At 46.3% G+C, this 57,671-nt stretch carries 52 protein-coding genes, 1 tRNA gene and 1 pseudogene (2 of these 54 running past the window's edge); 25 read left to right on the top strand and 29 right to left on the bottom strand.

What is annotated here, in order from left to right; all coding sequences use genetic code 11:
- The 4 genes in view from A8140_RS02580 to A8140_RS02565 are tightly spaced (at most 21 nt apart) and all read left to right on the top strand, a layout consistent with a single transcriptional unit that may run on beyond the window.
- Nucleotides 1-903: the 3' end of a penicillin-binding protein activator gene (locus A8140_RS02580; protein ID WP_005528725.1), read on the top strand. Its footprint begins 909 nt before the window's first position; the window shows 903 of its 1,812 coding nt (coding positions 910-1,812); the start codon falls outside the window, past its left edge; its stop codon occupies nt 901-903.
- Nucleotides 890-1,258, top strand: coding sequence for a YraN family protein (locus A8140_RS02575; RefSeq protein ID WP_005528726.1), 369 nt, complete (start codon nt 890-892; stop codon nt 1,256-1,258). Before A8140_RS02580 ends, A8140_RS02575 begins: the two co-directional genes overlap by 14 nt.
- Before the next feature lie 3 nt (nt 1,259-1,261).
- Nucleotides 1,262-1,852 (top strand): phosphoheptose isomerase, encoded by a 591-nt coding sequence (locus A8140_RS02570; RefSeq protein WP_005528728.1) that lies wholly within the window; start codon nt 1,262-1,264, stop codon nt 1,850-1,852.
- 21 nt (nt 1,853-1,873) lie between these two features.
- Nucleotides 1,874-2,533 carry a BON domain-containing protein gene (locus tag A8140_RS02565; RefSeq protein ID WP_005528729.1) on the top strand — a complete coding sequence of 220 codons (660 nt, stop codon included), beginning with the start codon at nt 1,874-1,876 and terminating at the stop codon, nt 2,531-2,533.
- Between the two features lie 101 nt (nt 2,534-2,634).
- Here the strand turns inward: A8140_RS02565 and sspB are convergent, their stop codons facing one another.
- The 8 genes from sspB to zapE form a co-directional block, all read right to left on the bottom strand.
- Nucleotides 2,635-3,114, bottom strand: coding sequence for a ClpXP protease specificity-enhancing factor (gene sspB, locus A8140_RS02560; protein ID WP_005528731.1), 480 nt, complete (start codon nt 3,112-3,114; stop codon nt 2,635-2,637).
- Nucleotides 3,115-3,133: 19 nt separating this feature from the next.
- Nucleotides 3,134-3,769, bottom strand: a complete 636-nt coding sequence (gene sspA / locus A8140_RS02555) for a stringent starvation protein SspA (protein WP_005428584.1) — start codon at nt 3,767-3,769, stop codon at nt 3,134-3,136.
- Nucleotides 3,770-3,865: 96 nt separating this feature from the next.
- A complete protein-coding gene (locus A8140_RS02550) occupies nt 3,866-4,603 on the bottom strand; it encodes a cytochrome c1 (protein ID WP_005528733.1) in 738 nt (245 codons plus the stop codon).
- Nucleotides 4,600-5,865 (bottom strand): cytochrome b, encoded by a 1,266-nt coding sequence (locus tag A8140_RS02545; RefSeq protein ID WP_005528735.1) that lies wholly within the window; start codon nt 5,863-5,865, stop codon nt 4,600-4,602. Before A8140_RS02545 ends, A8140_RS02550 begins: the two co-directional genes overlap by 4 nt.
- Entirely contained in the window at nt 5,865-6,455 is a 591-nt protein-coding gene (petA, locus tag A8140_RS02540; protein ID WP_005528738.1) for a ubiquinol-cytochrome c reductase iron-sulfur subunit, read from the bottom strand. Before petA ends, A8140_RS02545 begins: the two co-directional genes overlap by 1 nt.
- 547 nt (nt 6,456-7,002) lie before the next feature.
- Nucleotides 7,003-7,395 carry a 30S ribosomal protein S9 gene (gene rpsI / locus A8140_RS02535; RefSeq protein ID WP_005436094.1) on the bottom strand — a complete coding sequence of 131 codons (393 nt, stop codon included), beginning with the start codon at nt 7,393-7,395 and terminating at the stop codon, nt 7,003-7,005.
- A gap of 15 nt (nt 7,396-7,410) precedes the next feature.
- Nucleotides 7,411-7,839 (bottom strand): 50S ribosomal protein L13, encoded by a 429-nt coding sequence (rplM, locus tag A8140_RS02530; RefSeq protein WP_005372872.1) that lies wholly within the window; start codon nt 7,837-7,839, stop codon nt 7,411-7,413.
- Between the two features lie 253 nt (nt 7,840-8,092).
- The gene (gene zapE, locus A8140_RS02525; RefSeq protein ID WP_038862659.1) at nt 8,093-9,196 is read right to left on the bottom strand and encodes a cell division protein ZapE; all 1,104 of its coding nucleotides are present in this window, start codon (nt 9,194-9,196) and stop codon (nt 8,093-8,095) included.
- A 197-nt stretch (nt 9,197-9,393) separates the two neighbouring features.
- On the opposite strand from zapE, the gene zapG reads away from it, so the two are divergent.
- From zapG to degS, 3 genes are all read left to right on the top strand, one after another.
- Complete coding sequence (zapG, locus tag A8140_RS02520; RefSeq protein WP_005528741.1) at nt 9,394-9,837, top strand: Z-ring associated protein ZapG; 444 nt, start codon at nt 9,394-9,396, stop codon at nt 9,835-9,837.
- Between the two features lie 202 nt (nt 9,838-10,039).
- On the top strand, nt 10,040-11,407 hold the full coding sequence (locus tag A8140_RS02515) for a Do family serine endopeptidase (RefSeq protein ID WP_005528743.1): 1,368 nt from the start codon (nt 10,040-10,042) through the stop codon (nt 11,405-11,407).
- Between the two features lie 204 nt (nt 11,408-11,611).
- Complete coding sequence (gene degS / locus A8140_RS02510; RefSeq protein WP_005528745.1) at nt 11,612-12,679, top strand: outer membrane-stress sensor serine endopeptidase DegS; 1,068 nt, start codon at nt 11,612-11,614, stop codon at nt 12,677-12,679.
- Nucleotides 12,680-12,717: 38 nt separating this feature from the next.
- Here degS and parC read toward each other — a convergent pair whose 3' ends face one another.
- The 6 genes from parC to nudF form a co-directional block, all read right to left on the bottom strand.
- Entirely contained in the window at nt 12,718-15,006 is a 2,289-nt protein-coding gene (gene parC / locus A8140_RS02505) for a DNA topoisomerase IV subunit A (protein WP_005528747.1), read from the bottom strand.
- A 3-nt stretch (nt 15,007-15,009) separates the two neighbouring features.
- Complete coding sequence (parE, locus tag A8140_RS02500; protein WP_005528749.1) at nt 15,010-16,890, bottom strand: DNA topoisomerase IV subunit B; 1,881 nt, start codon at nt 16,888-16,890, stop codon at nt 15,010-15,012.
- A gap of 250 nt (nt 16,891-17,140) precedes the next feature.
- Entirely contained in the window at nt 17,141-17,725 is a 585-nt protein-coding gene (gene yqiA, locus A8140_RS02495; RefSeq protein ID WP_005528753.1) for an esterase YqiA, read from the bottom strand.
- A 55-nt stretch (nt 17,726-17,780) separates the two neighbouring features.
- Nucleotides 17,781-18,587 (bottom strand): 3',5'-cyclic-AMP phosphodiesterase, encoded by an 807-nt coding sequence (gene cpdA / locus A8140_RS02490; RefSeq protein WP_005528755.1) that lies wholly within the window; start codon nt 18,585-18,587, stop codon nt 17,781-17,783.
- 61 nt (nt 18,588-18,648) lie between these two features.
- Nucleotides 18,649-19,092 (bottom strand): DUF1249 family protein, encoded by a 444-nt coding sequence (locus A8140_RS02485; RefSeq protein WP_005395930.1) that lies wholly within the window; start codon nt 19,090-19,092, stop codon nt 18,649-18,651.
- Complete coding sequence (gene nudF, locus A8140_RS02480; RefSeq protein WP_005528757.1) at nt 19,092-19,742, bottom strand: ADP-ribose diphosphatase; 651 nt, start codon at nt 19,740-19,742, stop codon at nt 19,092-19,094. Before nudF ends, A8140_RS02485 begins: the two co-directional genes overlap by 1 nt.
- Nucleotides 19,743-19,971: 229 nt before the next feature.
- Here nudF and tolC point away from each other — a divergent pair, with 229 nt between their 5' ends.
- Complete coding sequence (tolC, locus tag A8140_RS02475; RefSeq protein WP_005528759.1) at nt 19,972-21,309, top strand: outer membrane channel protein TolC; 1,338 nt, start codon at nt 19,972-19,974, stop codon at nt 21,307-21,309.
- 301 nt (nt 21,310-21,610) lie between these two features.
- On the opposite strand, the gene hldE is transcribed toward tolC, so the two are convergent.
- From hldE to A8140_RS02460, 3 genes are all read right to left on the bottom strand, one after another.
- Complete coding sequence (hldE, locus tag A8140_RS02470) at nt 21,611-23,041, bottom strand: bifunctional D-glycero-beta-D-manno-heptose-7-phosphate kinase/D-glycero-beta-D-manno-heptose 1-phosphate adenylyltransferase HldE (RefSeq protein WP_005528761.1); 1,431 nt, start codon at nt 23,039-23,041, stop codon at nt 21,611-21,613.
- A gap of 77 nt (nt 23,042-23,118) precedes the next feature.
- On the bottom strand, nt 23,119-25,962 hold the full coding sequence (glnE, locus tag A8140_RS02465; RefSeq protein ID WP_005528763.1) for a bifunctional [glutamate--ammonia ligase]-adenylyl-L-tyrosine phosphorylase/[glutamate--ammonia-ligase] adenylyltransferase: 2,844 nt from the start codon (nt 25,960-25,962) through the stop codon (nt 23,119-23,121).
- Between the two features lie 120 nt (nt 25,963-26,082).
- Entirely contained in the window at nt 26,083-27,339 is a 1,257-nt protein-coding gene (locus A8140_RS02460) for a methyl-accepting chemotaxis protein (RefSeq protein ID WP_005528765.1), read from the bottom strand.
- Nucleotides 27,340-27,387: 48 nt separating this feature from the next.
- Here A8140_RS02460 and A8140_RS02455 point away from each other — a divergent pair, with 48 nt between their 5' ends.
- A complete protein-coding gene (locus A8140_RS02455) occupies nt 27,388-28,206 on the top strand; it encodes an ion transporter (protein WP_005431971.1) in 819 nt (272 codons plus the stop codon).
- Nucleotides 28,207-28,230: 24 nt separating this feature from the next.
- On the opposite strand, the gene A8140_RS02450 is transcribed toward A8140_RS02455, so the two are convergent.
- On the bottom strand, nt 28,231-29,763 hold the full coding sequence (locus A8140_RS02450) for a CYTH and CHAD domain-containing protein (protein WP_038862664.1): 1,533 nt from the start codon (nt 29,761-29,763) through the stop codon (nt 28,231-28,233).
- Between the two features lie 205 nt (nt 29,764-29,968).
- On the opposite strand from A8140_RS02450, the gene A8140_RS02445 reads away from it, so the two are divergent.
- The 3 genes from A8140_RS02445 to A8140_RS02435 all read left to right on the top strand — a co-directional run bounded on the left by A8140_RS02445 (nt 29,969) and on the right by A8140_RS02435 (nt 32,832).
- On the top strand, nt 29,969-30,649 hold the full coding sequence (locus A8140_RS02445) for a TIGR00153 family protein (protein WP_005528767.1): 681 nt from the start codon (nt 29,969-29,971) through the stop codon (nt 30,647-30,649).
- 130 nt (nt 30,650-30,779) lie between these two features.
- Nucleotides 30,780-32,039 (top strand): inorganic phosphate transporter, encoded by a 1,260-nt coding sequence (locus A8140_RS02440; protein ID WP_005528769.1) that lies wholly within the window; start codon nt 30,780-30,782, stop codon nt 32,037-32,039.
- Between the two features lie 181 nt (nt 32,040-32,220).
- Nucleotides 32,221-32,832 (top strand): TIGR04211 family SH3 domain-containing protein, encoded by a 612-nt coding sequence (locus A8140_RS02435; protein ID WP_005528771.1) that lies wholly within the window; start codon nt 32,221-32,223, stop codon nt 32,830-32,832.
- Nucleotides 32,833-33,062: 230 nt separating this feature from the next.
- Here A8140_RS02435 and A8140_RS02430 read toward each other — a convergent pair whose 3' ends face one another.
- Together A8140_RS02430 and A8140_RS02425 are read right to left on the bottom strand one after the other, a co-directional pair.
- Nucleotides 33,063-33,785, bottom strand: coding sequence for a general secretion pathway protein GspB (locus A8140_RS02430; RefSeq protein WP_005528773.1), 723 nt, complete (start codon nt 33,783-33,785; stop codon nt 33,063-33,065).
- On the bottom strand, nt 33,785-35,410 hold the full coding sequence (locus A8140_RS02425; protein ID WP_005528775.1) for an ExeA family protein: 1,626 nt from the start codon (nt 35,408-35,410) through the stop codon (nt 33,785-33,787). The genes A8140_RS02430 and A8140_RS02425 overlap by 1 nt, the downstream gene beginning before the upstream one ends.
- A 148-nt stretch (nt 35,411-35,558) precedes the next feature.
- Between A8140_RS02425 and A8140_RS02420 the strand changes: the two genes are divergently transcribed.
- On the top strand, nt 35,559-36,779 hold the full coding sequence (locus A8140_RS02420) for a multifunctional CCA addition/repair protein (protein ID WP_005528777.1): 1,221 nt from the start codon (nt 35,559-35,561) through the stop codon (nt 36,777-36,779).
- Nucleotides 36,780-36,851: 72 nt separating this feature from the next.
- Here A8140_RS02420 and A8140_RS02415 read toward each other — a convergent pair whose 3' ends face one another.
- Genes A8140_RS02415 through folB form a run of 3 tightly spaced genes read right to left on the bottom strand, consistent with a single transcriptional unit; the run spans nt 36,852 to nt 38,509 of the window.
- Nucleotides 36,852-37,655: an undecaprenyl-diphosphate phosphatase gene (locus A8140_RS02415; protein WP_005528779.1), complete on the bottom strand. Its 804-nt coding sequence runs from the start codon at nt 37,653-37,655 to the stop codon at nt 36,852-36,854.
- Nucleotides 37,656-37,670: 15 nt separating this feature from the next.
- Complete coding sequence (gene folK / locus A8140_RS02410) at nt 37,671-38,153, bottom strand: 2-amino-4-hydroxy-6-hydroxymethyldihydropteridine diphosphokinase (protein WP_005528781.1); 483 nt, start codon at nt 38,151-38,153, stop codon at nt 37,671-37,673.
- Nucleotides 38,150-38,509 carry a bifunctional dihydroneopterin aldolase/7,8-dihydroneopterin epimerase gene (gene folB, locus A8140_RS02405; protein ID WP_005436044.1) on the bottom strand — a complete coding sequence of 120 codons (360 nt, stop codon included), beginning with the start codon at nt 38,507-38,509 and terminating at the stop codon, nt 38,150-38,152. The genes folK and folB overlap by 4 nt, the downstream gene beginning before the upstream one ends.
- Nucleotides 38,510-38,774: 265 nt before the next feature.
- On the opposite strand from folB, the gene plsY reads away from it, so the two are divergent.
- Entirely contained in the window at nt 38,775-39,386 is a 612-nt protein-coding gene (plsY, locus tag A8140_RS02400; protein ID WP_005528783.1) for a glycerol-3-phosphate 1-O-acyltransferase PlsY, read from the top strand.
- A gap of 37 nt (nt 39,387-39,423) precedes the next feature.
- Here the strand turns inward: plsY and A8140_RS02395 are convergent, their stop codons facing one another.
- Complete coding sequence (locus A8140_RS02395) at nt 39,424-40,239, bottom strand: alpha/beta fold hydrolase (protein WP_005528785.1); 816 nt, start codon at nt 40,237-40,239, stop codon at nt 39,424-39,426.
- Nucleotides 40,240-40,426: 187 nt separating this feature from the next.
- A complete protein-coding gene (gene tsaD, locus A8140_RS02390) occupies nt 40,427-41,443 on the bottom strand; it encodes a tRNA (adenosine(37)-N6)-threonylcarbamoyltransferase complex transferase subunit TsaD (RefSeq protein WP_005528787.1) in 1,017 nt (338 codons plus the stop codon).
- Between the two features lie 230 nt (nt 41,444-41,673).
- Between tsaD and rpsU the strand changes: the two genes are divergently transcribed.
- From rpsU to A8140_RS02365, 5 genes are all read left to right on the top strand, one after another.
- Nucleotides 41,674-41,889 carry a 30S ribosomal protein S21 gene (gene rpsU / locus A8140_RS02385; RefSeq protein WP_001145625.1) on the top strand — a complete coding sequence of 72 codons (216 nt, stop codon included), beginning with the start codon at nt 41,674-41,676 and terminating at the stop codon, nt 41,887-41,889.
- Nucleotides 41,890-41,917: 28 nt separating this feature from the next.
- Nucleotides 41,918-42,361 carry a GatB/YqeY domain-containing protein gene (locus A8140_RS02380; protein ID WP_005528790.1) on the top strand — a complete coding sequence of 148 codons (444 nt, stop codon included), beginning with the start codon at nt 41,918-41,920 and terminating at the stop codon, nt 42,359-42,361.
- Between the two features lie 148 nt (nt 42,362-42,509).
- Nucleotides 42,510-44,270, top strand: coding sequence for a DNA primase (gene dnaG, locus A8140_RS02375; RefSeq protein WP_005528792.1), 1,761 nt, complete (start codon nt 42,510-42,512; stop codon nt 44,268-44,270).
- A gap of 99 nt (nt 44,271-44,369) precedes the next feature.
- On the top strand, nt 44,370-46,232 hold the full coding sequence (rpoD, locus tag A8140_RS02370) for an RNA polymerase sigma factor RpoD (RefSeq protein ID WP_005528793.1): 1,863 nt from the start codon (nt 44,370-44,372) through the stop codon (nt 46,230-46,232).
- A gap of 145 nt (nt 46,233-46,377) precedes the next feature.
- Nucleotides 46,378-46,453: transfer RNA gene (locus A8140_RS02365), tRNA-Ile, on the top strand.
- A gap of 99 nt (nt 46,454-46,552) precedes the next feature.
- Here the strand turns inward: A8140_RS02365 and A8140_RS02360 are convergent.
- Both A8140_RS02360 and A8140_RS02355 read right to left on the bottom strand, forming a co-directional pair.
- On the bottom strand, nt 46,553-46,825 hold the full coding sequence (locus A8140_RS02360; RefSeq protein ID WP_005528795.1) for a hypothetical protein: 273 nt from the start codon (nt 46,823-46,825) through the stop codon (nt 46,553-46,555).
- 228 nt (nt 46,826-47,053) lie between these two features.
- Complete coding sequence (locus A8140_RS02355; protein ID WP_005430456.1) at nt 47,054-47,773, bottom strand: SIMPL domain-containing protein; 720 nt, start codon at nt 47,771-47,773, stop codon at nt 47,054-47,056.
- Nucleotides 47,774-47,936: 163 nt separating this feature from the next.
- Here A8140_RS02355 and A8140_RS02350 point away from each other — a divergent pair, with 163 nt between their 5' ends.
- The 6 genes and pseudogenes from A8140_RS02350 to A8140_RS02325 all read left to right on the top strand — a co-directional run bounded on the left by A8140_RS02350 (nt 47,937) and on the right by A8140_RS02325 (nt 55,272).
- Nucleotides 47,937-48,203, top strand: a complete 267-nt coding sequence (locus A8140_RS02350) for a hypothetical protein (RefSeq protein WP_005528797.1) — start codon at nt 47,937-47,939, stop codon at nt 48,201-48,203.
- Between the two features lie 141 nt (nt 48,204-48,344).
- Nucleotides 48,345-50,108 carry a lysophospholipid acyltransferase family protein gene (locus A8140_RS02345; RefSeq protein WP_005528799.1) on the top strand — a complete coding sequence of 588 codons (1,764 nt, stop codon included), beginning with the start codon at nt 48,345-48,347 and terminating at the stop codon, nt 50,106-50,108.
- Between the two features lie 591 nt (nt 50,109-50,699).
- Nucleotides 50,700-52,652, top strand: coding sequence for a PTS mannitol transporter subunit IICBA (locus A8140_RS02340; RefSeq protein ID WP_005528801.1), 1,953 nt, complete (start codon nt 50,700-50,702; stop codon nt 52,650-52,652).
- A 113-nt stretch (nt 52,653-52,765) separates the two neighbouring features.
- Nucleotides 52,766-53,914, top strand: coding sequence for a mannitol-1-phosphate 5-dehydrogenase (locus A8140_RS02335; RefSeq protein WP_005528803.1), 1,149 nt, complete (start codon nt 52,766-52,768; stop codon nt 53,912-53,914).
- Between the two features lie 87 nt (nt 53,915-54,001).
- Nucleotides 54,002-54,532: an MltR family transcriptional regulator gene (locus A8140_RS02330; RefSeq protein WP_005528805.1), complete on the top strand. Its 531-nt coding sequence runs from the start codon at nt 54,002-54,004 to the stop codon at nt 54,530-54,532.
- A 159-nt stretch (nt 54,533-54,691) separates the two neighbouring features.
- Nucleotides 54,692-55,272, top strand: a pseudogene (locus tag A8140_RS02325) (HAD family hydrolase).
- A gap of 20 nt (nt 55,273-55,292) precedes the next feature.
- Here A8140_RS02325 and A8140_RS02320 read toward each other — a convergent pair.
- Together A8140_RS02320 and glmS are read right to left on the bottom strand one after the other, a co-directional pair.
- A complete protein-coding gene (locus A8140_RS02320; protein WP_005528807.1) occupies nt 55,293-56,408 on the bottom strand; it encodes a DUF481 domain-containing protein in 1,116 nt (371 codons plus the stop codon).
- 221 nt (nt 56,409-56,629) lie between these two features.
- Nucleotides 56,630-57,671 carry the 3' portion of a glutamine--fructose-6-phosphate transaminase (isomerizing) gene (gene glmS, locus A8140_RS02315; RefSeq protein WP_005528636.1) on the bottom strand. Its footprint extends 791 nt past the window's final position, so only the last 1,042 of its 1,833 coding nucleotides appear in the window; its start codon lies off the right edge, out of view; it ends in the stop codon at nt 56,630-56,632.

The following is a 57,671-nucleotide window of genomic DNA, read 5'->3' as shown; positions in this document are numbered from 1 at the left end:
TACAGTGCGGATCAAATCAAGCAACGCCTGATCAACGAGAACATCGATTTTGTTGTGGGTCCTCTGCAAAAAGAAAACGTAGAGAAACTACAAGCGACCTTTGATGGTTCTGAAACTGGCGTAAAAATCCCAGCTCTTGCATTGAACATTCCTGAAGACGTTCAACCGGGTACTGACATGTGTTACCTAGCACTGTCTCCAGAGCAAGAAGTGGCGCAAGCGGCGAAGTACTTGTTCAATCAAGGCTACCAATTCCCAATGATTTTGGCACCGAACGGTGCTTACGGTCAGCGCGTGGTTGAAGCGTTTAATGAAGAATGGCGCAAGTACAGCTCAAACAAAGTGGCTTCAAGCTATTTTGGTGACAAACGCCAGCTGCAGAAGAACATCAACAACGTATTTGGCCTACAAGAGAGCCAACAGCGTATCGCACAAATGCAGTCTCTGATGCGCATTTCATTAGAAAGCCCACCACGTAGCCGTCGTGATGTGGATGCGGTTTACATTGTTGCTCGTAGCTCTGAACTCACGCTAATCAAGCCATTTATTGAAGTGGCGATTAACCCTGATGCGAAGCCACCTAAACTATTCTCCAACTCACGCAGTAACAGCGGTGGTACGACGTATGAAGACCTTTCTGGTGTAGCATACAGCGACATTCCGATGTTGATTAACCCAGATCCAACCATCGCGGCAGAAATGAATGAGCTATGGCCAGATCAATCCAACATGGAAAAACGCCTTGAAGCGCTAGGTATGGATGCATACAAGCTGATCGGCGAGCTACCACAAATGAAGCTTCTACCGGGTTACTCGGTTAGCGGTCAAACTGGTATACTAAGCATTAACAATAATTGTGTTGTTGAACGTGAGCTAGACTGGGCTGAGCGTGGGGCTCTTTAGTAAGCGACAAATTGGTAATCAATACGAAACCCTGGCGAAGCAGTATTTGCAGCGCCAGGGTTTGCGCTTTTTAGATCAAAATTTTCTGACTAAATTCGGCGAAATTGATTTAATCTTCCAACAAGGTGAAACTATCGTCTTTGTTGAGGTCAAATATCGTAAGAATGATAGCTTTGGCTCAGCAGCAGAAATGGTCACCCGCGCAAAAATGCGTAAACTAGTCAAAACAGCCCAAATTTGGCTAAGCCAGCAAAAACGCTCGGCGTACAATATCGATTATCGGTTTGATGTGGTCGCCATTCACGACAGTGGTCGAGACATCAACTGGATACAAAATGCAATCTCTGAAGGATAAACGATGCTAGACAGCATTAAAGACAGTTTTACAGAAAGTATTCAAATTCAAATTGCGGCAGCAGAAGCGCTGCCAGATGCCATCACTCACGCCGCTCAAGCAATGGTGTCGAGCCTACTCAATGGCAATAAAATCCTATGCTGTGGCAACGGTGGCAGTGCCTCGAACTCGCAACAGTTTGTCTCTTGCCTTTTGAACCGATTCGAAACTGAACGCCCTAGCCTTCCAGCGATGGCTTTAACAGCAGACAACACAACATTGACTGCGGTAGCGAACGATTACCACTACCAAGAGATCTTCTCTAAGCAAGTACGCGCATTTGGCGAACCTGGCGACATCCTTCTGGCAATTTCGACCAGCGGTAACAGCAAGAACGTCACCAAAGCAATGGAAGCGGCGGTAACACGTGACATGACCATCATTGCTCTAACAGGTAAGGATGGCGGTGAGATGGCCGGCCTACTCGGCGAGAATGATGTTGAAATTCGAATCCCATCACATCGCACAGCGCGCATTCACGAAGTACACATGGTGACACTTCACTGCCTGTGTGATCTAATCGACCAAGTACTTTTCCCAGCTCACGAAGAATAACTGAATTGAGAGTTTAAAATTATGATACGTAGTCTTGTCATTTTATGTGCCGCGCTCAGCATGAGCGGCTGTGCAGGTTTGTTTATTGCAGGTGCAGCCACTACGGCTAATATCGTCACGGATACCCGTACCACCAAAGAAATTTGGCAAGACAACAACATTGAATTCGAAGTCGCAGCGATCGGGAATAAAGCACCTTTTAAAGGAAAAGCCCGCGTCGTGGCCAGCTCATACAATGGCACCGTAGTCCTAATGGGCCAAGCTCCTACTCAAGACTTGATTAACGAGTTTGAAAACAAAGCCCGTGAAGTGAAAGGTGTGAAGAACATTCACAACCAAATCAAACAAAAAGAACCTCTCAGCGTCACACAAATCAGCAACGACAGTTGGATCACAACCAAAGTGAAGTCTGCGCTGCTGACGGACAGTGAGCTCAACGGTGTGAAAGTGAAAGTCATCACCGAAGACAGCGACGTGTTCCTATTTGGTTACGTAACACCAGCACAAAGCGAGAGAGCAACAGAGATTGCACGTAATATTTCTGGCGTGAAGCAGGTCGTTAAGGGCTTCCAGTATGGCGATGAAAAGCCGTTAGAAGTAGAAGAGCCAGAAGCAGCGAACTCTGAGACGGCAGTGACAGAAGAAGTCACTGTGAAAGAAATAGATGGACAAGCAAACTAAGCCATTGGCATCAGGTGACGGCAATAACTTCAGTGGCTAGCCGTTTCATTGCTTGAATCGAAAAATAGGTAAGAAAAAAGCAGCGTATTCACGCTGCTTTTTTATTTGATAACTCGTAAGCTTGGTCTGCCTTTCGGGCGAGGTGCTTCTTCCTCTTCAGACTCCGAGTCCACGCTTTCTGATTCGTCACTCACGGTAGTGAAAGTCGGCGATTGTTCTTCTTCAACAATGCCTTCTTCTTCAATGTGAGTGTACGCTTCTTCCGGTTCAAACATGGTACCAGCGCCATTCTCACGTGCGTAAATCGCTTGTACAGCGTACACAGGCACGATCACTGAATGTGGGCGACCACTGAAGCGGGCATGGAAGGTAATCGCATCATTACCCAACTCAAGTTGACCAACAGCACGTGGAGCAATATTCAGAATGATTTGACCATCTTGAATAAACTCAACTGGTACACGCACACCTGGCATAGTTGCATCTACAACCAAGTGCGGAGTTAAGTCGTTGTCTACTAGCCAATCATAAAATGCACGAAGCATGTACGGGCGGCGAGCAGTCATTTTTGCAATATCCATAACGTGTTATCTGAGCCGCTTAGCGAACTAGGCGCATTTCACGTTCAGCTTCAGTTAGAGATGCAAGGAATGAATCACGTTCAAATACGCGGTTCATGTAAACTTTGATCTCTTTTGAACCAGGGCCTACAAGCTCGATACCTAGTTGAGGCAGACGCCACAATAGTGGAGCTAGGTAACAATCGATTAGGCTGAACTCTTCGCTCATGAAGTACTCGTACTCAGCAAAGATTGGTGCAAGAGTCAGAAGATCATTACGTAGTTTGGTACGTGCTTTTTCTGATTCTTCAGCGTTACCCTTAACAACTTTTTCAGCGAGTGAGTACCAGTTGCGTTCAATACGGTACATCATCAGACGGCTGTTACCACGAGCAACTGGGTAAACAGGCATTAGAGGTGGATGAGGGAAACGCTCGTCCAGATACTCCATGATGATTTTTGAATCGTAAAGAGCTAGCTCACGGTCAACAAGAGTTGGCACTGATTTGTATGGGTTTAATTCAACAAGCTCAGCAGGAAGGTTAGCTTCATCAACAAGCTCAACTTCAACACTTACGCCTTTTTCAGCTAGTACGATGCGAACCTGATGGCTATACAAATCTGATGCACTTGAGAAAAGAGTCATCACAGAACGTTTATTGGCAGCTACAGCCATGGAGCCCTCCAGTACACTTACAAATAAAAATAATGGAGGCTAAGCCTCCATTATCCAGCAATTAAAATTGGGAATTAGCACAGTATGATAGCACAATTAATGCACATCACGCCAATACTCTTTCTTGAGCATCACGACAACGATAGTTAATAGAACTAGGAAGCCCATTGCCCACCAACCAAGCGCATGACGTTCAAGTTGAACTGGGTCACCGGAGTAGACTAGGAAGTTCACTAGGTCACCAACGGCTTTGTCGTATTCGCCAGAGCTTAGCTCACCCGCACCGTTAGTTTCAGTACCAACAACCACTTGTACTTCTTCACCGTCCACAACTTTAGTGCCGTAAACTGGCGTCGGGATACCTTGAAGCTCTTCAAGAACGTGTGGCATACCAACACTTGGGAAAACAATGTTGTTCACGCCGAATGGACGAGATGGATCAACATAGAAAGAGCGCAGGTAAGTGTACAGCCAGTCTGCACCACGAACTCGAGCAACCAGTGTTAGATCCGGTGGCGGAGCACCAAACCAATCGCCCGCTTGCTTCGCAGGCATCGCATTCACCATTAGGTCACCGATTTTCGCTTCAGGGTCAAAAATCAGGTTTTCCTTCATTAGATCAGCAGGAATGTCTAAGTCCGTCGCTACTCGCTCGTAACGCTGGTATTGCGTTGAGTGACAACCAAAACAATAGTTCATGAATAGCTTCGCGCCGTTTTGCAGCGAAGCTTTATCCGATAGGTCCACGTTCGCTTTGTCTAGCGGTACATTGGCACCCGCTGCCATCGCTAGAGACGGCAACATAGCAAATAGAATTACAATCCACTTCTTCATTTGAATGTCACCCTTTCTGGTAATGGTTTGGTTGCTTCATTTTTGCTGTAGAAGAACAGCAGTACAAAGAACATGAAGTAACACAAGCTAAAGATCTGAGACAGAATTGTGTACAGCGGCGTTGCCGGCAGTGCACCCAAAATACCCAGAGCGATAAAGGCGATAGTGAATTGAAAAATATTCAACAGGTGAAATTTGCTACGGTAACGGTATGAACGTACTTTACAACGGTCCAACCAAGGTAGAGCAAACAGTACTACGATTGACGCCCCCATAAAGATTACACCCAATAGTTTGTCTGGAACCGCACGCAAGATTGCATAGAACGGAGTGAAGTACCATACAGGAGCAATGTGCTCAGGCGTCTTCAGTGGGTTTGCAGCTTCAAAGTTAGGCGGCTCAAGGAAGTATCCCCCCATCTCTGGGTTAAAGAACAGCACGTAACAGAATAAGAACAAGAAGCCAGCGACACCAACCAAGTCCTTAACCGTTCCGTAAGGGTGGAAAGGAATAGAGTCGATGATGTCGTATTTCTTCGTGTAGTAATCGTGGAACTTGAATTGCGTTTGGTAATCGTCGCCCATCGAGCCTTTTGGTAGCTTAGTCTCGATACCATCCGGGTTATTAGAACCAACTTCGTGCAGCGCCAACACGTGTAGTACGACAAGAAGAAGTAGCACGATAGGCAATGCAATAACGTGCAGTGCGAAGAAGCGGTTTAACGTTGCACCAGAGATGATGTAGTCACCACGGATCCAAAGCGTTAGGTCGTCGCCAATAACAGGAATCGCACCAAACAGAGAAATGATTACCTGAGCACCCCAGTAGGACATCTGGCCCCATGGCAGTAGGTAGCCCATGAATGCTTCTGCCATCAGAACCAAAAAGATCAACATACCGAAGATCCAAAGTAGCTCACGAGGCTTTTGGTATGAGCCGTAAATCAAACCACGGAACATATGTAGGTAAACAACGACGAAAAATGCCGAAGCACCAGTCGAGTGCATGTAGCGCAGCAACCAACCGAAATCAACGTCACGCATGATGTATTCGACAGAAGCAAATGCGCCTTCACCTGAAGGAACATAGTTCATCGTAAGCCAAATACCCGTCAGGATTTGGTTAACCAGTACCAACATTGCCAGAGAACCGAAAAGGTACCAAAAGTTGAAGTTCTTAGGCATTGGGTATTCAGACAAATGCTTTTTGTAAGCATTCATCGCGGGAATTCGTTTTTCAACCCAGTCTAATAGTGCTTGCATTATGCGTCTCCCTCATCAACACCGATCATGAGCTTCGTATCACTCAAGTACATGTGCTTAGGAACCACAAGGTTCAGAGGTGCAGGAACACCTTGGAACACTCGACCAGCCATATCAAACTTAGAGCCGTGACATGGACAGAAGAAGCCAGACTTAACGCCTTGTACTTGCTCTGAGAAGGTGTCAGGTAGATAGGTTGGTGAACAGCCTAAGTGAGTACAGAAGCCAACTGCCACGAAATACTCAGGTTTGATCGAACGATGCTCGTTCTGAGCATAAACTGGCTGTTGTTCCATTTCCGATTGTGGGTCACGAAGCTGTCCGTCGATATTCTTTAGGTTATCCACCACTTCTTGAGTGCGACGTACAACCCATACAGGCTTACCTTGCCACTCAACACGAACCATCTGACCGGCTTCGATTTTACTGATATCCACTTCCACCGGTGCACCCGCAGCTTTTGCTTTGGCACTCGGATTCCATGATTTGATAAAAGGCACGGCGACGGCAGCTGCCCCTAATCCACCAACAACTGCCGTTGTAGCGGTTAGAAAACGCCTGCGACCGTTATTTAAAGGCGCGTTGCTCATCCAAACATTCTCCCATTTGCTCCCTTTGGATCGTTATTATTCCGCTTATAAGAGCATGGCTAACAAATAATGAATTTAGTTCTATTTATTGGGAGAAATGATAAAGAAAACCCTACTTTTTGACAAGATAAAGCTACCTTTTTGTAACAATTGTGAGGCAAATCGCTCACGCCGTCACAAAAGCGGCAAAATTATAAAAAATAGATGTGATTTGTAACAAGAAAGCGAAACGAAGAATGGCTAGAAATAGGATAAAAAGCCTTGTATTCCGGCTGTTTTCAGTCAATTACGTAGAAAGATCTTTCAAGAATGTGAAGGTACTCTCCACTTTTGTTATCTCAGTTTTGTAGCACGAATAAAACCAGAAAACATGCAGATAAAGCGCTCAAATGTTGCGAGGATATTAAGTAAGAAAGTGAAAGCAAACGCGAGAAGAAAAACGGACTTTTTCAAGCTTTAGAAAAACAAAAAGCTCGGCATATAGCCGAGCTTTGGTACACAGTATCCAGAGTAACTCTGGACCAGCATAATTTCCGATAAGAGGAAATTAACGCTTAGAGAACTGTGGACGACGACGTGCTTTACGTAGACCAACTTTCTTACGTTCAACGCAACGAGCGTCACGAGTAACGTAACCAGCTGCACGTAGAGTAGGACGTAGAGACTCATCGTATTCCATAAGAGCGCGAGTGATACCGTGACGGATAGCACCTGCTTGACCAGAAATACCGCCACCTTTAACAGTAACGTATAGGTCTAGCTTCTCAGTTAGTTCAACTAGCTCAAGAGGTTGTTTAACAACCATGCGAGAAGTTGGACGACCGAAGTACTCATCAAGGCTACGCTTGTTGATTACGATGTTGCCGCTGCCTGGTTTGATGAAAACACGCGCAGCTGAGCTTTTGCGACGGCCAGTGCCGTAGTATTGATTCTCTGCCATTTTCGAAATCCCCAATTAGATGTCTAGTACTTGTGGTTGTTGAGCAACATGGTTGTGCTCAGCGCCCGCGTAAACTTTAAGCTTACGGTACATAGCACGGCCTAGAGGACCACGTGGAAGCATGCCTTTAACTGCAAGCTCAAGAGCCATCTCAGGTTTACGATCGATCAGCTTTTCAAAAGTGATAGATTTTAGACCACCTGGGAATTCAGAGTGACGGTAGTACACTTTGTTCTTAGCTTTGTTACCAGTTACAGCAACTTTCTCAGCGTTGATAACGATGATGTAATCACCAGTGTCAACGTGAGGAGTGTATTCAGCTTTGTGTTTGCCACGTAGGCGAGATGCAATTTCACTTGCTAGACGACCAAGAGTTTTACCCTCTGCGTCTACAACGTACCAGTCGCGTTTTACAGTTTCTGGTTTAGCAACGAAAGTTTTCATGCTAATAATAACCCGTTAATTAAAATTTAAACTTTAAGGAACACCCAATAGTGCTCCCACACTGTCTAAGAGCCCAGTCATCACCCCTTCGAGTCGTTGGTTCTCTCGACCTTCTATGTCGAAATAACTTCGATAATCAGGTCTGCAGTAACGGTGGGTCGCAGGATTATAGAGAAGAGCGAAGAAAAAATCACCTTTTTTTGCGTTAAATCACGAATTTTTTCTTCACTTTTTTAAGATGAGTTGCTGATTTTTACGCCAGATGCTCTCTAGCGAGGTATTCGTGGCTTTGCATCTCGGTCAATCGAGACAGACAACGTTTAAACTCAAATTCCAACTGCCCTTGCGTATAAAGGGATTCCATCGCCACTTCTGCAGAAATAATCAGTTTGACGTTACGCTCGTAGAACTCGTCCACCAACGCAATAAAGCGTCGCGCGGCATCATCTATCTTACGATCCATCTGCTTTACGTCTGCCAGCAATACCGTGTGGTAGATACGAGATAATTCAATATAGTCATTCTGACTACGGGGCGTTTGGCATAGTTGCTCAAAAGAAGCATGTAGCACGCCATCACTAGCTTCAATCACCGCCACTTCGCGATGGTTAATTTCAATGCTGCTTGCTGCAACTTTTCTTTCACCAATCAGTTGGTGGTAATAGTTATTAAGGTTGACGGAGGCTCGTTCATCCAGCGGGTAATGATAGATTTCCGCTTGTTGCAGAGTGCGTAAACGGTAATCCACCCCACTGTCGACATTGAGCACATCACAGCGCTGAACGATCATATTTATCGCGGGTAAGAAACGGGCTCGTTGCAAGCCATTACGGTACAGGTTTTCTGGCTCAATGTTGGAGGTTGCGACCAAAATCATTTGGCGCTTAAACATTTCTTGCAGCAAAGTCGCCAAGATCATCGCATCGGTAATATCCGAAACAAAGAACTCGTCGAAACAGACAATATCCGCCTCTTTTTTGAATAAATCAGCGATTTTCGAGAGCGGATTTTCCACTTCTCCAAGGCGTTTGAGCTCATCGTGCACACGATACATAAAACGGTGAAAATGCACTCGCATCTTTTTTTCCGTCGGCAAAGCATCAAAAAACGCATCCATTAAATAGGTTTTACCTCGCCCTACTCCGCCCCAAAAATATAACCCTTTTGGCGGCTCTGGCATTTCTGGCTTTTTACCGAGAAGTTTCTGCCAAGTGCTAAGCTGTGGAATAGGTGCAGACTGAAATTCTGCAATCGCATGGTAGAGTTTATCTAAAGCAACGACAGCGTTATATTGGGCTTCATCACGCTGGAATCCATGCTCTGCTATGTCTTGTTGGTATCGTTGTAATGGTGTCATGGCATTGAGTCGTATCAGAGGTACAGAGAAAATTTGTCACCTCGGGGACAGCTTTGAGAATAGAGAGAAGTGGATATCAGTCCCCGAAAACATACCGCTATTTTTCTTTATCGGCTGTTCAAGCCATAGTAACATGGACAAGCACCGCGTGTAACTAAGTAGTAAAAGACTTGTTAAAACAACTATAAGGAGCAGTTATGCCTTGGATTTATGCCATTGTGGGTTTACTGGTCGGTACAATCGTTGGCGTAGTCATTAGTCGACTAACCACCCCCGAATACAAAAAACAAAAGTCTGTGCAAAAAGAACTCGAAGCAGCCAAATTTGAACTAGAGCAACAACGTCAAGAGCTCGTCGATCACTTTGCACAAACTGCAGAAATGTTGGATACCTTGGGTAAAGATTACACTAAGCTATACCAGCATATGGCGAAAACGTCTTCAGAACTTCTACCCAACTTGCCTGAGCAAGATAATCCGTTTGATAAGAAGACAGCAATGTCGACTGAATCGATCGAAGAAGACCAGTCAGACGTCAGCGAACAACCGAAAGACTATGCCAACGGCGCAACCGGTCTTTTGAAGGATCAGGAAAAAGAAATCATCGACGCACCAGAAGCTGTCACTGCTAAAGCGTCTTAATCCCCCTTTTCCTGCCTAACTGGGTCAATACATACGCATTTCTTATCAATTTGTATTGACCCTTTTTGAACTTTTCTTAAGCAACTCATCTCTAACTTTCAGTGACCTGCCACCCCGTTTCGATTGTCCTAATTAATACATACATAATTAATGTTTAGGATGTTTCTTTTTGGCAGACCTGTTTTTCAAGAGGAGTTATTTGATGAAAAAGCCATTGCTTGCGTTAACCGTTCTTTCTTTAAGCTTGGGTTCAATCATCACCCCAGTTACCGCAACCGCGGCACTTCCGCTTAGTGTGGATGGGGAACAGTTACCTAGTCTTGCCCCTATGCTCGAAAAGGTCACCCCTGCAGTTGTGAGCATTGCGGTGGAAGGGAAACAAGTGCAAACCAGCCGTATCCCGGAGCAGTTTCAGTTCTTCTTTGGCCCTGAATTCCCAACAGAGCAGACCCGAGAGCGCCCATTTAGAGGTTTAGGTTCTGGTGTCATCATTGATGCGAAAAAAGGCCAAATCGTCACAAACTACCACGTGATTAAAGGCGCGGATGAAATTCGTGTCCGCTTGTACGATGGTCGCGAGTATGACGCTGAATTAGTCGGTGGCGATGAGATGTCAGATATCGCGCTGCTTAAACTCGAAAAAGCCAAAGACCTAACACAAATTAAAGTCGCTGATTCAGACTCTCTGCGTGTAGGTGACTTTACTGTGGCTATCGGTAACCCATTTGGTTTAGGCCAAACGGTCACATCCGGTATTGTATCGGCACTTGGTCGAAGCGGCTTGAACGTCGAGAACTTTGAAAACTTCATCCAGACCGATGCCGCAATTAACAGCGGTAACTCAGGCGGCGCTTTGGTTAACCTCAACGGTGAACTGATCGGCATCAACACGGCAATTCTTGGTCCAAATGGCGGTAACGTGGGTATTGGTTTTGCAATTCCGTCCAACATGATGAAGAACTTAACCGATCAGATCTTAGAGTTCGGTGAAGTGAAACGCGGCATGCTCGGTGTTCAAGGGGGCGAAGTAACCTCAGAGCTTGCTGAAGCACTGGGTTATGAGTCAAGCAAAGGCGCTTTCGTCAGCCAAGTGGTACCCGACAGCGCGGCAGATAAAGCAGGCCTGAAAGCAGGTGACGTGATTGTTTCTGTGAACGGTAAAGCGATTGATACCTTCTCTGAGCTTCGTGCAAAAGTCGCAACGCTTGGTGCTGGTAAAAAAATCACACTTGGAGTGATCCGCGATGGTAAGCAAAAATCTTTCGATGTAACGTTAGGTGAATCAACGAATGTGAAAGCGAAAGCGGAAACACTGCATGAAGGCCTAAAAGGTGCAGAGCTAAGTAACACCACGCCAAGTGACAAGATCCAAGGTGTGAAGGTCACTAGCGTTGCGGAGAACTCTCCTGCAGCTCAATACCAGCTAGCACAAGATGACATCATTATTGGTGTGAACCGTAAACGCGTGAAGAACCTTGCCGAACTGCGTGCGATTGTTGAAAAGCACAAAGGTGTGCTGGCAATCAATGTTCAACGTGGTGATCGCACGGTTTACTTGGTTATCCGTTAACTGGGCTAAGTGATAAGCCAATCACACAAACAGAAGCGAAGGAATGGCGTCCGTCATTTAATTCGTGATGACACTCGAATGCTTTACTTATGTCATGGTTTTTTAAAAGGGCAGGACGATCACGTCTTGCCCTTTTGTTATTTTTAAATGTAATGCTATCCTTCAGTTTTCTATGCCAATTGGGCGCTCAATTATGGAGAGGTTATGCTTAGCTTTTTGTTACGTTCTGTCTTTTTAGGCTTAGCAACTGCCGTCATTGTATTACTCGCCGTTCCATCTTTGCGCAGCAATGTCATCCCAACCGCGCTTGTTGATCCACAACCAAGCAACATCGCGTCACTCGAGGTGTCTTTTAACCAAGCGGTAAGAAAGGCAGCGCCCGCGGTAGTGAATATCTACAGCCGTAAGTATGTGGAAAATGACCGCAGCAAGCTTTCAACTCAAGGCTTGGGCTCTGGCGTTATTGTTAGCGAAAAAGGCTACATCATTACTAACTACCACGTAGTGGCTCAAGCTGACCAAATCGTGGTTGCGCTACAAGATGGCCGCGTCGCTGCAGCTCAATTGGTTGGTACTGATAAGCGTACGGACATTGCGATCCTACGTGTCGAAGGTTCTAACCTTCCTGTTATCCCACTCAATCCAGAATACAAACCTCGAGTTGGTGATGTCGTCCTAGCAATTGGCAACCCGTACAATTTAGGTCAAACCACCACCTTCGGAATTATCTCCGCAACTGGTCGTTCGTCTATCAGTGACGGTCGCCAAGCCTTTATCCAAACCGATGCAGCAATCAACGAAGGTAACTCGGGTGGTGCTTTGGTCAACACGCAAGGTGAATTGGTAGGCATAAATACGGCTTCATTCCAACAGGCGACAGACCTTGAGACCTACGGCATCTCCTTTGCAATTCCAGCCCCTCTAGCAAACAAGATCATGCAGAAAATCATCGCAGATGGTCGTGTAATCCGAGGCTACATTGGTATTGATGGGCAAGATATTAATGCGGTAACTGCTCGCTTGTTAGGTAACGAACACATTGGTGGCATCGTGGTGTTAGGCATTGACCCGAATGGTCCTGCGAGTGATGCCGGTTTTGAGAAACAAGACATCATCATCAGTATTAACGGTACGAAAGTTCAAGGACGCCAAAGCGTGATGGACATCGTCACTGACCTACGTCCGGGCACCTCCGTCGATGTTGGCATTATCCGCAAGGGTAAAGAAATGAACTTAAAAGTCACCATCGCCGAAGACAAACAAGAAGCATAAAAAAATCCCAGCCATTGGCTGGGATTTTTGTTTGTGCGCTATTCGCTGTCGCTTGGTTCTTCTAAAACTTCTGCGCTTCCGCCCATCTCAATTTCAATTCGTGTTACGCGTTGTAAACCACGTGGTAGTAAGCTACCTCGGCGTCCACGTTCACCACGGAAGTTCTCAAGGTCAGCAGGTTTCAAGCCTAGTTTACGCTTACCTGCATACAAGGTTAGAGACGCGCCTTGTGGCAGAGCCATCAAGTGAGAAAGCACCTCTTCACGCTCTTTCGCCTTCGCCGCTGGAATGTTGATGATCTTGTTACCCTTACCTTTCGCCAATTGCGGTAGGTCTTTAATTGGGAACAACAACATGCGACCTTGGTTGGTAATCGCGAGAATTTCATCCGAATCCAAATCAGCAATCGTCTTCGGTGTCATCACCTCAGAGTTTGCAGGTAGCGTCACCAATGCTTTACCGCTGCGGTTCTTCGATAACAAGTCTGAGCCTTTACATACAAAGCCGTAACCCGCGTCAGAACCCACCAGCCATAACTGCTCTTCTTCACCCATGATCACTTGGCGAATATTGCTGCCCGCAGTGATATTCAAGCGACCAGTAATCGGTTCACCTTGGCTTCGTGCTGACGGTAATGAATGCGACTCAAGTGAGTAGCTTCGGCCATCACTGCCAAAGAATACCGCTTGCTGGTTACTCTTACCGCGCGCATGCGCTAGGTATTTATCACCAGACTTGTAGCTCAAGCCTTCTGCATCCACATCGTGACCTTTCGCGTGACGAATCCAACCTTTCTCAGAAAGCACAACCGTGATTGGCTCGCTTGGTACTAGGTCGCGTTCAGTCAGCGCTTTTGCTTCTGCACGTTCAACCATTGGAGAACGACGATCATCGCCGTACTTCTCTGCGTCTGCTTTGATTTCTTTCTTCAGTAGTGTGTTTAGACGACGCTCAGAACCTAGTAGCTGTTCTAGCTTATCACGCTCTTTCTCTAGCTCGTCTTGCTCACCACGGATCTTCATCTCTTCTAGTTTGGCTAGGTGACGAAGTTTGGTATCTAGAATTGCATCCGCTTGGATATCGGTAATACCAAAGCGTTCCATCAGCACTGCTTTTGGATCGTCTTCAGTACGAATGATCTCAATCACTTCATCTAGGTTGAGGTAAGCAACCAACAAACCTTCCAAGATGTGTAGACGAGCCATTACTTTGTCTAGGCGGTGTTGTAGACGGCGACGTACAGTCGTGCGACGGAACTCGATCCACTCAGACAGAATTTGAACCAGACCTTTAACTTGAGGACGGTTATCCAAACCAATCATGTTCAAGTTAACGCGGTAGCTGCGCTCAAGATCGGTTGAAGCGAACAAGTGGTTCATCAACAGATCGCAATCTACGCGGTTTGACTTAGGAACCACAACGATACGCGTTGGGTTCTCGTGATCCGATTCATCGCGAAGGTCGTCAACCATTGGCAGCTTCTTAGCGCGCATTTGGTTTGCGATTTGCTCAAGCAGTTTCGCACCTGATACTTGGTGTGGCAGAGAAGTGATCACGATATCTGAGCCTTCTTTGTGCCATACCGCGCGCATCTTGATGCTGCCGCGACCGTTACGGTAAATCTTCTCGATATCCGTTTGCGGCGAAATGATTTCTGCTTCTGTCGGGTAGTCTGGGCCTTTAACGAACTGCATCACATCTGGCAGTTCCGCTTTCGGGTTGTCGATCAAATGGATGGTTGCATCCGCCACTTCACGAACGTTGTGAGGCGGAATATCCGTCGCCATACCAACTGCGATACCAGTTACGCCGTTTAGCAGGATATGAGGTAAACGTGCAGGCAACATTTGTGGCTCTTTCATCGTGCCATCAAAGTTAGGTTGCCATTCAACCGTACCCTGACCTAATTCGCCCAGCAGAACTTCGGCAAACTTAGACAGTTTTGCTTCGGTATAACGCATTGCCGCGAATGATTTTGGATCGTCTGGCGCACCCCAGTTACCTTGACCGTCAACCAATGGATAACGGTAAGAGAATGGCTGTGCCATCAATACCATCGCTTCGTAACACGCAGAGTCACCATGCGGGTGGTATTTACCCAGTACGTCACCAACGGTACGTGCTGATTTTTTGTATTTCGCTGATGCCGAAAGACCAAGCTCCGACATTGCGTAAATGATACGTCGTTGAACCGGCTTCAAACCATCGCCAATGTATGGCAATGCGCGGTCCATGATTACGTACATCGAGTAGTTCAGATAAGCGTCTTCGGTGAACTTGCGCATTGGCAACTGTTCAACGCCATCGTAAGTAATTTCTGTAGACATCCGTTAAACCTCTGCCATATCGCCGTTGTTTTGTAGCCAAGAACGACGATCATCTGCTCGTTTCTTACCAAGCAGCATGTCCATCATTTCCATGGTCGCCGCCGAGTCATCAATGGTTAACTGAACCAGACGACGCGTGTTTGGATCCATGGTTGTTTCGCGCAACTGAAGTGGGTTCATCTCACCCAGACCTTTGAATCGTTGCACGTTGATTTTGGCTTTCTTCTTCGACAAGCGCTCTAGTACGCCATCTTTTTCGTCATCGTCTAGGGCATAGAATACTTCTTTGCCACAGTCGATACGGTACAGAGGCGGCATGGCTACGTAGATATGACCAGCTTCAACCAGCGCACGGAAGTGACGCGTGAACAGTGCACATAACAGCGTTGCGATGTGTAGACCATCCGAGTCCGCATCGGCAAGGATACAGATCTTACCGTAACGCAGGCTGTCTAGGTTGTCACTGTCTGGGTCGATACCCAAAGCTACCGAGATATCGTGCACTTCTTGAGAAGCCAGAACTTGATCTGCAGAGACTTCCCACGTATTCAGGATTTTACCGCGCAGTGGCATTACCGCTTGGAACTCACGATCACGTGCTTGTTTAGCAGAACCACCCGCCGAGTCACCCTCTACGAAGAAGATTTCGGTGCGGTTAAGGTCTTGCACAGAACAGTCTGTCAGTTTACCTGGCAGTGCTGGGCCTGATGCGACCTTCTTACGCACAACCTTTTTGCTCGCACGCATACGGCGATGGGCATTCGCGATACACACTTCCGCTAACTGCTCAGCCAGCTGTGGTTTTTCGTTCAACCAAAGGCTGAATGCGTCTTTTACGACACCAGAGACAAAGGCAGCCGTCTGACGAGAAGACAGACGCTCTTTGGTCTGACCGGCAAATTGCGGATCTTGAATCTTAACAGACAGAACGTAAGAACAGCGGTCGAAAACGTCATCACCCGTTAGCTTCACGCCGCGAGGCAATAAGTTACGGAATTCACAGAACTCACGCATTGCATCGAGCAAACCTTGGCGCAGGCCATTAACGTGCGTACCACCCTGTGCGGTTGGGATAAGGTTCACGTAACTTTCCGTGATCATCTCGCCGCCTTCTGGCTGCCAGATCACCGCCCAGTTTGCTGCTTCAGTTTCTGCTGAGAACTCACCAGTAAATGGTTCTTCAGGGAGAACTGGATAACCTTTCACACCTTCCGCTAGATAGTCTTTAAGACCATCTTCGTAGTGCCATTTGTAGTCTTTGTTGTTTACTTTATCGGTAAACGTAATCTCTAGACCCGGGCAAAGTACTGCTTTCGCACGTAGGTTATTCACCAAACGTGTTACCGAGAAGTTTGCAGAATCAAAGTACTTTGCATCTGGCCAGAAGTGCACGCTGGTACCACGGTTGCGACGGCCACATGTGCCCGTAACCGTTAGGTCAGAAACATTATCACCGTGTTCAAAAGCAATCTCATACACTTGACCGTCACGACGGACCGTCACTTCAACGCGCTTGGACAACGCGTTTACTACTGAGATACCTACACCGTGTAGACCACCAGAGAATTGGTAGTTCTTGTTAGAGAATTTACCACCTGCGTGAAGCTTACATAGGATCAGTTCAACACCTGATACCTTCTCTTCTGGGTGGATATCAACAGGCATGCCTCGACCATCATCGATCACTTCTAGTGATTGGTCAGCATGTAGGATGACTTGTACTTTTGAGGCATGTCCGGCTAGCGCTTCATCGACACTGTTATCGATAACTTCTTGGCCCAAGTGGTTTGGGCGCGCTGTATCCGTATACATCCCTGGTCGGCGACGTACTGGCTCTAAGCCATTCAGTACTTCAATGGCACCAGCATTATATTGTTCAGTCATAATACGGAATTGTTCTCAAAGTTTACTTGTAACCCGAGCCCCGCGAATGTGCCGGCGTACTCGAGAAACGAAAAAGCTACCCCGTCTGCGTGCTTATCAAAGATAAGATCATGCATAACAAAGTAGTCAGGGCTTCATACCCTTAAGATCTTTTTTGGCAAAACATAGTCGGAAAGCCTGCCAACTATGTCAAGAAACGGTTGGATATAGCAATTAAAACTATGAGCCTATTCCAATCGTCTCGATAGTATTACAGTTTTAGGAATTCAATGATTTGAGCAGGATAACGCTCAAAGCCGATAAAACTGTGATCACCACCTTCTTCTACCGTTTGTTTCGCTTGCGCGAACTTTTCTACGGCCTGGCGATAGTCCAAAACCTCGTCTTCCGTTTGCTGTAACAACCAGAAAGACTCAGGCGACGCGATGCTTTGTACATCAAGTGCTTTCAGCTCGTCAATATGACAAGCTTCAAGTGTATAGGTTTCGTGCGTATACGGGTTGGTTTGCTCACCAAGGTAATCCACTAGCAATTCATAAGGCTTTACGGCTGGGTTTACGACGACGGCTCGAAAATCAAATTTCGCATTTAGCCACGTTGACATGTAACCGCCTAGCGAACTGCCAACAAGGCCAATATTATAGTCGTCTTGATGTTGCTCAACGATTTCAAGCAAACATTGAGCAGCTAGTTCAGGGAAACAAGGTAGTTGAGGTACGACAACCTTGATATCCGGTCGCTGCTGTTCACAGTACGCTTTCATTAGGTTCGCCTTCATGGAAAGCGGCGAGCTGTTAAAGCCATGGATATAAAGCAGCAAAGAAGGTTTGCTCATGATCGCCTCACGTTAAAAAAGTAAGCCCGAACATAAGGTTCGGGCGTGATAATGATTAGTATCCGTTTGAATTAAAGTCTGGCTGGAATTGGCCATCGGGTAGTCGGTTGACTTCTGTGGTAATGTCACCATTACTGTGCAACTCAAGTTCTCGCCAACCCGGTGATTCTGTATCAAGTGCAAAATCATCGGAGTCCGGTTTGAATTGCACACAAGTCGACGGTGTTGCCATCACGCGGATGCCATTATAAAGAACATTCATATCTTGGTGCACATGACCACATAAAACGCCTTTTACGTTCTCAAAACGGCCCACCACTTGCCAGAAAGCATCCGCATCTTTTAATGCATGTTGATCTAACCAAGCACTTCCTACCAACAATGGGTGGTGGTGTAATAACACCAAGGTATGTCTTTGCGGGTTTTCTGCCAGTTTTTCTTCTAACAGTGCTAACTGTTGGTCACTCAAACGTCCGTGGGGTACCCCCACCACTTGTGAATCCAATAAGACTAACTGCCAATGCTCACCAAGCATCACATGCTCAGCAGCTTGAATTTGAGGAGATGGCAGTACACTGCCCATATTTGGCTTGTAGTCGTGGTTACCTGGAAGCCAGAAACAATCTTTTTTCAGCGGCGCGATACCCTCTGCAAAACGCTGGTAAGACTCGGCACTATGGTCTTGTGAAATATCACCCGTTGCCAAAATGTATTCATACTGCACTTGGTGATTAAGAATCTCTTGTACCACGGCTGCGAAGCTGTCAGCGGTTCTTACGCTCAGCAAACTGCCCTCATCTGCTTCAAACAGGTGAGTATCCGTGATTTGTAATAGCTTTATGCTGTCACTAGATGATTGCAAAATGAAAACCTGATTCGTCCACTATATAGTTTTTAGTTATTTTCCTTTAGTGGCATGACAATCAATTGAAGGCAAGTGGCGTTCTACTAATGCCACTTCGTAAACAGAATGTCAGCCATTCACCAAGGAACGTATTAAGTTGATGCTTTTCATCTTTCTGCATCAACTGGTCGTTGGGATAATCATATTTAGCTTTGATGCGAGAAAACTCTCCGCTTGAGCATACTTCAGCAACTCTCGCATCGTGATAAAGCCTGACAGACATCGTCGGTAAAGGAAACACTGGTGTTTCATCACTCTGACATATCTCAACAACTGTGGTGTATTTTGTGATTTCATTCACGGTCAGTTGGTAAACCATGTTTGCCGCTTGATAGCAGCGAACATCACCAACTTCAGCAGAGGCAGGCAACAAGGCGTTCAACTTAGCGTAGTTGGTCTCATAAGTTCTCATTAGACCGGCTAAGTCGACATGGTATCGCTGTTTTTCAGCTACTTGTGCCATTACTTATTCTCCACTTTCGGGGAAACTTCCCATTGCGATGTCAATTCTTGGTGATTTAACTGCAACCATTGAAGAGCAATGATTGAGGCACCGTTTTCGAATTTTCCATCTTTCACCCACTGATACGCGGTTTCACGACTCATGACATGGACTCGAATATCTTCATTCTCATAGTCTAAACCATGAATGCCATGCGCTTTAGTTGCATCCACTTCGCCAATGAATACATCCAGCTTTTCAGAGCAACCGCCAGAAGAAGGGTAATAAGAGGTTATCGGAGCCACACGTCCGACTTGAATACCCGCTTCTTCTTCCGCTTCTCGACGAATCACCTCTTCAGCAGATTCGTCACGATCAATCATGCCAGCGACAATTTCGTACTGCCATGGGTATGAATGTTCCAAGGCTCCTACTCTGATCTGTTCAATGATCACAACCTGATCAGTCACAGGATCATACGGGAGCATGGCGGCAGCATGACCACGTTCGAACATTTCTCGTTCGACAATCCCACTCCAACCACCAGCAAATAACCTATGCTTAAAACGGTATTTCACCATTTTAAAGAAACCTTTAAACACGGTTTCTTTCGAGATTATTTCCACATCTTGGGAAGTAAAATCGTTCTGTTGCTTGTCACACTGTTGCATTCAGCACCTCTCTGAGTGAATCTTGTAGTTTACTCATTGTTATTCGCATGCTCAAAGGACTTGGCTCAACTTTTTGTACAATAGTTATAAATTATTTTAAGCCTTTGCCAACTACTTATTGCACAAGTGGATAATTACGTGTAAAAAAGTGCAAAGTTTCGAGTAAATATCGTCCAAATTGAGTTAAACTACTGAGAATTAACCAATCTATAGACCGCGGGAATAGAAAATGAAAAAACTGCTTCCACTATTTATCAGTGCAGCGCTAGGCAGTATGAGTACATCTGCATGGGCAGACTCTCTTGCTGAAATCTATGACTTAGCAAAACAAAACGACCCTCAATTGCTCAGTGTAGCAGCGCAGCGTGATCAAGCTTTTGAAGCAATCAACTCTAGCCGCAGTGCCCTACTACCACAAATCAACTTAACTGCGGGTTACGACATCGCTCGTGGTGAGACTGACTACGACAAAAACCTCCCAGTCTTCAGAGAAGACCGCGATAACGACCAAAATGTTCTTTCTGCTGGTGTTGGATTCTCGCAAGAGCTATACAACCGTGCATCTTGGATCACCCTAGATACCGCAGAGAAAACGGCTCGTCGTGCGGATGCAACATACGCCGCAACACAACAAGGTTTGATCCTTCGAGTTTCTCAAGCTTACTTTGAAGTACTACGTGCACAAGATAACTTAGTATTTGTTCGTGCAGAAAAAGCAGCGGTTGGCCGTCAGCTTGAACAAACTAAGCAACGTTTTGAAGTAGGTTTATCAGCCATCACTGACGTACACGATGCGCAAGCACAGTACGATGCAGTACTAGCCGATGAAGTATTGGCAGAAAACGATCTGATCAACAGCTACGAATCGCTACGTGAAATCACAGGCCAAGAGCACAAGAACCTAAACGTTCTGGATACAGCGCGTTTCTCTGCAAGCCGCTCTTCTGAATCAGCAGAAACATTGATTGAAGAAGCGAAGACAACCAACCTGAGTCTACTGTCTGCGCGTATCGCACAAGACATCGCTCGCGATAACATTTCGCTAGCGAGCTCTGGTCACCTACCGACGCTATCTCTAGACGGTGGTTACAACTACTCCGACACAGCAGAGAGTACAGCAGATAACACAACCGACGGCTTCAATGTTGGCGTGAACCTAGCAGTGCCGCTATACACAGGTGGTCGTACAACGTCTGAAGTGAAACAAGCAGAATACGGCTATGTGTCAGCAAGTGAAGAACTAGAGAAAGAATACCGTGGTGTTGTGAAAGAAGTGCGTGCACAGAACAACAACATCAACGCTTCTATCGGCGCACTAAAAGCGTACGAGCAATCTGTAGTGTCAGCACAATCTGCCCTTGAAGCAACAGAAGCAGGCTTCGATGTAGGTACTCGTACTATCGTTGATGTACTAGACGCAACTCGTCGTCTATACGATGCGAACAAGAACCTATCAGACGCACGTTACAACTACATCCTTGCAGGCCTACAGCTTCGTCAAGCGGTAGGTACATTGAGCGAGCAAGATATCCTAGATGTGGATGCAGGCCTTAAGCCAGCAAAATAAGCATCGATATCTAAGTAACACGCAAGACGCCAGTTGATTTTTCAACTGGCGTTTTTTGTTGGAGAAAGTAACCAAGCCAAGTGCCCTTTAGATCCCCTCCTCTTTCGAAGGGGAGGGTTCGGCAAGGGTTGCTTCTCGATCTAATTGACTGCACTGGCTTCAATCATCGAGCATTAACCCCCTCTAACTCCCCCTTGAAAAGGAGGAGGACTGGAATGCGTTTATGGTTGGGTTCACTCCTCCAAAAACAACAAAGGCCGCTCGAAAGCGACCTTTAATAATCAATTTGGCGAGAAACGAATTAGCCTTTACCGCCTTTGATGGCATTGATGATTTCACTGGTTGAGCAACCATCTTCGAAGTTCAGTACGCGCACTTCACCGCCTGCGGCAATCACTTCTTTACCACCTGCAATCTCTTCTGGTTTGTAGTCGCCGCCTTTCACTAGCAAGCTTGGCAACACTTCAGAGATCAAACGCTGCGGTGTATCTTCACTGAAAGGTACAACCCAATCTACTGCGCCAAGGCCTGCCAGTACCGCCATACGGCGATCAGTTGGGTTTACTGGACGACCAGGGCCTTTAAGGCGTTTCACTGATTCATCGGTATTGACCGCAACGATTAGGCGATCGCCCAGCTCAGCGGCATGGTTTAAGTAAGACACATGGCCCGCGTGTAGAATGTCGAAACAACCATTAGTCATTACAACCTTCTCGCCTTTCGCACGTGCTTTCTTTACTGCTTCAATCAGTGCTTGTTCTGAAATCACACCGTAGTCTGTGTCTTGGCTACCGTGAATCGCTTCTGCTAACTCAATCTCAGAAAGCGTTGATGTACCCAGTTTGCCAACCACAACACCTGCGGCTGCGTTTGCTAGTGCACACGCTTCCTCAAACGATTTACCCGCAGCAACAGAAGCAGCTAATACAGAAATAACCGTATCACCCGCACCAGTCACGTCGTACACTTCTTTCGCTTGGGTCGGCAAATGGAATGGCTCTTGGCCACGGCGAATCAAGGTCATACCGTTTTCGCTGCGTGTTACCAATAGCGCTTCAAATTCGAACTCTTCCACCAAAGCCAGTGCTTTCTCTACTAGCTCTTGGTCAGATTTCACTTTACCCACAACGTCTTCGAACTCTTTCATGTTTGGAGTAAGAAGTGTTGCTCCGCGGTAGCGTTCAAAGTCCGCACCCTTCGGGTCAATGAAGACAGGGATGTTTGCAGCGCGTGCTTTCTGAATGTAAGCCTGCACGTGTTCTAGAGAGCCTTTAGCGTAGTCAGACATGATCACTGCTTTCACACTTGGTAGTGCGGTTTCCATGCGAGACAGCACTGGCTCAGCGTCTGTGTTCTCGAACTTGTCTTCGAAGTCCAGACGAATCAATTGCTGACCACGGCTCATCACGCGAAGCTTAGTGATAGTTGGGTACTCTGGCAGCGCAACGAAATCGCATTTTACTTTTAGCGAGTTCAGTGTTTCCGTCAGTACTTTCGCTGGCTCATCCATACCCGTTAGACCAACAATGTGAGCGTGACCGCCGAGTGAAGCAATGTTCATTGCTACGTTCGCAGCACCACCCGGACGCTCTTCATTGTTTTCTACTTTCACAACAGGTACTGGCGCTTCAGGAGAAATACGTCCAGTCGGGCCATACCAGTAACGATCTAGCATGACATCGCCGATGATAAGCACACCAGCGCTGTTGTAATCAGGTAGAATTGGTTTCATTATTGGTCTCCAAAAATTAAATCACGGTGAGTTTAACACAGCCTTTTTCTAGGCTGAACCTTGTGCACGACTTCTGCTTAGGCAAACCATTGATTCCATGCTTGCTTCACCCATTCTCGCTCTGCAACAAATTTCTCTTCCGCCACATCGGCATCCAAGTTAAGCAAGTTTCGACGATGAATCTCGTCACGCATTGATGTGTATGCGCGCGTCAGTTGCATCGCTTGATCTTCTTCCATGACACCTTGTGCAATCAGGGTTTCAAAAATACGTACATTATCGCACCAGCGAATCAGCTTCGGCTTACTGTGACTGTAGTTGAGCACAAGGTATTGAGCGAGAAATTCAATATCGGTAATGCCGCCGTTATCTTGCTTAAGCATAAAACGACCGGACTTTTTTCCGCCCAAGTGGTCACGCATTTTCTCACGCATATCGACCACGTCTTTCTTTAGCGTGTCTTGGTCACGCTGTTTACACAGCACGTCATGACGCGTGTTGTGGAAGGCAATCGCCAAAGGCTCATCACCATAAATCATGCGAGCACGCACTAGGGCTTGATGCTCCCATGTCCAAGCGTCTTTATGTTGGTAGTCGTCAAACGCATCGGTTGGGCTTACCAACAAGCCCGAAGCGCCAGATGGACGTAAGCGAGTATCCACTTCGTACAGAATGCCTGATGCAGTGCGGGTCGAGAAAATATGGATGATGCGCTGTGCCAAACGAAGATAGAACTGGCGACCATCGATTTCTTTCTTACCATCGGTGTAAACGTTCACTGGGCAATCGTGCATGAACACGATATCCAGGTCTGAGTTATAACCCAGCTCCCAACCACCAACTTTCCCGTAACCAATCACGGCGAAACCTTTACCTTCACGATCTTTCACATGGGTTGGTTCGCCATATTTTTCCGACACTTGTAACCAAGCTTGGTTCACTACCGCTTCGACAATCGCTTCTGCCAAGTAGGTTAAGTGGTCACTCACTTTCATCACAGGAAGTACGCCAGCGATGTCTGCAGCAGCAATGCGGAGGATACAGATCTGCTTGAACTGGCGCAGCGCTTCCATTTGCTGCTCCATATCATCTTCAGGAATACGAGCAAGGAAATCACGTAGCTCTGTTCGGTAGCTATCGAGTGGAATTGGGTTGTACAGATGTTGAGGATCGATCAACTCATCGAGCAGAATTGGGTAACGCGATAACTGCTCTGAAATCATTGGGCTAGCGGTACATAGGCGAACCAATTGCACTAACGCAGCCGGATGTTCATCCAACAGCTCAAGGTACGTTGTTCGTGTACAGATGTTATGCAGCAAATGCAAAACTCGCGGCAAGCCAAACTGCGCATCTGGGTGGGAAAATACTGCATCGAAGACTTTTGGCATTAGCTTGGTCAACACTTCTCGCCCACGTGGCCCAAGCGTCTTCTTCGCCAAATCTGCTTTGAACTGCATGATGGTTTTCGCCAAGTGTTCTGGGTTCTCAGCTTTGATGTCCTCTTGTAGAACGTGTTCAAGCACGTCTTGTTTAGTCGCCATATCCCACAACTCATGGAAATGACGAGCGACGGCTTCCGCTTCGTCCTCTTCATCATCACCAATCAAACTTTCAAACACCTTGTGCACATTTGCCATGTGCTGTTGCGTTTGAGCAATGAGCGCCTCCCAACTATCAAAGCGCATCGCAGTAGCAAGTTTTAGCTGCTCGTCTGCACAATCAGGCAAGGTTTGCGTTTGCTTGTCTGCCATCGCTTGCAACAGATTTTCTAACTGGCGCAGGTACTTATAAGCCGCTTCAAGGTTATCGACCTCTGGTTGAGTCAACTGACCTAGCTCACCAATAGCATTCAAAGTCTCTAGTAGGCCACGACCACGTAAAGATGGCTCGCGACCACCACGAATTAACTGGAACACTTGAGCGATAAACTCAATCTCACGAATGCCGCCCGCGCCCAGTTTGATGTTGTTACTCAAACCACGACGGCGCACTTCACTGCTGATCATGGATTTCATGCGGCGCAGGGATTGAATCGCACTGAAGTCGATATAACGGCGGAAAACAAACGGACGCAGCATCTGGCGCAACTCTTGATATTGCGGATACATCTCGCTGCCCATCACGCGCGCTTTGATCATCGCGTAGCGTTCCCAATCCCTTCCCTGTTCTTGGTAATAGTCTTCGAGTGCCGCATAGCTCATCACCAACGGGCCACTTTCACCGAACGGACGCAAACGCATGTCCACGCGGTAACAGAAGCCATCAAAGGTTTGCTGGTCGAGTGCTTTAATGATGCGCTGACCCAAACGGGTAAAGAACTGCGCGTTGGCAATGCTGCGGCGCGCACCTTGGGTCTCACCGTTTTCTGGATAAGTGAAAATCAGGTCGATATCAGAAGAGAAGTTCAGCTCACCGCCACCAAGCTTGCCCATGCCGATGATCAGCATAGTTTGCGCTTCACCTTCCGCATTGGTTGGCGTGCCCCACTCGTTGCAGCAAATCTTGTACTGCCATTGGTAAGTTTCGAAGATCATCGCCTCAGCCAATTGAGACAAATGACTGAGCGACTCTTCTAATGTCCAAGTATGAGTGAAGTCTTTCCACGCAATGTAGGCCATCTCGCGGTTGCGGAACTGGCGCAGAACACGATGGCCAGCCATTTCATCTTGGCATTCAGCTAAGAGCTCAGCCAAGCGTGCACGATACGCTTGTTGTCGACTGCTTTCTGACAGCATAGAGGGCAAATCTTGCGCGAGCTTCTCATCACGATGAATCGCTTCGGTAATGAACTTGCTAAGGCCAGAGACAAAACGAAACTGCTCGGCAATCTCACTTGGCCATTGTTGAAAATATCCCGCTTGCTCGGCGTTTTGAACCGCAGAATCCGCGACAGAAATCAGTGACGAAGGCAGCTGCATTTTTCTTCCTTGTATGAAAAGCACTGTGGTTTGAGAGGTATACACTCTTTTATACCAGAGTTGGTATAAATAAAAACGCCCACAAAAGGTTTGTGGGCGTTTTATCAAAGCTTACTGAAACTAGACTTCAAAAGATTTAATCTTCTTATCTAGCTCTTCGGCATTGTTTTGCATCATCTCAGAAGTTTCCAATAACTCGGTAACAACCACTACCGATGCTTCTACTAACTCACGGACGTTTGTTAGGTTCTGGCTCATTTCTTCTGCGACGCTACTTTGCTGACCTGACGCCGTTGCAATCTGGAAGTTCATGTCGTTGATTTGCGTCACTTGACCAACAATACCGTCAAGCTCGCTGCCCGCATTCGAAACAAGTTCTACACCTTCAGCCGCCTCAACCACACTCTTCTCCATCAACTCAACCGCTGAGGTTGCGCTTGATTGAAGCTGGGTGATCATCTCTTGAATTTCCACTGTCGCTTGCTGAGTGCGTTGTGCAAGGTTACGAACTTCATCTGCAACCACCGCAAAACCACGACCTGCTTCACCCGCTCGCGCTGCTTCAATTGCGGCATTTAGAGCGAGCAAGTTAGTTTGCTCAGAAATACCTTGGATGGTGCCAACTACGCTGCCGATGGCATCAACACGTTCTTCTACTTGGTTAACGGCACTTGCCGAAGAAACGATATCCGATGATAGTTCGCTCATCTTAGACACAGTTTTCTGTAGGAATTGCTGACCTGTCACCGCTTGTGTTGAAGCTTGCTCAGTTAAGCTCGAGGCGGTTTGAGCATGGCCCGCAACCGTTTGAACCGTCGAGGACATCTCGCTCATAGCTGTTGCAAGTTGATCGATCTCATTGAACTCTTCTTGCGCTGACTCTTTGGTTTCCGACATGCTGAGTGTCATTACTTCTGTCAGTGTCGCCAGTTCATCAGAGGCGTTGATCTGCATTTGAATCACATCGTGCAACTGACGACGTGTTTTCTCTAGCTCGCGTGCTACGTCACCGTATTCGTCTTTACAATCCATACCGAAAGGCACAGATAGGTTTTTACTCGCCATTAGCTTGATCGCATCATTCAAGTACTGCGTTTGACGCAGCATTACGCGTGCCGCCGCCAGCAACAGCACGACAAAAACAACGATCAATAATGCCGTTTGCCATGCAACTTGAGTGAGATAAGCTTCATAATGTTGTTGGGCAACTTTCTCATTCTGTGTCGCCGCAAGTAATGAGTTGTAGAACGTATTAGCGTCCCAAAGTTGTTTTGCCACAATCACGATGGTACTGAATACCATCAACATGACCATTTTCGGAACGAGCTTGATGTCGGATATCACCCTTTCCCACGGCTTAAATGCCAGCTTTTCCATTGTCAGTTCTCCACTGAGTCTTATATAGTCTTTGTATTACTTATAGTTATGCGCGCACTTGGCTCTGGTTGCGCGATTTATTTCGAGCTTCGTATGAAAAACTATGATATCAAAGACAGCACTAAACCGATGGGGTTGCTATCACTAATCTTGTCCTTCATGGCGCTATTTGTGATCTCTGGCCTGTTGTTTTTCCCGCTTGATCACGAAACCCGACAAGTACTTATCGGTCTGGATTTTATAATCTGTAGTATTTTTCTACTTCAGCTCATCGTAGATTTGATCCGAGCCGCAGATCGTTGGTCATTTCTCAAACATCACTGGATCGATTTTGTGGCGAGCATCCCAATGATCGAGCCATTGCGCTACGCACGCTTATTTCACATCTTGCGTGTCATCTTGGTCTTACGCTCTTCTAAATTCATTCTTTTCCAGCTCAAGCAAAACCGTCGTGAAACCACATTAGCCTCAATCTTGTTGTTGATGGTAGTGCTCATTACGCTTGGTTCGAGCGCGATGCTATTTATCGAAGGACAAAACCCCGAGGCAAACATTCAGACGGGTACGGACGCTTTGTGGTGGGCTTTTGTCACCATATCAACCGTAGGTTATGGCGATCATTATCCAGTCACGACGGCTGGCAAATTGTTAGCGGTGCTGATCATCATTTGTGGCGTGGGTATCTTCGGTATGATTTCAGGTTTGATTACATCGATTCTCACAGCACCAACTCGCCAGCAAGACAACCGTTCAAAGAATAAAGAGAAACTGTTGGAACAGGTGTTGGATAGGCAGGAACAGATCTTAAATCGATTGCAATCGATCGAAGATGAACTGCATGAGCAAAAACAACAGACAAAAAAATAGGACCTTGTGGTCCTATTTTCGTTTTTATTCTTGCCAGTAGGGTTCGACTTCAACACTGATGGCTCGAGTCTGATCCATCGCATGCAGAATGGAACGCTCTTGGCGATGTAACCAACGCTCAAGTTGCTCTTGCTCTTCCCCTTCTAACATGCCAACTAATGGCAACAGATGGTTAAGCATCAGTAGGTCATCAATGCCGTGCACTAAATCCGCCCACGGTAGACGGAAGCTGGTACGCTCCTCGGCATCGTACAAACTCGCAAAACCAATACCTGTGTAAAGGTTACGCAGCAAGCGGTAACGTTGATCCACGTACTCTTGTGCTGATAAGTCGCGCTCGGCAGGGAAGGCTTCCATCAGCTCAGCCCAAGTGCGATCCAATTGCTTCACAGAGAAGGCTTGGATGTTGCTCGACATCTTTTCGCGCGCTTTATCATCAAGGAATGGCTGCCAACCGCGCGTTAAGATCCAACGGCTCAAATCCAGCAGTAAACTGGTGTAACGTGCCGAACTCAGTAGTTCTAGCACTGCTTCGCGACTTGGGAGCTCACCTAATTGTTGAGTCAGCTCAGACACTAAGAACTTACGTGCATCAAGCTTACGCAGCACGTTGCCTTTATCATCCAGCAGCTCTTCCAAGTGCGCGTGTTCATCCAGCCACTCTAGCTCTTCTTCGAGCCACTTCATTTCTTGGCGCAAAATAGCACTTGCTCGGCGCGGCACCATACTGCCAAAAATTGTGAAAGTTTGGCGGATAAAGCGAATCGCATTGACGATTTCACGTAGTGATTCAACACAATCACGCTCAGCGTAGATTTGCTCGTGGTAGTGCCAATGCGATAACGCATGCTCTAGTGAATTAATTAGGCAGTATTCAACGGTGTCGTTTTTCGTGCTGTCCACTAATGCTAGTGGTTTGACTTCATCACCAGCGTAGCCACTTGCTAAACGGTAGCCTTTAGCCGCTTTGCTTAAGTTACCCAGACGCATACCGCCAGCGTCACACAAGCTGCGAGCCAGCGTGAACAGCGCTTCTGTTTGACCAGATTTCAGCTCTAGCTCAACTTCACAGATAGGGTCTTGTCTCTCTTCGCCATCTTCACCTTGGGCAATCACAGCACCTTGGTCAAATGCGACTTCAATTTGGCTGCCATCAGGCATACCAATCAGCCACTGTTCGCGAGTAAAGTTAGTAGAGAATAGAGGCGTCAGCTCCGCTTGCAGTGTTGCGACATCTTTACCTGTTGGCCAGATGTCAGAAGGTTGAAGCGTGAGGTCTGGCTCATTACTGGTGTGCTCAGCGTTGTATTCTGGTCTTTGATGAAGGCCCGCAACAACGCGTCCTGCTGTTTTTACGGTTTGGACAAAAACATCATCAAAACGGCGAATTCTTAAACCAATGTCGTGCTTTCTTAACCATTTATCAGCGGTATCAAAGTAAGTGTTACCTAACTCACGACTACTGTGCTGAAGTACTTTTGTTTCGGAAATTTTAGCTCTTAAAGTTTCTGAAAATTCAGGAGAAACAAAAAACTTCAGTTCTATCTCGGTTTCCATAGCTATACCTTTCAAAGCAGATAGAAACAGGATATTGCCTAATTTCTCACACGGCAAGAAAGAAATATCGCCCGAATGATGATCTAAAACAGTTTTAATGAGCGATTTAATGCGTTAACATGCGCGCCTTTATAGCCATCGTTCAACATTTCGCCAAGAAATGGTGTATGTTTTTTTAAGGTTATAGTTATTAGGTTGAATGACCATGCCAGTAAATACAATTATGGGGTTATTTGCAAAGTCCCCAATTAAGCCTTTGCAGCGCCACGTTGTGTGTGTCAACGAATGTTGTTCACACCTGGTTAAGTTCTTTGAAGTTTCTTCAAAAGGTGACTGGGAAAAAGCAGCTGAAATCCGTGCTCAAATTTCTCACCTAGAGAAAGAAGCGGACGTGCTGAAACGTGAAATCCGTCTAAAACTGCCTCGCGGTTTGTTTATGCCAGTCGATCGTACTGACATGCTTGAACTTCTGACTCAACAAGACAAGCTCGCTAACCTGTCAAAAGACATTGCTGGCCGTGTATATGGTCGTCAACTTGTCATTCCTGAGGCTCTCCAACCAAACTTCCTCGCATACGTTCAACGTTGTCTTGATGCGGCTGATCAGGCGCAAAAAGTTATCAACGAACTTGATGAACTCCTAGAGACCGGCTTCAAAGGCCGTGAAGTAACGCTCGTTGCTGAAATGATTCATCAGTTGGACGTAATTGAAGATGACACCGATGCAATGCAGATTGAACTTCGCCAACAACTTATGGCGATTGAAGCTGACATGAATCCTATCGATGTCATGTTCTTGTACAAGATTCTTGAATGGGTAGGTGGCATTGCCGACCAAGCGCAGCGCGTAGGTGCTCGTTTGGAAGTCATGCTATCTCGATCTTAAAACATAAGTTAACGACATAACGAAGAGCATTACTAACGCGAGTCAGATGGACGATGACTATTTTCACCGTCTTATGGGCTGATGCGCGCAAAATTTTGCTCCGCTTGTTATAAAACAACTAGGTATTACGATGGATATCCTTGCGAACTACGGCACTGTCCTGATTATTGTTGCAGCGATTTTTGGTTTCATGATGGCGATTGGTATTGGCGCGAACGACGTTGCTAATGCTATGGGTACATCTGTTGGCTCAAAAGCGCTTACCGTTAAACAAGCGATCATTATTGCAATGATCTTTGAATTTGCGGGTGCATATCTTGCAGGCGGTGAAGTAACCGACACTATCCGTAAAGGTGTTATCGAAACATCTCTATTTGCTAGCCAACCTGACATTCTCGTCTACGGCATGATGTCAGCGCTTCTTGCGGCTGGTACTTGGCTTCTACTTGCTTCTTACATGGGCTGGCCTGTATCAACGACTCACTCAATCATCGGTGCAATCATCGGTTTTGCGTGTGTGTCTGTGGGTACAGAAGCAGTTGACTGGAGCAGTGTTCAAGGGATTGTCGGTAGCTGGATTATTACTCCGGTTATCTCAGGCTTCTTTGCTTACGTTATCTTTGTCAGCGCACAGCGTCTGATCTTTGATACTGAGAACCCACTATTCAACGCGAAACGATTCGTTCCAGTGTACATGTTCATCACGACTATGGTGATTGCACTTGTAACGATTAAGAAAGGTCTGAAACATGTTGGCCTTCACCTAAGTAATGGTGAAGCGTGGATGTGGGCAGCAATCGTCTCTGCTGCAGTAATGGCAGGCGGTTACTTCTACATTCAGAAGAAATTCGCGAACCGCGAAGAAGACCACAGCTTTGCTGGCGTAGAAGGCATCTTCAGCGTACTAATGGTTATCACAGCGTGTGCAATGGCATTCGCACACGGTTCAAACGACGTAGCTAACGCGATCGGTCCACTGTCTGCCGTTGTTTCAACAGTTGAACACATGGGTGAAGTTACAGCGAAAAGCACAATCGCATGGTGGATTCTTCCTCTGGGTGGTTTTGGTATCGTAGTTGGTCTAGCAACGCTAGGTCATAAAGTAATGGCTACCGTTGGTACTGGTATTACTGAACTAACACCAAGCCGTGGCTTTGCAGCTCAGCTAGCAACAGCATGTACGGTAGTTCTAGCATCAGGTACTGGTCTACCTATCTCTACTACTCAAACTCTAGTAGGTGCGGTTCTAGGTGTAGGTTTCGCTCGCGGTATCGCAGCACTTAACCTAGGCGTGGTTCGTAACATCGTTGCATCTTGGATCGTTACGCTACCAGCAGGCGCACTATTGGCAGTAGTATTCTTCTACGGCATCCAAGCGATGTTCTCGTAAGAGTAAGCACCGTCAATACAATGTAAGCGCTTTGTCATTATTGACTCAAACGCACAGAAAGGGAGGCTTTGCCTCCCTTCTTTGTTGCACCGAAGTTTGAAACTGCATAATATTCGTCTATTTCCGGCTCCAATAATTCGGTGCCAAAGCTGTATCCAAGAAAATCGTTAAGGGATTTACTGTGAAAAAACTAATCATCACGGTTTTGTTTACTTTGCTAGCAGCGCCAGCGGCACTAGCGGCAGACCGTTATATTTCTGATGACCTATTCACTTTTATGCACTCTGGTCCAAACAACACTTACCGCATTATGGGCAGTGTTAACGCAGGCTCTAAAGTACAACTTCTTCAAACAAACAAAGACACGGGTTACACACAAATCCGTGACGCTCGTGGCCGTACAGGCTGGGTGCAAAGCAAGTTTGTTACGAACCAAGAAAGCATGGCAATTCGCCTTCCTCGCGTAGAGAAAGAGCTGAAAGAAGTGAAAGAGCAACTAGCAAACGCACGCCAGAACTCAGACACCGAAAAAGCGGGTCTAGTGACATCACTAGAAACGCGCAACCAACAGATTTCTGACCTAGAGAAGAAATACTCTGAAATCAGCGACCAGCTTACTTCTGTTGAAACAGAAAACCGCGAACTTCGCGCGAAGCTAGACACGCAAAAAGATGACATGCTACTGAAGTACTTCACTTACGGTGGTGGTGTTGCAGGTCTTGGCCTGCTATTTGGTTTGGTACTGCCACACCTGATTCCTCGCAGAAAGAAATCGCCAGCAGGTTGGGCATAATAGCTCCCAATTGAATCGATAAAGAAAAGCCAGTCGTACTCGACTGGCTTTTTTGTGGGTTTGGTTCAACGATGCTCTGTGATGTTCGCTCTCTAAGCCCGTCTAATGCGTTGCTCCCCTTCTCGTGGGCACAATTATAATCGATAAGCCAATCCAAGTTGGGGCTACAAAAAAGCCAGCAGCATAAGCTCACTGGCTAATTGGATTTGGAATAGAATCAAGCGGGATTATTACCCTTTCCACTCATACAGCGCAGGTATGCGGATTTGTTCCCCTTGGAATTCGACGATCACTGCTTGCGGTTGGATCTCTTTTAGTGTGACTTGTCCATCAACCACATCACCTTGATGGTATTCGACGTTGTTAATCTTCACCCAACGACGGTTTGCATCACTTGAATACATGTGCGTCTGTAAGTTCAGTGCTGGCAAGCGACCATGCCACTGGCGAGCTTCACGCTCCAGATCACCAACAGATGAAGAGCTATTCAGTGACGGTTGATCATTGTTTGATAAAGCACTTTCAACTTTCAGCGCCAAATCTGGCGACAACGAGGACAAATCGAGATCATCGAGCGATAAACCAAGGTCATCATGACTCTGCATGCTCGGGCTGGTTTTCACCGTTTGTTGTGAAGGTTCTAAAAGATCCTGCTCCCCAGGAATTGCGTTGTTAGCCGCATAGTTTTGATCGACAAAAGTACCGTAATCTTGCGATAGCTCAGCGGTAGGCCACTCTCGTTCCAACTGCGCCAATTGTGGTTCGTCTGGATAATTCAAACTTTCAAACTTTGCTTTCACCGTTGGCGTTACTGGCTTAGCTAGCGCTTGTGCTTTCTCTACGACCACGGATTCAGGCGCCTCTTGAGCAAACAGATCCAAGTACCAAGCTGCTCCAACCGCAGTAACACTGATTGGTAACAGGAAGAGTCCAACATGCTTCATGACTGACATTATGCGTCCTCCTCATTTATCTGTTTTAGCTGTGGAGCATCAATTTGAACGCTCTGCTGCAAACGTTCTAAGGTGTGTTTACCTGCAATGCCATCAACACCAATTCCTTGCCAACGCTGGAACAACTCGACCCGCTCTTTCAGTGCGCCATCGTAAATGTCACTGCCAAGCGGTTGCTCGTTCACGGCTTGTGCTAATAACTGGTCAAGCACGTCAATCGCAGGTCCTTCCATATCTAAGCGCAGAGTATCTTTAAGCGGCGCTTGCCAAAGTTCGATGATGTTGCCTTGCCATAACGGCTTGAGCCATGACACAGGCAAACGAAGGCGTTGGCTACCGTTGAGTACTTCGACTTTGTTATCACCAATCGCGTAAAGAATCACATAGCCCACTTGGCCTTGGTAGTTGAGCTCTAAAATCACCGGACGGTTTTGTTGTACCAGCAATGGCCATGTCGCCATTTTACGTTCACAACGCATGGTCGATTGAGGCTCCGATAAACACAAGTTGTCACGTACCGAAGCTCGATACCCCCAAAGCTTGTAAAGCTCGTTCACCGCTAGATTCGATTGAGTCTGCTCTAGCAACATATTGCGCTGTTCATTCGTCAATTGATCATTAACCACAGGCGCAACGGCTTGTAGTGCCGTTACTTGAGCGACCTGAACTGGCTGAGTGCTTGCGGCCAGCTTTAAAGGCATTTGTTGCATGACAGCCCAACCAATACCAACAGCGGCACAAACACCGATTGCTGCCGAGCCCCAAGTCGGCCACTCAAAACTGCGGCGAACAGGTTTGTCTTGTTGGTAAATCTCGGCTTGGAACTGCATCACCTCTTCACACGCTTGATGCACGGTTTGCTTATCCACCGTCAAATTGCCTTTGTGATAACTCATGTTCAGTGATTTATCACAAATCAGGTTAATCAAGCGTGGAATACCGTGGCTGTATTTGGCAATCAACTTAGTCGAACTGCGGTCAAACAGCTGTTTATCGCCACCAGCAGTATGCAAACGGAAAGTGATGTAGTCTGCGGTTTCTTTGTCATCCAGTGGCAGTAAGTGGTAACGACCGGTAATACGCTGAGCAAGCTGACGCAGTTGTGTGGTTTGCAATAAACGCTGTAATTCTGGCTGACCAACCAACAACACTTTGAGCAGCTTACGTGTATCCGTTTCTAAGTTAGTTAACAGGCGTAATTGCTCAAGCACATCTGCTGCCAAGTGCTGAGCTTCATCAATCACCAACAGGGTTGTCCAACCCGATTTATGATTGCGCAGCAGGTAATCATGAATCGCTTGGTTAAGCTGTTTGAGTGTCGCATCTTGAGGGTAAGTGACTTTGAATTCGTCACAGATGGCTTCGAGCAGATCTCGGCTCGAAAACGTTGGGTTTAGAATCAACCCAGCTTTGGTGTTCTCATCCAAATTCGCCAGCATGGCTTTTGCGACCGTGGTTTTACCTGTCCCCACCTCGCCAGTTAGCATGGCAAAACCACCACCATCACCTAACCCTGCTTGGAGATGTGTGATCGCCTCCTTATGACGTTGGCTCAGATACAGATAACGCGAGTTTGGAACAATCGAAAATGGCAGTTCAACAAACCCGAAAAAGTCCTTATACATTAGGATCTCCAGCTAAAACCCACCCGCAATCAAATCGGGATATTCCTTATTAGACTTAAACAAAGCGCTAAGTTCTTTTAGATGTGAAGAAAAGTACCATTGCTTGCTACAATGTCCAACGTCATATCCATAAATTAAGAGGTAATCCGTGCAAGTTTATTTAGTTGGTGGTGCAGTTCGAGATCATTTGCTCGGAATAGACAGTTATGACAAAGATTGGGTGGTCGTCGGCTCGACACCAGAAATGATGCAAAGCCAAGGCTACACTGCTGTCGGGAAAGACTTTCCTGTGTTTCTTCATCCCAAGACTAAAGAAGAGCACGCCCTTGCACGAACCGAAAGAAAATCTGGCGCGGGTTACACTGGCTTTGAATGTTTCTTTGATCAAAGCGTCACGCTAGAAGAAGACCTCATCCGTCGCGACCTCACTATCAACGCCATGGCGATGGATGAAGATGGCAACTTATATGACCCTTATGGCGGCCAAAAAGATATTGATGCAAAAGTACTGCGTCATGTCTCGCAGGCTTTTATTGAAGACCCTTTGCGTGTTTTACGTGTTGCTCGCTTCGCGGCTAAGTTAGCGCACTTAGGTTTTAGTGTCGCAGAGGAAACCATGCAGCTGATGCGCGATATGGCCGAATCCGGCGAGCTAAGCACGCTAACGCCAGAACGCGTTTGGCAAGAATGGCATAAGTCGCTTTCTACCTCTCGCCCCGACGTGTTTTTATCCGTTTTAAGAGATTGCGGTGCATTAGCCGTTGTCTTGCCAGAAATTGATGCGCTGTTTGGTGTACCTCAGCCAGAGAAATGGCATCCAGAGATCGATACGGGCATCCACACCTTAATGGTCGCGCAGCAAGCTGCGAAGCTCAGCGATTCACTGCCAGTACGCTTTGCAGCGCAAGTGCATGATTTGGGTAAAGGTGTAACGCCAGAAAGCGAATGGCCAAGTCATAAAATGCATTGCCACACAGGTTTAAAACTTATCAAGAAGCTGTGCGATCGCGTACGAGTGCCAAATGAGTTCCGTGACTTAGCATTAATGGTTTGCGAGCAACACTCTAACATCCACCGAGCAGCCGAGCTTAAACCACAAACCATCATCAAAGTCCTCAACAAGTTTGATGTGTGGCGCAAGGCTGAGCGTCTGCAAAATATCTTAATTTGCTGCCAAGCCGATCATGCTGGCCGAAAGGGGCTAGAAGACCAACCGTACCCGCAAGCAGAACTGTTTATGCGCGCTTATCAAGCCGCGGCATCGGTTGATGTGCAAGCCATTATTAAAGACGGTTTCAAAGGCCCTGCAATCCGTGATGAACAAGAGAAACGTCGTGCAGAAGCAGTTAAAGTTGCATTAGGTAAGTAAATTACTCAAAAGAAAAGAGAGACAAACAAAAACGCCCGCTTAACCAAGCGGGCGTTTCCATTCGGATTGGGTTTAAGCCATTAGCAAGAACGAAAACAGGCCGAAACCTAGAATCAGGCGGTAAATTACGAATGGTGTCATGCCCATACGTGAAATCATCTTCAAGAAGAAGTGAATACAGATGTAAGCACTGATAAATGACGTCACAATTCCCGTTAGTAGGAAGCCAATGTGTACTGGTTCACCGCTTGTCACCAACTTCATACCTAGGTAGCCACCCGCTAAGGTAATGATTGGGATAGACATTAGGAATGAGAAACGCGCGGCCGCTTCACGAGTGAAGCCTAGGTAAAGAGCAGCAGTAATTGTTGCACCAGAGCGTGACGTACCAGGAATCATCGCCAACGCTTGAGCAATACCAATGAACAAGGCTTTCTTCCAGCCAGTTTGGTACTCATCCGCCACTAGCTCTGCATTCTTATCTACCCACCAAAGCAGCAGACCAAAGATGATCGTGGTGGTTGCAATCACGTAAGCACTGCGCAGGTAAACTTCGATGATGTCTTTCATCAGTAGGCCAAATACACACGCTGGGATCGTTGCAATCACGATCATCCACGCCAGTTTAGCTTCTTTGCTGCGATCACCTTTAAAGATCGAGGCGAACAGTGCTTGGAAAAGCGTGATCACTTCTTGACGGAAATAGATCACCACCGCCATTAGCGTACCAACGTGAACGGCAACATCAAATGCCAAGCCTTGGTCTTCCCAACCAAGAATGGCTGAAGGCAGGATCAAGTGAGCAGAGCTGGAAATTGGCAAAAACTCTGTCAGACCCTGAATCAGAGCCAGAATAAAGGCTTCAAAGTAACTCATGTAAACAACTCAAGATTAAAGTGAAAAGGAAACTGGTTTGAGTGAATCGACGGGCTGCATCGCCTGCCAAATATCTGCGATTGTTCTGCCATCGCCGGGGATCACCAATTGAGGTTCGAGATCATACAGGGGCTTTGTTACAAAAGGATATTTGTAGATATCACTGCGAGGTAGCTCAGGTTTTTGCTGCGAAATACACTCACCGAACAAGACTATATCGAGATCTAAGGTTCGATCCTGATACTTTTGCGCGTTTTCTTCACGCCCCCACTGAAATTCAATCTTGCGTAAGCGGTGACTCAACTCTTCGAGTGACAACTCCGTGAAGAAACTAATCACGAAGTTGTAGAAATTTTGACTGCTAAAGCCAATAGGCTCGCATTCATATATCGGCGAAACACACAGATCGCAGCCAAGCTTTTGCAGCTCTTGATAAGCCACAAGTGCGTGGTGCTCTCTTTCAATATTGGTGCCTACGCCGATATACGTTTTGATCATGCTTGGCCTCGCTCAATCACAACGCCCACCGCGCGTGCTTGAGGAACCGCACCTGGTTTCGCTAAGCGAATTTTGACCCAAGGCACAGAGAAGCGCTGCATGATAAGCTCTGCAACTTCTTCTGCAACGCGTTCAACCAACAAAAAGCGACCATTTTCGATGTGGTTTAACACCGCTTCGCTCACTTGTGAGTAATCCAACGCGTCTTGAACATCATCACTCTTACCCGCCGGCTTGTTGTCGTGCGCCATTTCGATATCCAGAACCAGCTTCTGCTTAATTTGCTGTTCCCAATCGTAAACGCCGATGGTGGTGATTACTTCTAACTGTTCAATAAAAACTTTATCCAGAGCCATCTTATGTCCTTCTATTTCAGAGGTCGGATACCCGATTTGGGCAATTTGATCGTACTATTCTATACCCAAGTAACCTATAGAGACCTTTAAGCGCGTCAATTGGCGGTAAAAGTCACTTGGGTATAAACTGCGAAGACTCTTTATATACAAGAAATCCCATAATGCAAGCTCTATCGCAGAGAGTATTTTTGCTCACCGCCGAATCGCGGTATGATAGCAACTACTCAGGAACTGAGCATTAAATTCCAATCCATCAAGGACTTCTATGGACGCACTGGCACTGATAATGACAATGGCCGCCTATTTGCTGGGTTCGATCTCCAGTGCGGTGCTGATTTGTCGTTTATTAAGGTTGCCAGACCCGCGTAAAGTGGGGTCCAATAACCCAGGTGCAACCAATGTGTTACGCATCGGCGGAAAAGGCGCGGCGGTCGCAGTATTGCTCTGCGATATGCTCAAAGGCACCATACCTGTTTGGGGCGGTTACTTCCTTGGTATCGACCCTATCATACTTGGCGTCATCGCTATTGCAGCCTGTCTTGGTCATATGTATCCGATCTTCTTCCATTTTAAAGGTGGAAAAGGTGTAGCAACGGCACTTGGCGCAATTGCCCCTATCGGTTTGGATTTAACAGGGTTGGTGATGCTAACTTGGTTGTCGGTCGCGGTGCTATTTCGCTACTCTTCTTTGGCTGCATTAGTGACGGTCTTAGTTACCCCGTTTTATACGTGGATGTTCAAACCCCAATACACTCTGCCCGTTGCCATGCTGTGCTGCTTGATTGTATTTAAGCATCACCAAAATATCCGCCGTTTATTGTCTGGCGAAGAGCCTAAAATTGGCGAAAAGAAACTGATAGAAAAAAACTCGGCTTGATGCCGAGTTTTTTAGTTTTAAGCTTTCGAACGCAGAACTATGCGTGCACTTTGTTTAGAAAGTCTAACAGCATTTGATTGACGAACTCTGGCTGCTCTAGCGAACTAATGTGGCCTGCTTCAGGGATCTCCACCAACTCACTGCCAGTAATACAGTCATTCATTAAGTAAGATTCAAATACTGGACGTGGCTTATCCTCACGACCAACCGCAATCAACGTTGGCAATGCAAACATTTCAGAATCTTCAATCACATCACGGCGGCCAAACACCATACGACCAACACGGGCGACTTCGGCTGCACGCTCACCTTGCAATGCTTCAAGGCTTTGCTTGAATGATGCAACCAATACCGGATTCACTTGCTCTGCATTATTAGCAAAGAATAGCGGCGTTACAGCTTCAACAATCGGTGCCGGAACAGCTTGCACTTGGCTGATGGTATCTAACATTGCGAAATACTTTTTATGCGTCACTTCAGGTTCTAGACCGATGAATGTATCCATCAGAACCAATGACTTCACACGTTGAGGTGCTTGAGAAGTCAGCTCAGCCCCCCACATACCGCCGACAGACAAGCCAACAATAGAGAACTGCTCGATCTCCAGATGATCCATCAACGCCAACATGTGCTGTGCGTAATCCACCAAAGATCGTGTTGAAGCGGGTGCAGCATCCGACTCACCGTGTGCCCAAAGGTCTGGCACGATACAGCGGTAAGATTGGCTCAACACTTCAATTTGTGGTGCCCACATTTGGCAATCCCAAAGGTAGCTGTGACCAAACAGAAGCACAGGGCCTTCACCCTTATCTAAGTAAGCAAGTTGCTGGCCTTCAATTTCAAACTTGTTCATTGTTATATCCATCTATTATTTTTGAGAACCATCCTATCACTGAAACGATATAAAACTGCTCGCATCAGTCAGGCTCTTACCATCAATTACACAAAGCCTTTCAATTAGATATCTAAAAATAAAGGCCTCTGATGAGCAGAGACCTTTATCTTCGTAAATCTATTTCAAACCTTCAGCGAAAGTTTGATTACGCGATTGGTGTTAGTTGATCGATCGGCCAACGTGGGCGAGCTTCAACTGACATATCAGCCACTTCACCGTTCTTCAAACGTTGCATACCTGCGTAAGCGATCATCGCACCGTTATCGGTACAAAACTCAGTGCGTGGGTAGTAAACTTCGCCGCCAACTTTCTTCGCCAGCTTCTCAAGCTCTGCACGCAGACGGCGGTTCGCACTTACACCACCAGCAATAACAATGCGTTTCATACCCGTTTGCTCAAGTGCGCGCTTACATTTGATAGCCAGCGTACCACATACCGCTTCTTCGAATGCTAAAGCGATATCTGCACGTGTTTGCTCATCGTCACCGTTAGCAGCAATCGTGTTGGCCGTAAAGGTTTTTAGACCAGAGAAACTCATGTCCAAGCCTGGTACATTCGTCATTGGACGTGGGAATTTAAAGCGACCCGGTGTGCCTTTTTCAGCCAGCTTAGAAAGCAGCGGACCACCTGGGTAATCTAAGCCCATTAGCTTCGCCGTCTTATCGAATGCCTCACCCGCCGCATCGTCAATTGATTCGCCTAGGATTTTGTACTCGCCGATGCCTTTTACTTCCACCATCATTGAGTGACCACCCGATACCAATACCGCCACAAATGGGAACGGTGGTGGGTTATCTTCTAGCATAGGCGCCAGTAGGTGACCTTCCATATGGTGAACAGGCACCGCTGGTACACCCCAAGCGTAAGCAATACTGCGACCGATGGTAGCACCAACAAGGAGTGCGCCCACCAAACCTGGACCTGCCGTGTATGCTACACCGTCAATGTCTTTAGAAGTCAGATTTGCTTCTTTCAGTGCCTCTTTAATAAGAGGGATGGTTTTCTTAACATGGTCACGTGAAGCCAACTCAGGCACTACGCCGCCGTAATCTGCGTGAAGTTTTACTTGGCTGTAAAGCTTGTGTGATAGCAGACCTTTTTCATCGTCATAAATCGCGATGCCAGTCTCGTCACAAGAGGTTTCAATACCAATAATGCGCATGGTTTTCTCAGTATGCTTTCTATGTAGAGGAAATTTGGGCGTCATATTACCCTGCCTTGGTGCTTCAAACAAATTTTGTACAGACAATAAGCGATAAAAGGCTTTACAAAGCTGTGTTGATCGGATTAAAATTCCGCACCATTTTTGATCAAGCTGGTAACTGACCAAACAATTGTGGTTTGGTTCATTAAATTCCAGCGTTAACGAATAACCCCTGAGGTGAAAGGCATATGCCAGTAGTTAAAGTACGTGAAAACGAACCGTTCGACGTTGCTCTACGTCGTTTCAAGCGCTCTTGCGAAAAAGCAGGTATCCTTTCTGAAGTGCGTCGTCGTGAGCACTACGAAAAACCAACTACAGTTCGCAAACGCGCTAAGGCAGCAGCTCAAAAGCGTCACGCTAAGAAGCTAGCTCGCGAAAACGCTCGTCGCGTTCGCCTGTACTAATAACTGAGCTCCGGAAAGGAATTTAGTTATGGCTCTGATTGATAAACTCAAAGAAGAGCAAAAATTAGCGATGAAAGCCAAGGACAAATTGCGCCTTGGTACTATTCGTTTAGCTCTATCAGCAGTTAAGCAGCGTGAAGTTGACGAACAGATTATTCTGGGCGATGACGACATCCTTGCTGTACTGACCAAGATGGTTAAACAACGTCGCGACTCTGTATCGCAATTTGAAGCAGCAGGTCGTCAAGATCTTGCTGATGCGGAACAAGCTGAAATTACCGTTCTTGAGGACTTTATGCCTCAACCACTGACAGACGAAGAAGTTGCTGCTCTTATCGAGAACGCAATTGCTGAATCTGGCGCAGCTGGCATGCAAGACATGGGCAAAGTAATGGGCGTTCTGAAACCGCAAATTCAAGGGCGTGCAGATATGGGTAAAGTGAGCGGTTTAGTTCGCGCTAAATTGGCTTAATACCCCACCCAATTGCAGCAAGCCGTGCTATCCTTTGGAACGCACGGCTTGTTTGTATCTGGCAGAATGGAATAACAAAAAGCCTCACATATGCTTTTCTTTTTAGCCCATTCACACCAATCATGATTTTCTTTTTTTGTTAGGTTTTATGGCTGGACACATCCCTCGCAGTTTTATTGATGACCTCCTGGCTCGACTCGATATTGTCGATATCATCGACGCACGCGTGAAACTTAAGAAAAAAGGCAAAAACTACGGTGCTTGCTGCCCTTTCCATAACGAAAAGACCCCTTCATTCAGCGTCAGCCAAGAGAAACAGTTTTACCACTGTTTTGGTTGCGGCGTTCACGGCAATGCCATCGACTTCATCATGGAGTTCGAACGGTTAGAGTTTGTCGAGGCCATTGAAGAACTGGCGTCTTACCTCGGTTTGGATGTACCGCGTGAACAACGCAGTGGCGGCGGTGGACAGTTTAATTCTGGTCTTCAAGCAAGCAGCAGTGAAAAACGCAATCTGTACGATTTCATGGGCAGCATTGCTCAGTTCTATCGTAACCAACTCAAACAGCCAGCCAGCAAGGTGGCGATTGAGTACCTGAAAGATCGCGGTCTATCTGGCGAAATCGTCCAGAAGTTTGGGATCGGCTACGTAGCTGATGAATGGGACTTAGTCCGTAAAAACTTCGGCCAGAATAAGGACAACCAAGACATGCTGGTAACTGGTGGCATGTTGATTGAAAACGATAAAGGCAACCGCTATGACCGCTTCCGTGGTCGTATCATGTTCCCGATTCGTGACCGTCGTGGTCGAGTCATCGGCTTTGGTGGCCGTGTACTTGGTGATGGCACACCGAAATACCTCAACTCACCAGAGACGCCTATCTTCCATAAAGGTAAAGAACTTTACGGCCTTTATGAAGTTTTGCAGGCATATCGTGAACCGCCACGAGTTTTGGTCGTTGAAGGCTATATGGATGTGGTGGCTTTAGCGCAATATGGCGTAGATTACTCTGTCGCATCATTGGGCACATCCACCACGGGTGACCATATTCAAATGCTGTTCCGTCAAACCAACACGGTAGTGTGTTGTTACGATGGTGACCGCGCAGGTAAAGACGCCGCATGGCGCGCGCTCGAGAATGCACTTCAGTACCTAAAAACGGGTAACACGCTGAAGTTCTTATTCTTACCTGATGGCGAAGATCCAGACAGCTACGTTCGTAAATATGGCAAACAAGCCTTCGAACAACAAATTGAACAAGCGACACCGCTTTCGAGCTATCTGTTTGATAACTTGATTGAATTGCACCAAATCAACTTGGGCAACAATGAAGGCAAATCCGCACTACGCGCCTACGCGAGTGCGTTGATCGACAAGATACCTGATCCCTACTTTCAGGAATTACTCGAAAAGCTGCTTGATGAACGTACGGGCTTTGATAACCGCTTACGCCAACCGCGTAAAAAGACGAGTGAAACTCGACCTCAGCCGCACAAAGAGATCAAACGAACTCCTATGCGCGAGGTAATCGCTCTACTTATTCAAAATCCGAGCTATGCTCAAATGGTACCTGATTTGTCTTCGGTAAGAGAATTATCAATACCGGGACTAAGTTTATTTGTTGATGTACTTGATAAATGCCAGGCACATCCCCATATAAACACAGGCCAATTATTAGAGCATTGGCGAAATAGCCAAAATGAGACCCTTCTGTCTCGTCTAGCGAGCTGGGACATTCCCCTCGATGAAGACAACCAAGAAGAAATATTTTTAGACTCACTGGATAAAATTATTGCCCAGTGCGTAGAAAAGCAAATTGAAAACCTGCAGGCCAAAGCAAGAAGTGTCGGTTTATCAGCCGAAGAGAAAAGGGAGCTGCTAGCTTTGATGCTAGATTTAAAAGCGTAACCCTGTTTAATTAGTCAGCAACAATTTAATTTGTTATAGTAAGTGGTTTGCATTTCGCATACTGATTCCTTCACCAGATTACGAAGTTGGATACCGTCTATGGATCAAAATCCGCAGTCACAGCTAAAGTTACTTGTTATTAAAGGCAAGGAACAAGGCTATCTGACCTACGCCGAAGTAAATGACCACCTGCCTGCTGAAATCGTAGATTCAGAACAGGTAGAAGACATCATTCAGATGATCAACGATATGGGTATCAAGGTAGTAGAAACTGCCCCTGATGCCGATGATCTAGCACTGAACGATGACACAAACATTACCGATGAAGATGCAGCTGAAGCTGCAGCAGCAGCACTTTCTAGCGTAGAAAGTGAAATTGGTCGTACAACAGACCCAGTGCGCATGTACATGCGTGAAATGGGTACTGTGGAGCTGCTGACTCGCGAAGGCGAAATCGACATCGCAAAACGTATTGAAGAAGGTATTAACCAAGTTCAATCGTCTGTTGCTGAATACCCTGGCACTATCCCATACATTCTTGAGCAGTTTGATAAAGTTCAAGCAGAAGAACTTCGTCTAACAGACCTAATCTCTGGATTTGTTGACCCTGATGCAGACGATACAGCTGCACCAACAGCAACGCACATCGGTTCTGAGCTGACTGAATCTCAGCTAGAAGAAGAAGATGAAGAAGACGTTGATGACGACGAAGAAAGCGATGACGATTCAGATGATTCTGAAGAAGATGTTGGTATTGACCCAGAGCTAGCGCTTGAGAAATTCAACCAGCTACGCAGTACGTACCAAAACCTTCAGCTTGCAATCAACGAACACGGTTACGAGAGCCCTAAAGCGACCGTAGCTAACGAGTTGATGCTAGACGTATTCAAAGAATTCCGTCTAACGCCAAAACAGTTCGATCACCTAGTGAATGAACTGCGCACAGCAATGGATCGCGTTCGTACTCAAGAACGTCTGATCATGAAGTCTGCCGTTGAATACGGCAAAATGCCGAAGAAATCATTCATCGCGCTGTTCACAGGCAACGAATCAAGCGAAGCATGGCTAGATGAGATCCTAGCATCTGACAAGCCATACGCTGAAAAGATCAAACGTAACGAAGAAGAAATCCGTCGTTCAATCGCTAAACTAAAAATGATTGAAGAAGAGACTTCTCTAAACGTTCAAAACATTAAAGACATCAGCCGTCGCATGTCTATCGGTGAAGCAAAAGCTCGCCGTGCGAAGAAAGAGATGGTTGAAGCGAACTTACGTCTAGTAATTTCTATCGCGAAGAAATACACCAACCGTGGTCTACAGTTCTTGGATCTAATCCAAGAAGGTAACATCGGTCTGATGAAAGCGGTAGATAAGTTCGAATACCGTCGTGGTTACAAGTTCTCGACTTACGCAACGTGGTGGATCCGTCAGGCAATCACTCGTTCAATCGCGGACCAAGCACGTACAATTCGTATCCCGGTACACATGATCGAAACGATCAACAAGCTAAACCGTATCTCTCGTCAAATGCTGCAAGAGATGGGGCGTGAGCCATTACCGGAAGAACTGGCAGAGCGTATGCAAATGCCAGAAGACAAGATTCGTAAAGTACTGAAAATCGCTAAAGAGCCAATCTCTATGGAGACACCAATTGGTGACGACGAAGATTCGCATCTAGGTGATTTCATCGAAGATACTACGCTAGAACTACCGTTAGATTCTGCAACTGCGACAAGCCTGAAAATGGCAACGAAAGACGTACTTGCAGGCCTAACGCCACGTGAAGCAAAAGTTCTTCGTATGCGCTTTGGTATCGACATGAACACTGACCACACTCTAGAAGAAGTTGGTAAGCAGTTCGACGTTACTCGTGAACGTATCCGTCAGATCGAAGCGAAAGCACTACGTAAACTTCGTCACCCAAGCCGCTCAGAAACACTGCGCAGCTTCCTAGACGAGTAATCGCGGCGATTAAAAACGAAAAAAGGTGACCGAGTGTCACCTTTTTTATTATCTGTGAAGCTAAGTGAATAAAAACTAAGCGCAATTACCCTACCTAGTGGCTAGACACCTCGTAAAGCTTCCCCTATAATCGTTGACCTATTAAGGCCCCTTAGCTCAGTGGTTAGAGCAGTCGACTCATAATCGATTGGTCCGCAGTTCAAGTCTGCGAGGGGCCACCAAATTCAGAAGGCTCGTAGAGAAATCTACGGGCCTTTGTTGTATCTGGAAGATAGAGATTCCATCCAGTCCCCCCACCTTACTCTTATTCAGGGATCTGCCTACGAGCGCTCCAACTCCAGCTTATTAGCTTGGTACTCTTCTGTTGCCGCAACGAGGTCTGGGCGATTAATCACTTTCCACAAGAAATAAGGTGGGATAAGAAATGCGACGAAGTAAAACGACTCATGGAAGAAGATGTGTGCGATGTCTTCTTGATGCTCGCATAGTGCTGCAAGGGCGCAGAAATCCAATAAGATGCTCAAAGCCCCGAACACCACAGAGACCACGATGGTCAAACCCAGTAACTCTCTGAGGTAATGTTTAAATGCCATTCTAGTAATTCCTTCTAGCTAATCAGTGAGGTCAAAATTACGCCTCTCACTCCTTATCCGAATTGACTTTTATCAACTTCAGCGCCAAACAAATAAGAACTTAGTTTTATAAAAGATCACTTACACAAATCAGAAAAAGAGCGGCAATTAAAATGCAACTAATTGAACATTAAAAAGCCAGTCAAATGACTGGCTTCTACTGTTACTCAGGGTTAGCAAGAAATAGAGTTAATCTGACAAGTAATACTGAACGGTTGAGACAACGCGTACTTTTTTAATATACGGCGTGTTGCTATCGCGATCGAAAATGGAGAACTGTCCCTGTGTCGCACGCTTGATTTTACCGAGTGAGCTTTGTGAATCTTTGGCGAACTTCTCTGCCACTTCTCGAGCGTTCTTGGTCGCTTCCTCAATCATATCTGGCTTGATGTCATTAAGCTTAGTAAAGCTGTATTCAACACGGTTTGAATATGGGTCTTGGTTAAGTAAAACTCCCTGCTTGCCGAGTTCACCTATCTCATTGATGGCTGCTCTCACAACATCAATATTCTGGCTATAAACCGTCACAGTGCGGTTTGCTAAATAGCGATACTCAATGTCTTGTTCGTTTCCATACTGCTGCGCCTTACGGTCTGTTACAGCAGGTGAAGACAACGAAAAGTTGGACTCATCCAACCCCTTTGATGCGAGAAAGTCGAGCACTAGTTTGGTCTGCTGATCAATCTCATCAAACATCGTCGGCATATCATTACTCGCGACAGTAAACTGAATTGGCCAAATTACCGTGTCCGCTGGGTACTCCCGCTCAGATAACCCCTTTACCGTAACGACCCGTTCATAAGCTTTATATTTGACGGCGGTCTGTTGAATAAAAAAACCCAACACACCCAACCCAATAATCAAGCTCAAACCGAGCCACACTGACGACTTATTGGAAATTCGCTCCATTCACCCTCCTAATTTCACTAAATTGATCAATTTTTTATTTCGATAAGATAGTTCACTTATGGTAATAAAATAGCGACCGGAAGCTAAATTTGTGTCATTTCGCTCGAAATAATGATCACAACAATATAAAATCGAACAGTGTTTTATTAAGAAGCTAATACTCATGTTGAAAACAAAGTTGATGATAATGCTCGGTGGCTTGATTGTATCTTCCTCTTGCTTTGCAAGTAGTGAGAGCCTGATTGAAGATGCAATGTCAGAAGAGTCTCAAGAGCTCGCATGCAGCGAAGAACATTGCGAAGGCAAAGGCTTTGATGGACGCTTGCTACTTGAAAACGAGCCAACCAAGCAGGTATTGAGCTCGATAGAATCAATCAGTAAGACTCTCAACGCCATGAGCATCCTGATGTTTGCTGGTGATAAAACTTAAATAGTCCCTCACACTCATTCATTTCAGAGTCTTTGGTCAATAAAGCTTCATTGGTTTGTCACCAAAGGCTCATGTTTTTGCCTCTGAACTGTCATCTGTAATTTCTACTATCCAATCAGCAACTTGTACGCTGAGGTAAATATGGATAGTTCGACCCCTTTTCGTCTCCCACGTAAAACGCCGTTTGGCATTGGTGAAAACGTTGCTGAATGGGCAACCGGTTTAAACCAGCTCGATAAGTTCTACGCCCAACGCCCCTTTAATGCCGATACAAAAACTTTTCTCCGCTTCACGCTGGATATCTTAGGCATCGACTATCGCATTACTCATGGTTCACTCGACTCAGTACCTAAACAAGGTGCTACCGTTATAGTGGCGAACCACCCGCTTGGTTGTGTGGAAGGCGTGATCTTGGCTGAGCTGCTGTTGATGGTCAGAGACGATATCCAAATCCTAGCCAATCAATACCTTAAAACCGTGCCGGAGTTAGATCAGCTCTTTATTGGTGTCGATGTATTTGAAGGTAAAGACGCGGTCAAGTCCAATATGAAAGCCCTCAGGGCTGCCAATAAACATCTGGCAAGTGGCGGCTTATTGCTTGTCTTTCCTGCCGGTGAGGTGTCCCAGTTAGTCGATGCCAAACAGCAGCGTTTGCAAGATAAGGATTGGAGTCGAAGCGTAAGTAGCCTGATCCGCAAAAACAAAGCAACGACAGTTCCGGTATTTATCAGTGGTCAGAATTCGAAACGCTTCTACATGGCAGGGAAAATCCATCCACTTTTGCGTACCCTACTGCTCGGGCGAGAACTGCTGAACAAACATGCGCAAACCATCAACTTATCTTTTGGCCAAGCGATTAAATTCAAAGAGCTCAACACACTTAGTGATGATCAAGTAGTGAACTATTTGCGGCTCAACACATACTTACTCAATCGTGAACCCCATTCAGTGAAGCCTTCTTCTTCATCAGAACAACTCTCTCCAGTAGCAGCAGGGTTACCCGTAGGCGAATTGCTTGAAGAGCTGAACAACTTACCAGAAGAGTCCAAGCTGCTAACAAGTGGTGAGTTCGATGTCTACTGCACGGAGTCGCAGAATATCCCTTCCCTACTGCATGAAATTGGTCGTCTCCGTGAGCTCAATTTTCGACAGGTTGGCGAAGGTACGGGACTAGCAATAGACATTGACCATTTTGATCATGATTACCTACATCTGTTCGTGTGGGACAGAGAAAACCAGTGTTTGGTGGGCGCGTATCGTTTAGGTCTGGTTGACCAACTGATTGAAAAGCGCGGCGTAGCAGGTCTGTATTCACGAACGTTGTTTAACTATGACCAATGCTTTATCGACCAAATGGGTAAATCCATTGAGATGGGACGCTCAGTGATTGCGCAGCAATATCAAAAGAGTATGAGCGCGCTACTGCTGCTGTGGAAAGGCATCGCAACCTTTGTGCATCAAAACCCAGATTACACTCACCTATTTGGTCCGGTAAGCATTAGCAACGACTACAGCGATACTGCACGCCAACTGCTAGCTCAATCAATGACACTGCACCACTACGATAACAACTGCGCAGAGTACGTCACGCCTTCTAATCCACTTCCTGACCACCAACGTGACTGGAACACCAGCATGCTCACCGCATTAGGGGACTTACAGCTATTATCACGCGTCATTGCCAGAATCGATGAAGGAAAAGGTGTGCCAGTTTTATTGCGTCAGTATTTAAGCCTCAATGGCAAACTGGTGTGCTTTAATGTCGATCCTGCGTTCAATAATGCTCTAGATGGGTTAATCATGGTTGATTTGCGCGATGTTCAAGAAAAGACGTTGGCGAGGTATATGGGACGCGAGCAAACTCATGAGTACCTCACCTATCATGCACATAGCAACCATAAGTAAGAGCAGTCAGTAAGAAGAGAGTTGTGAACCAACAAAAAGTCAAATAGCGACTCTCTTTTATTTTTCTATCAATGAGATAAGGACACTTCGTGAAGTACGCCGAAAAGATTTTTATAAATACATTCTATCGAAGAGTCGCAATGACATTGATCACACCCGTCCCGTCACAAACTTTCACAAAACACCAAAGTCGATCCATATCACATTTCACTTCCAGACTAAATCAGAATAAAATGTGATATTGATCGTTACTGGTATTTAATTTGAATTTCAAAAGAAATCAAAGGTGATCAAAGTCACAAAGTATTTTGATTTTAAATTTGTCAGAAGATCGAATTGATCACTAAGATTTTTATTGACAGATTTGAAATTAACTTTTTGTTATTAAGTTACAAGTCAATAAGTTGAAGTTAGTCACTTAAAAACCGTTTCTCAGCCTAAGAAATGCGGGGGTTGATCACGAAAAACCCGTTGTCAGTTCCAATTGGAAAATGTGTGGTAAATTGATTGGGTACTAAGCAATCAAACAAACGGTTTTGGCGAACCGTTTACTACAACAAAATTCATCAGAACATCGAACGGGGAATTGTTATGATATCACCAGATGCCAAGATCAAGATACAAAATTTTGGTCGTTTTCTGTCAAACATGGTAATGCCAAACATCGGCGCGTTTATCGCGTGGGGCTTTATCACTGCTCTATTTATCCCAACTGGATGGCTGCCAAACGAGACCTTGGCATCTATGGTTGGCCCTATGATTACCTACTTGCTGCCACTGCTTATCGGTTACACCGGTGGTAAATTGGTTGGTGGCGATCGCGGTGCGGTAGTCGGTGCAATCACAACAATGGGCGTGATTGTCGGTACCGACATCCCAATGTTTATGGGCGCAATGATGGTCGGCCCGATGGGCGGCTGGGCTATCAAGAAATTCGATAACTACATCGACGGTAAAGTGAAAAGCGGTTTCGAGATGTTGGTCAACAACTTCTCTGCAGGCATCATCGGTATGCTGTGTGCGATCCTTGCTTTCCTGTTTATCGGTCCATTCGTAAAAATTCTTTCTGGTGGCTTGGCAGCAGGCGTTAACTTCCTAGTTTCTGCTCACCTTCTACCACTGACTTCAATCTTCGTTGAACCTGCGAAGATCCTGTTCCTAAACAACGCGATCAACCACGGTATCTTCTCTCCACTAGGTATCCAACAAGCGTCTGAGACAGGTCAATCGATCTTCTTCCTAATCGAAGCAAACCCAGGTCCTGGTCTGGGTATCCTGCTAGCTTACATGGTGTTTGGTAAAGGTACGGCTCGTCAAACTGCAGGTGGTGCATCAATCATCCACTTCTTCGGCGGTATCCACGAGATTTACTTCCCATATATCCTAATGAACCCTCGCCTAATCCTTGCGGCTATCGCAGGTGGTATGACTGGCGTATTCGTTCTCACTATCTTTAACGCAGGTATCGTTTCTCCAGCATCACCAGGTTCAATCTTTGCAATCTTATTGATGACTCAGAAAGGTTCAATCGTTGGTGTACTAGCCTCTATCGCTGCAGCAACAGGCGTGTCATTCGCCGTAGCAGCACTGCTAATGAAGACACAAGCGTCAACGGAAGAAGACGGTGATGAGGCTGCACTAGAAAAAGCAACATCACAAATGAAAGACATGAAATCTGCATCTAAAAACGATGCGGTGGTAAACAACCAAAGCAAAGGTGACGTAGACCTAGCGACAGTACAAAGCATCATTGTCGCTTGTGATGCGGGCATGGGCTCAAGCGCCATGGGTGCGAGCATGCTACGCAAAAAGGTTCAAGGCGCAGGCCTGAACATCCACGTAACCAACCTTGCTATTAACAGCTTACCAGAGAGTGCAGATATCGTGATTACTCATAAAGACTTAACGGATCGTGCACGTAAGCATGCTCCAAACGCACACCACATTTCATTGACTAACTTCCTAGACAGCGAAATGTACAATCAGCTAGTCACCAAACTACTAGCAGCACAAAACCAATCCGCAGCCAATGACGACCAAATGGTAAAAGTTTACGTCATGGCGGCGAACGACGACAGCTTTGAACCACAACAACCATCGGTATTCCAAATCCAGCGTGAGAACATTCATCTAGGTTTGAAAGCAGCCAACAAAGAAGAAGCCATTCGCTTTGCAGGCAACAAATTGGTTGAACTTGGCTACGCAGAACCAGAATACGTAGACGCCATGTTTGAGCGTGAAGCGTTGGTTCCAACTTACCTAGGCGAATCTATCGCAGTACCTCACGGTACGGTAGAAGCGAAAGACCGCGTGAAGAAAACCGGCATTGTAATCTGCCAATACCCATCGGGTATCCAATTTACTGAAGACGACGATGATGTAGCGAAACTGGTTATTGGCATTGCCGCTAAGAACGATGAGCACATCCAGGTGATTACCACCATTACAAACGCGCTCGATGAGCCGGAGGCAATTGAGAAGCTAACTAGCACCAACGATGTGGAAGAGATTCTTAACATCTTTGGCGGCCAGCAAGCGGCTTAATCACTCCTTTTATTTGCTCCTGAGCAAACTGAGGTCAGCTGTCACCCCCTATGCGGTTGGCCTCACCCTAGATTCGTTTTAGTCAATATTTCAGACATTGGTAGGTAAGCATTATGAAAAACGCAGTTCATTTTGGCGCAGGTAATATTGGTCGTGGCTTCATCGGTAAACTCTTAGCAGATGCAGAAGTCGAGGTGACATTCGCGGACGTTGACGCTCCACTCGTCGACCAACTAAGTCACAAGCAAGAATACAAAGTAAAAGTGGTGGGTACTGAGTGCCAAATCGACACAGTAACTCACGTCACCGCGGTTAACTCAGCCAGTGAAGATGTCATCGACCGCATTGTAAAAACCGACTTGGTAACAACAGCGGTGGGCCCTAACGTACTGGACATCATTGCAAAAACCATCGCTACCGGCATTGCTAAACGCTTTGCAGCAGGTAACGATAAACCATTAAACATCATCGCGTGTGAAAATATGGTTCGTGGCACGACGCACCTAAAAGGTGAGGTGTATAAACACTTAGATGAATCATTGCATGCAAAAGCAGACGATTTGGTTGGCTTTGTCGATTCAGCGGTAGACCGTATCGTGCCACCAGCAGAAGCGGCGAACGATGACCCACTCGAAGTGACGGTAGAAAGCTTTAGCGAATGGATTGTGGATGAACAGCAATTCAAAGGCGAAATCCCTGACATCGCAGGCATGGAAAGAACCAATAACCTAATGGCGTTTGTCGAGCGTAAGCTGTTCACGCTCAACACTGGCCACTGTGTCACGGCTTATCTAGGTTGCTTAAAAGGCCATCGCACCATTCGTGAAGCGATTGAAGACCCAAGTATTCATGCTGAAGTAAAACAGGCAATGCAAGAGAGTGGTGAGGTGCTGATCAAACGTTACGGCTTTGATCGCGACATGCACAATGCGTACATCGAGAAGATTCTAAGTCGCTTTGCCAACCCGTTCTTAGTCGATGAAGTTGACCGTGTCGGTCGCCAACCAATTCGCAAATTGGGCGCAAACGATAGATTAGTGAAGCCGTTACTCGGTACAATTGAGTATAGCACTGAAAATCAAACACTTTTGAAAGGCATTGCCGCTGCGTTGAAGTACACTAACGACACTGACCCACAAGCCATAGAGCTGCAAAACTCATTAAAAGAAGTGGGCGTGAAGAAAACGCTGGCGGTGTACACAGGTCTTGCAGAAGACAGTGCAGAAGTAGCTCAAATTGAGGCGCTTTACCACCAACTTTGATTTACCTAGGGGAGCTTAGCTCCCCTTCTGTATCTTTTTCCGCTTGAAGAGATTGGGATACCTAATAACTAGAAATGTATTCAGTATATGGCAGATAACATCAACGAAACCGAGATCATTGAGCGATTAAACAGCGCACCTTCGGTACGAGGCTTTTTTATTGCGGCAGTCGGCGTCTTTAACGATTCGATCGATGGGCTAGTACAAAGGATCTTTCGTAAAGATAACTTCGCCGTTCAATCCGTGGTTGGTCCGCTGCTACAAGACTCTGGACCGCTGGGCGATCTATCTGTTCGTTTAAAGTTACTGTTTGGCTTGGGTGTACTTCCTGATGATATTTACCACGACATCGAAGACATCATTAAGCTCAAGAACCAACTCAATAGTGACGCTTGTGATTACGAGTTTACCGACCCAAATATTCTAGACCCAATCAAAAAACTGCATCTGGTAAAGAAAATGGGCATGGTGCAACTGGAAGTCAACGAACCAGATGACGACATCGACCTTGAGTTTTATCAGCTGCAACTGCAACGTCAACAACAAATCATTAAGTCAGGGCTCTCACTTGCGATTGTCGAGATATGTAATGAACTAGGTAAAGAGAGCCCATTCTAACGCCACATTGTATACCCAAGCTCCCTTCAAAAGGATTCGAGGTTGCTTAGGTATAACAAGCAGTAATGTCAGCCGCTCTGACCAAAAACGTAGGAGCCCTACCCAATGTTAAAAGCGGTACTTTTTAATATGGATGGACCGATTTTCGACACCTAATCCATCTACAAACAAAGTTGGCAATACGCCGCCATCGAGCAATGCCTAACCCTCACCGATGATTTCTACTAGCAGTTCATCGGTGTCCAAGACCCTGAATGTGAGAGAATACTCGCCGAGCATTTTCAAGATGCCATCGATATCCCTCGCTATAAAGCCGTGCGAGATGAACACTTCCATAATCTAAGAAATCAAGGCATTGCGCTCAAACCCGGATTCGACGCACTGTTTTATGCCATCAAACAACATGGCTTATTAACCGCGATAGTTACCTCTTCTCACCTTCCAGAGGTAAAACACAATTTCGCGGGCAGCGAGTACCTTGCGCAGTTCGATTTAGTGATTACCGCCGAAGATGTTGAACGCGGCAAACCAAACCCTGATTGCTATCAAATGGCTTATCGCCACTTGGGTGTGGACACCAAGCAGTGCTTAGTATTGGAAGATTCGAACAACGGCATCAAAGCCGCACTCGCCGCTGAGTGCCACGCTGTAATGATTCCGGATCTCTGCCAGAGCTCGAAGACAAAATCATCATTAAAGCGTCTCTTGAGGAAGTGATTCCGCTGCTGAGTCAGCTTTAGCTTTCATCACAACTACCGGACTAGAGTTCGTAGGTCAGACCAAAATGGAACTTATAGTCGTCTTTCTCTGGTACCACACCTTCCGCATCGGCTTTGGTTTCTGACAAGTGATCCCAGACTGCTTTGATGCTCAGTTCCAGATCATCAACAAGATCGATATCAAAACCAAGCTCATTGGTATGACGTGTACCGCCTGCGTCATTGCTTGCCCAATTCAGGTTATAGGTGTGGCTTAGATCGATGTCATCCGTCAGCTCATACTCAAAGTTCGATTCAAAGGTAAGAGTATTACTGGAAACATCACCGGCCTCCCCTTCTTCCACGGTTTTAAAGTCCGTGTACTGATAACCCGGACCGATAGAGACGTCCCATTCCGTTTGAGGGTTGGCAATAATGAAGTAACCCATTTGCAAAGACGCGTTGACTTGGTCATCAATGTTTTGGAACTCGTCGCTGAGCAGCGAGAGCTTAAGTGGTCTGAAGAACAAACGGTTATTGAGATAGATATCATACGAGCCATCAAACGAGCTGTTGTTCGCGGTCGTTTGATCATTGATTTGCGAGTTTTCGTGCTTTGCTTTTAGCTTAGTGCGTGATCCGACAGTGCTTCGCTCTGCCTCAATCTCACCCAATAAAGAGAACTCATCAGTGTTACCTTTACTGATGTCCAAACCCAAAAAGATCTCGGTTGTCCAATGATCGGAGTCGTTCTCCGATCCGCGATAAATCGACACAATCTCAGTAACGGGAAACGAGATTTCCCCCTCATCGTTAGTGAGATACAGCTTATCCTCACGAATCGACAGGTAACCATCGTATACATCACCACTAGAGGTTCGAATGGTAAAGAAGCTTGCCGTTTCTAATACCGCGATGTCTTCGAACTCAATTTCTTGATCGCCAAGATCATCACTATCAAATTCAATTTCCTGATCGAACGAGTTGGTTTCTTCCTTGATCGTGCCAATCAGTTCTCCTTTGATCACTTCACCCGATTTGAGTTGTAACCAGTCATCGCTTTCGTCGATAAATACCGTTTGGCTTTTGCGCTCTTCTGTTTGTGTTTCTTCCTCTGCCATCACTGATGGATGGTAAAACGAGGACGCTATACATAAAGCCAAGAGTTTGATTTTCATAGTGACCTTTTCAGTTCAATGGCAACCACATCCGTTGGGCTTACGATAGTGATGCTCACCGCTCGGCATGTCAGAAAGTAAACAATTGAATGTCAACGTATTGCGCATCATAACCATGTCTACGGACATAAAAAAGCGAAGTCATGTGACTTCGCTTTAGGTTCTCACTACTTACATAGCGCGACATAAACAAGTGTAATCTTAATCACACCTTGCATTGCTTACTCTACGGTTACCGCTTTCGCTAGGTTACGAGGTTGGTCTACGTCCGTACCTTTGATCAATGCTACGTAGTAAGACAGCAGCTGCATTGGGATGGTGTAGTAGATCGCCGCCGTGATTTCACTAACGTGTGGCATAGTGATGATCTTCATGGTCTCATCACCTTCAAAACCTGCGTCAGCATCAGCAAATACGTAAAGCAGGCCACCACGCGCACGTACTTCTTCAACGTTTGATTTCAGTTTTTCTAGAAGATCGTTGCTTGGTGCAACAACAACCACTGGCATATCTGCATCGATCAACGCTAGGGGACCGTGCTTCAGTTCACCCGCCGCGTACGCTTCTGCGTGGATGTAAGAGATCTCTTTCAGCTTTAGAGACGCTTCCATCGCGATAGGGTAGAACTCACCACGACCTAGGAATAGTGTGTGGTGCTTATCGGCAAAATCGGTTGCCAGTGCTTCGATTTCTTTCTCGAAAGACAGCGCTGCGTTGATTTGCTGTGGCAGAGCGTGAAGCGCTTCTACGATCTCTTTTTCTTTCTCTTTGCTAATGCGGTTTTGTTGTTTACCTAGTGCTGTTACTAGCATTAGTAGCGCAGAAAGCTGAGTCGTGAACGCTTTGGTTGATGCTACACCGATTTCTACACCGGCACGGGTCATAAACGCGAAATCAGATTCACGAACCAGAGAAGAACCCGCTACGTTACAGATGGTCATTGCCGCCATGTAACCTTTCTCTTTTGCTAAGCGAAGTGCTGCTAGCGTATCGGCGGTTTCACCAGACTGAGAAAGCGTGATCAATAGGCTGTTTGGACGCGTCACAAACTTGCGGTAACGGAATTCAGAAGCGATTTCTACGTCACAGCTGACACCTGCAATGTCTTCGAACCAGTAACGTGCTGTCATACCTGCGTTGTAAGACGTACCACAAGCTACGATCTGTACGTGCTCTACTTTGCTTAGGATTTCTGCCGCGTTTACACCGATTGCCTCAGTAACAACAGAATCAGGCGTGATACGACCTTCCATAGTGTTGATC

The sequence above is a fragment of the Vibrio campbellii CAIM 519 = NBRC 15631 = ATCC 25920 genome (genome assembly GCF_002163755.1).
In the GTDB taxonomy this organism is placed as follows: Bacteria; Pseudomonadota; Gammaproteobacteria; order Enterobacterales; family Vibrionaceae; genus Vibrio; species Vibrio campbellii.
This window is presented reverse-complemented; position numbering and strand designations above follow the sequence as displayed.

Coding starts and splice junctions, on each gene's coding strand:
- A8140_RS02570 (WP_005528728.1), top strand. CDS start 1,262: ATGCTAGACAGCATTAAAGACAGTTTTACAGAAAGTATTCAAATTCAA.
- A8140_RS02565 (WP_005528729.1), top strand. CDS start 1,874: ATGATACGTAGTCTTGTCATTTTATGTGCCGCGCTCAGCATGAGCGGC.
- sspB (WP_005528731.1), bottom strand. CDS start 3,114: ATGGATATTGCAAAAATGACTGCTCGCCGCCCGTACATGCTTCGTGCA.
- sspA (WP_005428584.1), bottom strand. CDS start 3,769: ATGGCTGTAGCTGCCAATAAACGTTCTGTGATGACTCTTTTCTCAAGT.
- A8140_RS02550 (WP_005528733.1), bottom strand. CDS start 4,603: ATGAAGAAGTGGATTGTAATTCTATTTGCTATGTTGCCGTCTCTAGCG.
- A8140_RS02545 (WP_005528735.1), bottom strand. CDS start 5,865: ATGCAAGCACTATTAGACTGGGTTGAAAAACGAATTCCCGCGATGAAT.
- petA (WP_005528738.1), bottom strand. CDS start 6,455: ATGAGCAACGCGCCTTTAAATAACGGTCGCAGGCGTTTTCTAACCGCT.
- rpsI (WP_005436094.1), bottom strand. CDS start 7,395: ATGGCAGAGAATCAATACTACGGCACTGGCCGTCGCAAAAGCTCAGCT.
- rplM (WP_005372872.1), bottom strand. CDS start 7,839: ATGAAAACTTTCGTTGCTAAACCAGAAACTGTAAAACGCGACTGGTAC.
- zapE (WP_038862659.1), bottom strand. CDS start 9,196: ATGACACCATTACAACGATACCAACAAGACATAGCAGAGCATGGATTC.
- zapG (WP_005528741.1), top strand. CDS start 9,394: ATGCCTTGGATTTATGCCATTGTGGGTTTACTGGTCGGTACAATCGTT.
- A8140_RS02515 (WP_005528743.1), top strand. CDS start 10,040: ATGAAAAAGCCATTGCTTGCGTTAACCGTTCTTTCTTTAAGCTTGGGT.
- degS (WP_005528745.1), top strand. CDS start 11,612: ATGCTTAGCTTTTTGTTACGTTCTGTCTTTTTAGGCTTAGCAACTGCC.
- parC (WP_005528747.1), bottom strand. CDS start 15,006: ATGTCTACAGAAATTACTTACGATGGCGTTGAACAGTTGCCAATGCGC.
- parE (WP_005528749.1), bottom strand. CDS start 16,890: ATGACTGAACAATATAATGCTGGTGCCATTGAAGTACTGAATGGCTTA.
- yqiA (WP_005528753.1), bottom strand. CDS start 17,725: ATGAGCAAACCTTCTTTGCTGCTTTATATCCATGGCTTTAACAGCTCG.
- A8140_RS02485 (WP_005395930.1), bottom strand. CDS start 19,092: ATGGCACAAGTAGCTGAAAAACAGCGATACCATGTCGACTTAGCCGGT.
- nudF (WP_005528757.1), bottom strand. CDS start 19,742: ATGCAACAGTGTGACAAGCAACAGAACGATTTTACTTCCCAAGATGTG.
- tolC (WP_005528759.1), top strand. CDS start 19,972: ATGAAAAAACTGCTTCCACTATTTATCAGTGCAGCGCTAGGCAGTATG.
- hldE (WP_005528761.1), bottom strand. CDS start 23,041: ATGAAACCAATTCTACCTGATTACAACAGCGCTGGTGTGCTTATCATC.
- glnE (WP_005528763.1), bottom strand. CDS start 25,962: ATGCAGCTGCCTTCGTCACTGATTTCTGTCGCGGATTCTGCGGTTCAA.
- A8140_RS02460 (WP_005528765.1), bottom strand. CDS start 27,339: ATGGAAAAGCTGGCATTTAAGCCGTGGGAAAGGGTGATATCCGACATC.
- A8140_RS02455 (WP_005431971.1), top strand. CDS start 27,388: ATGCGCGCACTTGGCTCTGGTTGCGCGATTTATTTCGAGCTTCGTATG.
- A8140_RS02450 (WP_038862664.1), bottom strand. CDS start 29,763: ATGGAAACCGAGATAGAACTGAAGTTTTTTGTTTCTCCTGAATTTTCA.
- A8140_RS02445 (WP_005528767.1), top strand. CDS start 29,969: ATGCCAGTAAATACAATTATGGGGTTATTTGCAAAGTCCCCAATTAAG.
- A8140_RS02440 (WP_005528769.1), top strand. CDS start 30,780: ATGGATATCCTTGCGAACTACGGCACTGTCCTGATTATTGTTGCAGCG.
- A8140_RS02430 (WP_005528773.1), bottom strand. CDS start 33,785: ATGTCAGTCATGAAGCATGTTGGACTCTTCCTGTTACCAATCAGTGTT.
- A8140_RS02425 (WP_005528775.1), bottom strand. CDS start 35,410: ATGTATAAGGACTTTTTCGGGTTTGTTGAACTGCCATTTTCGATTGTT.
- A8140_RS02415 (WP_005528779.1), bottom strand. CDS start 37,655: ATGAGTTACTTTGAAGCCTTTATTCTGGCTCTGATTCAGGGTCTGACA.
- folK (WP_005528781.1), bottom strand. CDS start 38,153: ATGATCAAAACGTATATCGGCGTAGGCACCAATATTGAAAGAGAGCAC.
- folB (WP_005436044.1), bottom strand. CDS start 38,509: ATGGCTCTGGATAAAGTTTTTATTGAACAGTTAGAAGTAATCACCACC.
- plsY (WP_005528783.1), top strand. CDS start 38,775: ATGGACGCACTGGCACTGATAATGACAATGGCCGCCTATTTGCTGGGT.
- A8140_RS02395 (WP_005528785.1), bottom strand. CDS start 40,239: ATGAACAAGTTTGAAATTGAAGGCCAGCAACTTGCTTACTTAGATAAG.
- tsaD (WP_005528787.1), bottom strand. CDS start 41,443: ATGCGCATTATTGGTATTGAAACCTCTTGTGACGAGACTGGCATCGCG.
- rpsU (WP_001145625.1), top strand. CDS start 41,674: ATGCCAGTAGTTAAAGTACGTGAAAACGAACCGTTCGACGTTGCTCTA.
- A8140_RS02380 (WP_005528790.1), top strand. CDS start 41,918: ATGGCTCTGATTGATAAACTCAAAGAAGAGCAAAAATTAGCGATGAAA.
- dnaG (WP_005528792.1), top strand. CDS start 42,510: ATGGCTGGACACATCCCTCGCAGTTTTATTGATGACCTCCTGGCTCGA.
- rpoD (WP_005528793.1), top strand. CDS start 44,370: ATGGATCAAAATCCGCAGTCACAGCTAAAGTTACTTGTTATTAAAGGC.
- A8140_RS02360 (WP_005528795.1), bottom strand. CDS start 46,825: ATGGCATTTAAACATTACCTCAGAGAGTTACTGGGTTTGACCATCGTG.
- A8140_RS02355 (WP_005430456.1), bottom strand. CDS start 47,773: ATGGAGCGAATTTCCAATAAGTCGTCAGTGTGGCTCGGTTTGAGCTTG.
- A8140_RS02350 (WP_005528797.1), top strand. CDS start 47,937: ATGTTGAAAACAAAGTTGATGATAATGCTCGGTGGCTTGATTGTATCT.
- A8140_RS02345 (WP_005528799.1), top strand. CDS start 48,345: ATGGATAGTTCGACCCCTTTTCGTCTCCCACGTAAAACGCCGTTTGGC.
- A8140_RS02340 (WP_005528801.1), top strand. CDS start 50,700: ATGATATCACCAGATGCCAAGATCAAGATACAAAATTTTGGTCGTTTT.
- A8140_RS02335 (WP_005528803.1), top strand. CDS start 52,766: ATGAAAAACGCAGTTCATTTTGGCGCAGGTAATATTGGTCGTGGCTTC.
- A8140_RS02330 (WP_005528805.1), top strand. CDS start 54,002: ATGGCAGATAACATCAACGAAACCGAGATCATTGAGCGATTAAACAGC.
- A8140_RS02320 (WP_005528807.1), bottom strand. CDS start 56,408: ATGAAAATCAAACTCTTGGCTTTATGTATAGCGTCCTCGTTTTACCAT.